Raw genomic sequence first — 56545 nt, 5'->3', positions numbered from 1 at the left:
CTTGCGTGTTATTGCCTGTTTGTGTAGAGTTGACGCTCTCATCGGGAGGACACATGCAGTTAGCGGAAGAGCGCCGCCAAGCCATCGTCGAAGCGGTGGAGCGCGAGGGCAGGGTGCTGGCGGTCGAACTGGCGCGCAGCCTCGACACCTCGGAAGACACGATCCGGCGCGACCTGCGCGACCTGGACGCCGCCGGCCTGCTGCGCCGCGTGCACGGCGGGGCGGTGCGCCTGCGCCGCGAAGCCAGCTTCAGCGAGCGGGCCGAGGCCGACATGGCGCGCAAGGGCCAGCTGGCGCAGGGCCTGCGCGAATGCATCCGCCCGGGCGACACGGTGCTCATCGACGCCGGCTCCACCCACCTGGCGCTGGCGCGCCAGCTCGAGGACGGCTGCGCCGCGGCCATCGTCACCAACAGCCCCCAGATCGCCATGGCGCTGGGCCACTTCCGCCGCACGCGCATCGTCCTGCTGGGCGGCACCTACCACCCGGACGCCGGCGCCACCGTCGGCGCCGCCACCCTGCTCGAGGTGCAGCGCCTGCGCGCCGACCTGGCCCTGGTGGGCGTGTGCGGACTCGATCCCGCGCGCGGCCTGGCGGCCGCCAACCCCGAGGAAGCGGCGCTCAAGGCCGCCATGCTGGCCGGCAGCGCGCGGCGCGTGGTGGCGGTGCTCAACGAACGGCTGGAAGACGGCGCAGCCTTCGTGTTCGGCGCGCTGGCCGACCTCGACCACCTCGTGCTCGAGGCGGATGCTTCACCGGAAGCCGTCCAGCGGCTGCGCAGCGCCAACCCGGCGCTCGACATCAAATTTTCAGGAAAGGCCAAGGCATGAACCCTATTTCGACCACCAGCGCGACCACCAGCGCGCGCAGCATCGAAGCGGGACGCTGGGCCATCTCCACCGTCTTCCTGCTGAACGGCGCCGGCATCGGCCTGTGGGCCGCCCACGTGCCGGTGGTGCAGGAGCGCATGGGCATCGACACCTCGACCCTGAGCATGGTGCTGCTGACCATCGCCGCCGGTGCGCTGATGGCCATGCCCCTGATGGGCGGGCTGACCTCGCGCTTCGGCACGCGCCGCATGACCCTGCTGTCCGGCTTCGCGTTCGCGCTCATGCTGGGGCTGATCATGAAGGTGGACGGGCTGGCGCCGCTGTTCGTCACCGCCTTCCTGTTCGGCATTTCCAACGGCGCGCTGGACGTGGCGATGAACGCCAACGCCAGCGAGGTCGAGACTGCGCGCGGGCTGCCGACCATGTCCTCCTTCCACGGTTTCTTCAGCCTGGGCGGCCTGTTCGGCGCCGCGCTGGGCGGTTTGATCATCGGCCAGGGCTGGGGCCATGGCCAGGGTGCGATGGCGATGGGCGTGCTCACGACGGCGGTGCTGGCCGTGGCCGCGCCGCGGGTGCTGGCCTTTGCGCCGACCCATGCGCACGGCAGCCATTTCAGCCTGCCGCGCGGCGCCGCGCTCGGCCTCGGGCTGCTGGCCCTGCTGTGCTTCGCGGTGGAGGGCGCGCTGGTGGACTGGAGCGGCCTGCTGATGCAGGAGCGCACCGGCGCCGCGCCGGCCACCGCGGCTCTCGGCTTCTCGGCCTTCTCGATCGCGATGGCGGCTTGCCGTTTCGCGGGCGACCGGATGATCGTGCGCTTCGGCGCCCTGCGGGTGATGGTGGTGGGCGGCATCGCGATGTTCGCGGGGCTGGCGACGGCGGTGCTGAGCACGCACTTCCTGCTGTCGGCCTGCGGCTTCGCGCTGATCGGCCTGGGCGCGGCGAACGTGGTGCCGCTGCTGTTCGGCGCGGCCTCGCGCATTCCGGGCATGAGCGCCGGGGCAGGTGTGGCGGCGGTGGCGACCCTGGGCTATGGCGGGCTGCTGCTGGCGCCGCCGGTGCTGGGGTGGATTGCCACGCAGTCGAGCATCATGATGGCGCTGGGTGTGCTATCGCTGTCGGGATTGGTGATCGCAATGAGCGCCGGGGTGGTGAAGCGCCACGGCTGAGCCTTTCCTTACACCCGGGCCGGGTCGGCAATCACTGCAACCCGATCGAGTTGCCGGGCCAGGGCAAGGACGGTGCACAAGCTGTCGCTCGACGTATCCCTGCCGGGCACCAGCTCCCACGGCGCGCTCTTGCCGGTGGAAACCGGGATCCTGATGCCAAGTACGTCACCCGTACGCCTGGTGCAGCGAGCAAGCCGGTCGACGCCGGCTTCCAGCCGAGTAGTCACGAGTATGGAACTTGGCTTTGCAACTTGGTCAAGCTGGCGGAACACTATCTCGGTGCTAGCCATGTCGCCTGCTCCCACGTCCACCATCAGGTCGCAGTCTTTCAAGTGATGGAAATTGGTCGTCGCCGCCATCAGGGCAAACCGGCGATCGGTCTGCGCCTGCACGAGTTCGCCCTTGTCGAGCGCGTCCCGGTACGCCAGGCGCGCCAGCGCCACGACCTCGTCGAGCGTTGCGCGCTCGGGATCGTACAGCGTCACCGGCACGTCGGCATCCAGCAATGCCATGGCGATGCCCATGCCCGCAGTCGTGGCGCCGATGATGCCCACCCGCCCGATCGGGCGTGAGCCGGCGCTTGCCAGCGCGGCGCGGCTTTCGTCGTTCATATTGCTCATCTGGTTTCTCCCATACCGTAAATGGATGAGTTCATCATAGGTCAAACCCATGCATGCACCTTTTATCCGGCAGGAAAGAGTAGACGATTATTTCGCCATGAAATTCAATGACTTAATGGCTTAATTCCGCATTGCGAAAAGATGTATTGTGCAGTGCAATATCCGAGCGGATTTTCGAAGGAGACTGCTTCACAATGTGAAACACGGTTTAACGCTGTGAAAGTGCTGGCCTCAGGCCGGGGGGCTGCCATAGTCGTGCAGGACGATATATCCGCCGCCATCGCCTGGCCGCGATTCCACCAGCGCATATCCTTGCGCTTCCCATGTGACGGCAGGACCGGCAGTGGGCGGGACGGCTCCGACGGCGCGCCTGGCCATGGTCACATGCGGCCGGTACTTGCGCGCTTCCGGCGCCAGGCCCAGCGTCACGAGCGCCTCGTTCAGCCGCGCGTGCAGCGCCAGCAGCTCCGGCGGCTCGCCATGCGGCTCCAGCACCGCCAGTCCGCGCGGCCACATGACGGCGCGTCCCAGCTCCAGCCGGAAGGGATCGAAGGGTACGCTAAAACCGTCGCGCAGCTCGGACAGGCGGCTGGAGGGGAGGTTGCCCAGGAAGTGCAGGGTCAGGTGCAGCTTGTCGGTATGCACCGGGGTAGCGCCGCGCGGCCAGCCCCAGGCGTCGCGCCATTCGCGCAGCTGGTGGCGAATGGCGGGGTCCGGCCAGAGGGCCAGGAACAGACGGGTCGTCTCTTGCTGGCCACTCATCGCCGTCTCCGTTAGAAGCAGTGCTCCGGACCGGGGAAGCTGCCGTCCTTCACGGCCGCCACGTAGGCGCCGACCGCCGCGTCGATGCTGGTCTGGCCTTCCATGAAGTTGCGCACGAAGCGCGCCTTGCGGCCCGGGAAGACGCCCAGCAGGTCGTGCATGACCAGCACCTGGCCCGAACAGTCGGGACCGGCGCCGATGCCGATGGTCGGGATGAACAGCAGGTCGGTGACTTCCTTGCCCAGTGCCGCCGGAATGGCTTCCAGCACCACCATCATGGCGCCCGCCGCCTGCAGCGCGAGCGCGTCGGCCTTCAGGCGCTCGGCCGCCTCGTCGGTCTTGCCTTGCACCTTGAAGCCGCCGAAGGCGTGCACGAACTGCGGGGTCAGGCCGATGTGAGCGCATACGGGAATGCCGCGCTCGACCAGGAAACGCACGGTGTCGGCCAGCCAGGCGCCGCCCTCGATCTTGACCATCTGGGCGCCGGCGCGCATCAGCTGCACGGCGCTGTCGTAGGCCTGCTGCGGATTGCCATAGGCGCCGAAGGGCATGTCGGCCAGCACCAGCGCGTTCTTGTTGCCGCGTGCGACCGAGGCGGTGTGGTAGGCCACATCGGCCACCGTCACCGGCAAGGTCGAGTCGTGGCCGGCGCAGACCATGCCCAGCGAATCGCCGATGAGCAGGACTTCGACGCCGCAGCGGTCCATCAGGGACGCGAAGCTGGAATCGTAGGCGGTCAGCATCGCGATCTTGTTGCCGGCCGCGCGCATGGCGAGCAGGGAGGGAACGGTCACGGCCTTGGCCACGGGCTTCGGCGCCTCGTTGCCGCCACCGCCGAGATAAGCGCTCATAGATATCCTTTTGAAAACGAAACTTCCAGAGCGCGTAGTGTAATGCGGCGGCCGCGATTGCGCAGGAAAGCTTCTAGAAAGGGGCTTCTAGGAACGGCATGGAGCTCCGGGGAGTTTTGCTAAGATGGGCAGGGTTTACATGGAGAACGCCGTTCTATCGACGCCCAATGGCCACGACTATCCTCATTATCTTTCTCATCGTTTATCTCGGCATGATCCTCGGGGGGCTGCCCTTCCTGCAGCTCGACCGGACCGGCGTGGCGCTGCTGGGGGCCATCGCGCTCATCGGCATCGACGCGCTGAGCCTGGAAGAGGCGGTGGCGGCGATCGACCTGCCGACAATGATCCTGCTGTTTTCCTTCATGGTGATATCGGCCCAGATGCGTCTTGGCGGATTTTATGACTGGGTCACCCACCGGCTGGCGGGCTTGCCCTTGCGTCCCGCGGGCCTGTTGGCTGTGCTGGTCATCATCACCGCCGCCCTGTCGGCCATCTTCAGCAACGACATCGTTTGCCTGGCGGTTGCACCGGTGCTGATCGAGGCCTGCAGGCGGCGCCAGCTCGCGCCGCTTCCTTTCCTCCTGGCGCTGGCTATTGCCGCCAATATCGGCTCGGCCGCGACACTGATCGGCAACCCGCAGAACATGCTGATCGGCCAAACGCTGCGTCTGCCTTTCGGCGCCTACTTCCTGAAAGCGCTCCTGCCCGTCGTGGTGGGACTCTTCATCAGCTGGGCGCTGATCGTCCGGCAGGCCGGCGGACGATGGAGGGAAACCGGCGCCAGTGCCGACGCGGCAGCCGCTCCCGGGCCGGGAACCGGGGAAGTCCCATTCGACGCGTGGCAAACGATCAAGGGACTTGTCATCGCCGGCGCGCTGTTGATGGCCTTCCTGGCGGCGCCCTGGCCGAGGGAACACATGGCGCTCATCGGCGCCGGCATCTTGTTGATGAGCCGCCGGCTGCATTCCCGCAAGATGCTGGGCCTGGTGGACTGGGAGCTGCTGGTCTTGTTCATGAGCCTTTTCGTGGTGAACCATGCCTTGCAGCACACAGGCATGCCCGCGGACGCCATGGCGTACCTCGCCACCGCCGGCGTCCGGCTGGATCAGCCGGGAGCCCTGTTTCTGGCCACCTTCCTGCTTTCCAACCTCGTCTCCAACGTACCAGCGGTGATGCTGCTCCTGCCTGCTGTCCAGCATGAAGTCGGCGGCGTGCTGCTTGCCCTGGTCAGCACGCTGGCAGGGAACCTCTTGATTGTAGGAAGTATCGCAAACATCATCGTGGTGGATGCCGCAGCCAGGTACGGTATCGCCATCGACTGGAGAAGCCATGCCCGCGTGGGTGTACCCGTCACGCTGGCGACCCTGGCTGTCTCGGGAATCTACCTGGCGCTGCTTTTCTGACCGCTGCAAAAAGGACATCATGGACAGGCTCGATGCGATGCGCGTGTTCTGCGCGGTGGTGGATGCGGGAGGATTCAGCAGGGCTGCGGAGCGGCTTGGCATGTCCACGTCCTCGGTAACCACCCATGTGGCCAGCCTCGAGTCGCATTTCCGCGTGAAGCTGCTGCACCGGACGACGCGCAGCATGTCCCTGACCGGCGAGGGCAGCCAGTGCTACCAGCATGCATTGCAATTGCTGGCAGACATGCAGGAACTGGAAGCGCGGCTCCATGATGCCGCCGACACGCCCAGCGGAACGTTACGGGTGGACATGCCGGGACTCGTCTCGCGACTGATCGTCTCTCCGGCGCTGCCGCGTTTCCTGGCGCAATACCCCGACATCACGGTCCGTGCGACCGTCAGCGACCGCTGGCTCGACATGGTCGAAGAAGGGGTGGACGTGATGATCCGCATCGGGCCTGTGGCGGACTCCGGTCTCGTCGCACGCCAGCTCATGCAGACGAGCTTCGTCTGTTGCGCCTCGCCGGACTTCGTACGCCAGCACGGCCAGCCCGCGTCGACCGAGGCATTGCGCGATTTTGCCTGCCTCGGTTTCACGCTGCCGAAAGCAAGGCGACTGCGACCGTGGGTGTTCAAGGACGCCGGCGAAGTCGTCCCCCATACGCGCGTCAGCTCCGACCATGCCGATTCCCTGCTCGAGCTGTGCAAGGCGGGCGCCGGCATTGGCCAGTTCCTGTCGCTTTCCGTTGCGGACGCCTTGCGCAGCGGCGAACTCCTGCCCTTGCTCGAGCCCTGGCAAGCCGATGGCCCGGTGGTGCACGCGCTGTTCCAGCAAAGACAGCAGCGCGCCGCGAAGGTGCGGGCCTTCGTCGACTTTGTGGCGGAATTGTTCGCTGCGCGGGCCGGCATCGGGGCACCGATTATCCCGGCTTCCTGAAAACTGCATCCGCTCTTGCTCCATTGAATCGCCCCGGCCGGCTCACTACACTGAATCATCCCTCACCCACCGGAGCACATCATGGAACAGACGATGAAAGCGGTTATCCTCAGCGCATTCGGCGCACCAATGACCGTGAACGAGCTGCGCCGTCCGCTTGCGGGCGCCGGCCAGGTCCTGGTACGCATCAAGGCCAGCGGCGTCAATCCCCTCGATCTCAAGATTGCCGCCGGCAAGGCGGATCATGCCAGGGTCAGCTTGCCTGCCATCCTCGGCATCGACATGGCCGGCGTGGTGGAAGCGGTTGGTGAAGGCGTGCAAGGCTTTGCACCGGGAGACGAAGTATGGGGCATGACCGGCGGCGTGGGCGGCGTGCAAGGGTCGCTCGCCGAATACGCCGCCGTGGACGCTCTGCTGCTTGCCCACAAGCCGGCCAGTATCGGGATGCGCGAAGCCGCGGCCCTGCCGCTGGTATTCATCACCGCATGGGAAGGGCTGGTGGACCGCGCCCGGATCGCGGCCGGCATGAAGGTGCTGGTGCATGGCGGCGCCGGCGGCGTCGGGCATGTCGCCGTGCAGATCGCCAAGGCGGCCGGCGCCGAGGTCTACGCAACCGGCAGCGCCGGGCAGCGTGACACCATCGAAGGCTTCGGCGCCGTGTTCATCGATTACCAGGCCAGCAGCGTCGAGGAATACGTCACGCAATACACGGACGGCGAAGGCTTCGATATCGTGTACGACACCGTGGGAGGCGCCACCCTCGATGCCTCTTTCGTGGCGGCGCGCCGCTACCACGGCCACGTCGTCAGCTGCCTGGGCTGGGGCACGCATGCGCTGGCGCCGCTATCCTTCCGCGCCGCCACCTACTCAGGCGTATTCACCCTCCTGCCCCTGTTGAGCGGCAAGGGCCGCGCCAACCATGGCCACATCATGACCAAGGCAGCCAGGCTGGTAGACGAAGGGAAGATCAAGGTCTTGCTGGACGGGCGGCATTTCGCGCTGTCCGAAGCCACCCAGGCACATGCGGCCATGCAGGACCGCAGCGCACGCGGCAAGATCGTGGTGGATGTCGCATGAACCGGATTGCCTGACCCGGTCAGGCAATCCGGGTGATGAACTGGTCGGCCACCTGCGGCACGAAGGCGCTGGCGGGGCCGAGGCCGGGAATCCGGGCGTCGGGCGCGATTTCCAGCAGCGGCGCCAGCACGAAGGCGCGCTCGTGCATGCGCGGGTGCGGGATGGTGAGCGTGTCGGTGGCGATGGTCTCGTCGCCGTAGAGCAGCAGGTCGACGTCGAGGGTGCGCGGGGCGTTGCGGTAGGGCCGCTCGCGGCCGTGCGCCAGTTCGATCTCCTGCAGCGCCTCCAGCAGGGCCTGCGGCCCCAGCGAGGTCTCGATGCGGGCCACGGCATTGACGTAGTCGTCGCCGCCCGAATCGATGGGCGCGGTGCGGTACAGGCTGGAGCTGCCGAGCAGGGTGGCGCCGGGCAGGGCGCCAAGGCGCGCGATCGCGTCCAGCACGTTGGCCTGGGCGTCGCCCAGGTTGGCGCCGATGCCGATGAAGGCGATCATTCCTCGCCGCCGCCCGCACCCTGGGTTGCCGGCGCGCCTTCGCCATTGCTCTTGCGCGGACCGCGGCGCGGACGGCGCTTCTTGGCCGGGCCACCGCCTTCGCGTTCGCGGGTGTTGGCCGCAGCCACCAGGCGTTCGCGCTCGCCGCCTTCGGCGTCGTAGAACTCGGTCCACCATTCGCCGATCTCGGCCGGCAGTTCACCCGAGGCGCAGCGCAGCAGCAGGAAGTCGTAGCCGGCGCGGAAGCGCGGGTGCTCCAGCAGCTTGTAGGGCGCGCGGCCGGTGCGGCGCTCGAAGCGCGGCTGCATGGCCCAGATGTCGCGCATGTCGGTAGCGATGCGGCGCTGCAGGGCCAGGTTGTCGGTTTGCGTTTCCAGCACGTCGTCGGCCGCCAGGTGCAGGGCCGGAATCGGCGATTCGCCGGCGGCGCGGTAGGCGTTCCACTTCTCCAGCACCTGGTGCCACAGCAGCGAGGCGAACAGGAAGCCCGGCGAGACGCCCTTGCCGGCCTTGACGCGGCCGTCGGTCGACTCCAGCGCCAGGGTCACGAACTTCATGCCGATCGGCTGCTCCAGCACCACGTCCAGCAGCGGCAGCAGGCCATGGTGCAGGCCGGCCGAGCGCAGCTCCTTGAGGCAGGCCAGCGCATGGCCCGACAGCAGCAGCTTGAGCATCTCGTCGAACACGCGCGCGGCGGGCACGTTGTCGATCAGGGGCGCCATGACCGGGATCGGGGCGCGCGTGGTCGGCTCGATGGTGAAGCCCAGCTTGGCCGCGAAGCGCACCACGCGCAGCATGCGCACCGGGTCCTCGCGGTAGCGCGCTTCCGGCATGCCGATGATGCGCAGGGTCTTGGCGCGGATGTCCTCGATGCCGCCGTGGTAGTCCAGCACGCTCTGGGTGGCCGGGTCGTAGTACATCGCGTTGATGGTGAAGTCGCGGCGCGCGGCGTCCTCGTGCTGCGGGCCGAAGCTGTTGTCGCGCAGGACGCGGCCATGCTCGTCCTTGGGCGCGTTGTCGCTGCCGTTGCCGCGGAAGGTGGTCACCTCGAGCAGGTCCTGGCCGAACATCACGTGCACGATCTGGAAGCGGCGGCCGATGATGAAGGCGCGCCGGAACAGGCGCTTGACCTGTTCGGGCGTGGCGTCGGTGGCGATGTCGAAGTCCTTGGGCTTCACGCCCAGCAGCAGGTCGCGCACCGCGCCGCCCACCACGAAGGCCTTGTAGCCGGCTTCCTGCAGGGTCTGGGTCACCCGGACCGCGTTCGCGGAGACGTTCTTCGGGTCGATCTTGTGCTCTTCCGGCCCCAGGATCACCGGTTCGGTCGGATCGCGATCGTTCTTGACGCCGAGGATTTTGCGGATGAATTTTTTAATCATTGAATAGACGGATGGTTGGCCAGCCCTGCGCCTGCGCATGGCTTGCGAGCGCGCTGCTCGGGTTGGTGGCGATCGGGTGGGACACGATCGACAGCAGCGGGATGTCGTTGTGCGAATCGCTGTAGAAATGGCTGCGCTCGAAGCTCTCGAACGGCCTCCCCATGCGCTCCAGCCAGGCGTGCATGTGATGGATCTTGCCGGGACCCGAGGTCGGGGTACCGGCCAGCCTGCCCGTCAGCCGGCCCTGGGCGTCGACTTCCGGCATGGCGGCGATATGGTGCTCGACGCCGAAGGCGCGCGCGATCGGGGCGGTGATGAAGTGGTTGGTGGCGGTGATGATCGCCACCAGGTCGCCTGCGTCCACGTGCTCGCGCACCAGCTTGACGGCCTGGGGCAGGATCGCAGGCTCGATCACTTCGCGCATGTACTGCGCGTGCAGGGCGTCGAGGCGCTCGCGCGGGAAGCGCGCCAGGGTGCCGAGGGCGAATTCCAGGTATTCGACCGGGTCGAGCACGCCGGCCTGGTACTGGGCGAAGAATTCGTCGTTGCGGCGGCGGAAGGCGGCTTCGTCGACCGCGCCGACGCGCACCAGGAACTCGCCCCATTCATAGTCCGAATCGATCGGCAGCAGCGTGTGGTCCAGATCGAAGATGGTAAGGTTTTTCATACTTTAGGTTCCGACTGCGTAGTGTCCGGTTGCTGGTTTTCCTGCAGCAACAAATCACGCAGCAGGGGCAGCGTGACCGGGCGCTGGGTCTCGAGCGAATACTGGTCGAGGGCGTCCAGCATGGTCGCCAGCGAGCGCATGTCGCGCTTGAAATGTGACAACAAATAGGGTAACACGCTGGCCGACAAGGTCAAACCGCGCGCTTCCGCGGCCTGGGTCAGGGCGGCGATCTTCTCGTCGTCGGACAGGCCGTGGATCTGGTAGACCAGGCCCCAGCCCATGCGCGTGCGCAGGTCCTCGCGCACCTGCAGCAGGGCCGGCGGCACCGGGCCGGTGCAGACCATGTAGGCACCATGCTCGCGGATCTGGTTGAACAGGGCGAAGGCGTCGATCTGGCGCTGCGGCGACAGGCGGTCGCAGTCGTCCAGCAGGTAGAGGCTGACCTCCGGCGTAAAGACGAACTGGTCTTCCGGCGCATCGGCCGGGATGTAGCGCGAGCCCGGGCTGGCCGCCAGGGCTTGCAGCAAATGGGTCTTGCCGGTGCCGGTGTCGGCCCACAGGTAGGCGAAATGCTCGCGCGATGCGCGCTGCGCGAACTGGTGCATCAGGTGCGCCATTTCCGCGTTTTCGCCCACCTGGAAGGTGTCCAGGCTCTGCGCCGGCTCGGCGCCCAGGTCAAGCACCAGCTGTTTCATGGTGTTGGTCGTTTGCAAACACAATCGAATGCGCAATCGTCTGCGCTGTAATAGTTGTCAGGCATTATAGAAGCTGCTGCGCAGGTAGTGGCTGCGCACGTGGCGGAAGCCCACCATCAGCACCGCCGAGGCCGGCAGCGCCAGCAGCACGCCGGCGAAGCCGAACAGCTCACCGAAGGCCATCAGGGCGAAGATCACGGCCAGCGGATGCAGGCCGATGCGCTCGCCCACCAGGCGCGGGGTCAGGATGAAGCTTTCCAGCAGCTGGCCGGCCGTATAGATGACGGCCACCCAGATCACGGCGCTCCAGCCGGCGAACTGCAGCAGGGCCGCCACCAGGGCCAGCAGCATCCCCAGGCCGAAGCCCAGGTAGGGAACGAAGCCCAGTACCCCGGTCAGCACGCCCACCGGCAGCGCCACGTCCAGCCCGATCAGGGCCAGCGCGGCCGAGTAGTACACGGCCAGCACGATCATCACCAGCAGCTGGCCGCGCAGGTACTGGGCCAGCAGCGCATCGGACTCGCGCGCCATGCCGGTGACCTTGGCCACGTAGCGGCGCGGGATGGCGCCCTCGATGCGGGCCAGCAGCGCGTGCCAGTCGAGCAGCAGGTAGAACAGCACCACCGGCACCAGGGTCAGGGTGGCAATCCAGCCCAGCAGGGCGCTGCCGCCCACGCGCACCTTGGCCAGCACCGTAGCCCAGACGTCGTCGCCGCTGGCCGCCACCTGGCGGGTCAGGAGCTCGCGCAGGCCCTCGCTGTCGAGTTTCACATGGACGCCGTACTGGGCCAGCCAAGGCGAGAACATGGTGTCGAGCTTGGTGAAGAAGGCGGGAATCTTGGCCTGCAACAGGGGAATCTCGGCGCGCAGCACCGGCACCACGATCAGCACCAGGGCCAGCACGGCCAGGATGAAGGCGGTCAGCACGATCGAGACCGCGACCACGCGCGGCATGCGGGATTTGCCGGTCCGGGCGCGGCTCAGGCGGTCGACGGCGCCGCCCAGCATGTAGGCCAGGATGGCGGACGCCAGGAAGGGCGAAAGGATCGGACCGAGGGTGTACAGCAACAGCGCCAATGCCAGCCAGAGCGCCAACCAGAATGTCGATTGCTTTTGCTCCGGGGTGAGGAAAAAGGGCATGCGATGTTGGTTTTATTGGGTAAACGGGTTGGAAGAGGGCCGTTTTGTTAAAATAGCGGATTGACCAGTTTTGGTCTGCCGCCTTCTATTTTACCGCCTCCGCTGCCAAATACCATGAGCCAACCATCTAATGTTTCTCTCTCCTACCGCGACGCGGGTGTCGACATCGACGCCGGCGACGCCCTGGTCGAAGCAATCAAGCCGTTCGCCAAGCGCACCATGCGCGAGGGTGTCCTGGGCGGGATCGGCGGCTTCGGCGCGCTGTTCGAGATCAGCAAGAAGTACAAGGAACCGGTCCTGGTGTCGGGCACCGACGGCGTCGGCACCAAGCTGAAGCTGGCCTTCGAGCTGAACCGCCACGACACGGTCGGCATCGACCTGGTCGCGATGAGCGTGAACGACATCCTGGTGCAGGGCGCCGAGCCGCTGTTCTTCCTCGACTACTTCGCCTGCGGCAAGCTGGACGTGCCGACCGCCACCGATGTGGTCAAGGGCATCGCCCAGGGCTGCGAGCAGGCCGGCTGCGCCCTGATCGGCGGCGAGACCGCCGAGATGCCGAGCATGTACCCGGACGGCGAATACGACCTGGCCGGCTTCGCCGTCGGCGCGGTCGAGAAGTCGCAGATCATCGACGGCACCAAGATCGCCCCGGGCGACGTGGTGCTGGGCCTGGCCTCGTCGGGCGCGCACTCGAACGGCTACTCGCTGGTGCGCAAGATCATCGAAGTCGCCAAGCCTGACCTGGAAGCCGACTTCCACGGCCGCAAGCTGGCCGACGTGCTGATGGCGCCGACCCGCATCTACGTCAAGCCGCTGCTGGCGCTGATGGCGGCGATGGAAGTGAAGGGCCTGGTGCACATCACCGGCGGCGGCCTGGTCGAGAACATCCCGCGCGTCCTGCAGGACAACCTGACCGCGGTCCTGGACGGCAAGTCGTGGACCATGCCGCCGCTGTTCCAGTGGCTGCAGCAGCATGGCGGCGTGGCCGACGCCGAGATGCACCGCGTGTTCAACTGCGGCATCGGCATGACCGTGATCGTGGCGAAAGAGAACGCGGATGCGGCGATGGCCCAGCTGCAGGCGGCGGGCGAGACCGTGTACCGTATCGGCGAGATCCGTGCGCGCGCGGAAGGGCAGGCGCAGACGGTTGTCGAATAAGCCGGTTTTTTTCGGCTGATGGAAAACGGGCGCCCTCGGGCGCCCGTTTTGTTTTGCTAGAGGCTACGCTGCGGAACTTAGGTTCCCGCCTTCGCGGGAATGACGTGCATGCGCTAGTGGCAAACTGTAAAACCGTCATTCCCGCGCAGGCGGGAACCCAAGTTTGCATGCAGCCGCCTGCTTAGCGCCCAGCCCCGTTCCCGATATGCTTATCGAGGAACTTCTCCACCCTTCCCCAGAAATCCACCTGGTTCTTCGGCAGCGACCACCCATGCCCCTCGTCCTGGTACTCAATCCACTCGACCTGCTTGTTGGCGGCCGACACCGCGTCGCGGAACTTGCTGCCGTGGTACATGGGCACGCGCTTGTCCACGCCGCCGTAGGCCAGGATCAGCGGCTGGGTGATGCGGGCCGCCTGCTCGATCGGGGAGGTGGCCTTGAGCTGGTCAGCGTCCCTGACCTGGTCGCCGACCAGCAGCGGCATGCCGTACTTCTTCCAGTCCGCTCCCAAGTCGGATTCGAAGCTCCAGTGGCCGTCGTACAGCAGGTTGATGTCGGTGACGCCCATCCAGTTGACGCCGCACTTGTACAGGTCCGGATCCCGGGCCAGGCCCATCAGAGTGGCGTAGCCGCCATAGCTGCCGCCGGCGATGCAGACGCGCTTGGGATCGGCATGGCCCTGGGCCACCGCCCAGCGTACCCCATCGGCGATATCGTCCTGCATCGCCAGTCCCCATTGGCGCCATCCAGCGCGGAAGTGGGCGGCGCCGAAGCCGGTGCTGCCGCGGAAGGCAGGTTCCAGCACAGCGTAGCCGCGCGACGCCAGGAACTGCGATTCCGGATCCCAGCCCCAGCTGCTGCCGCGCACGTAAGGGCCGCCGTGGACCAGCACCACCATCGGATGGTTCTTCCCCCCGCCCGGCGGCAGGGTCAGCAGGCCGGGAATCTCGCGGCCGTCGCGCGCCTTGTAGCGCACCGGCTGCTGGCGGCCCATGCGTTTCGGATCGATGCCCGGATAGGAGTCGCTCACCTTGCCCAGCTTGTTGGTCTGGCGGTTGTACATCATCCAGATTCCAGGCTGGCGGTCGGAATAGCTGCGCACCAGCACCCATGGCGACGCGCTGTCCGCCGCCACCGACAGCAAATTGACGGTGCCCGGGAGCGCCGCGTCGACCTTCTTCTGCAGCTCCTGCATGCCGGGGTCGAACCACACCTGGCCGCGGGCGTCGGTCAGCAGCGATACACCGAGCAGCTTGCCGCGGCGGCTGATCAGGCTGCCGTTGAAGTCATAGCCCTCGGTGACCACGACCGGCTCCGGACTGATCTTCCCGGTCGCGAAGTCGAAGGTGTGGAGGGCGGCCGTGTCCTTGCCGGCGCGCGCGGTCACGTACAGGGTGCCGTCGCCGGCGAAGCCTTCCGGCGCGAACACTCCAGGGCTCTCGTCGTAGGTCGGGAAGCTGGCAATGGTACGCCACTGTCCGCCGGCCGGATCGCGGTAATAGATCCTGCTCGTTCCTTCCTTCGCGCCCACCGCCAGGCGCGGTTCGCCGGCGTTGTCCAGCAGCCAGGCGTGGACCGGGCCTGGACGCTGCACGGTCTCGGCCTGACCGCTCACCGTATTCAGGCGCAGCAGGTCGAAGCCTTCCAGCAGGCGATTGTCGCCGAAGCGGCCGCTGAGCACGTAGGTCCAGTCGGAGTCCTGCGGGCCGCGCTGGTCCAGCATGTAGGTGTGCCAGGGCAGCAGGCGGCTCTTGATGCTGCTGCCGGTCGTGAGGGCGGTGCTTTCCCAGCGGCGAGCTGCGAGCTGGCGCAGGCTGGAGCCGTCCCGGTTCACCGCATACAGGCCGCTGGCCTCGAAGGTGCCGCCCTGGCTGGTCTGGTTGTCCCTGACATTGAACAGCAGGCGCTCGCCGTTGACCCACTGGAAAGCGAGCACGTCGACGTTCTTGTAGCCGGCCACCACCTTCATCTCGTTGGTCTGCAGGTCGACCACGACCAGGGCGTCGCGGCCGTCCGCCGTCGCGGACAGGGCGGCCAGGTGGCGCCCGCCAGGCGACAGGCTGGCGGCGCCGAGCTGCGGGTTGGCGAAAAACTTCTCGATCGGCGGCAGGGCCGGCGCCTGGGCGCTTGCGGCCGCGGGCAGCAGGACGCCGCAGCAGGCGAGAAGAAGGGCGGCGAGGCCGCGCGGGCGGACGACGTCCATGATGGTCTCCAGTTGGTTCGGCGGCCTGGCGCTTATTGCGGCGCCGCGCCCTTGCCGATGTGCTTGTCGAGGAATCGTTCGACGCGGGTCCAGAAATCGACCTGGTTCTCCGGCTTCGACCAGCCATGGCCTTCCTCGGGATACTCGATCCATTCCACTTGCTTGTTGGTGCGCATGACCGCGTCGCGGAACTGCGTACCGTGGTTGATCGGCACGCGGCGGTCGACACCGCCGTAGGCCAGCAGCAGCGGCTGGGCGATGCGCGCCGCCTGCTGGATCGGCGAGGTGGCCTTGAACTGGGCCGCGTCCTTGACCTGGTCGCCGATCATGACCGGCATGCCATAGACCTTCCATTCTTCCGGCAGGTCGGACTCGAAGCTCCAGCCGTTGTCGAACAGCAGGCCGATGTCGGTGACGCCGACGATGTCGATGCCGCACTTGTACAGGTCCGGATCGTTGACCAGTCCCATCAGGGTGGCATAGCCGCCGTAGCTGCCGCCGGCGATGCAGACCCGCTGGGGATCGACGATGCCCTTGCCCACCGCCCAGCGCACGCCGTCGGCGATATCGTCCTGCATCGCCAGGCCCCATTGCTTGAAGCCGGCCTTGAAGTGCTTGATGCCGAAACCGGTGCTGCCGCGGAATTCCGGCTCCAGCACGGCGTAGCCGCGCGAGGCCAGGAACTGCGAGGCCGGGTTCCATCCCCAGGAACTGCCGCGGACATAAGGGCCGCCATGCACCATCACCACCATCGGCAGCTTGCCGGCCTTGGCGCCGGCCGGCAGGGTCAGCAGGGCCGGGATCTCGAGGCCATCGCGCGCCTTGTAGCGCACGAATTGCTGGCCGCCCATCTGCGCCGGCTGGATCGCCGGGCGCGAGGTGCCGATCGGGTTCAGCATCCCTGTCGCCTTGTTGTACACGAAGTAGTTGGGGGGGACCTTGTCGGAATAGGCCTGCACCAATACCCAGGGTGCATCGGCCTGCGCCGGCGGGTCGATCACGTTGACGGTGGCCGGCAGCAGCTTGTCGACAGCGGCCTGGACCTGCTTCATCCCGGCGTCGAACCATTCGTTCGACACGGCGTCGGTCCGGAAGTACACGCCCAGGGTCCTGGCGCGGTCGACCACCAGGCCGCCGTCGAAGTCATAGCCCTTCGCCGACAGGACCGGTTCCGGGTTGATCTTGCCGGTGCCGAGGTTGAGGGTGTGCAGGGCGGTGGTGTCGCCGCCCGTGCGCGCCGCGACGAACAGGGTGCCGTCCGCGCCGAATCCGAGCGGAGTGAGGGCGTCGCGGCCATCGCCATAGGCCGGGTAGCTGGCCAGGGTTCGCCACTCCCCGCTTGCCGGTTCGCGGTAATGCAGGGTGATCGTGTCCTTTTCAAACGACGAGGCCACGCGCGGCTCGCCCTTGTGGTCGAGGATCCAGCCTCGCACGTTGGCCGGGCGCGGTACGGTCTGGGCAAATCCGGTGCGGGTGTTCAGGCGCAGCAGGTCGACGTGGCGCACCTTGTTGCTGGTGTCCAGCACGATACTGGTGACGTAGGCGTAGTCGGAGTCCTGCGCGCCGCGCTGGCCGAGCAGGAAGGTATGCCATGGTAGCAGCTTGCGGCCCTTGCCTTCGCCTTCGGTCCTGCCGCCCATCGAGCGCTCGGCCAGTTTCACCAGGTCGCTGCCGTCGCGGTCGACCGCATACAGGCCCGGCGCAAAGCGCATGTCGCCCGGCCCGACACCCTTCTCGCGGGTGTCGAAGATCAGGCGGTCGCTGCTGACCCATTCGAAGCCGCCGATGTCGCCGTCGCTGTAGGAGGCGACGATCTTGGCGCTATTGGTTTGCAGGTCGATGACGGCCAGGTAATCGCGCCGGCCGGGGGCGCTGGCGCGCACGGCCAGGTTGCGCGCATCCGGCGACAGCTTGACTTCGCCGAATGGCGAACTGGTGAAGAAACTGGAGACAGGCGGCGGAGCGGTCGGCGCCTGGGCGAGCGCAGCGGGAGTGCCGCACAGGACCAGCGCCGCCAGGGAAGCGGCGCGCAGGGCGCGGGTAAGGACAGGCATTGGATTTCCGTAAAAATGTTGTTGTTCTGCCGTTAAAGGGCTCGGCGAGAATAACATCTGCATGCCTGCACAAATCTCCTCAAATCTAACGGGTTGACCGCATTCGCCTCCTTATTCCGGCGTGCGGATGTAATCCACCATGCCGGCGCTGTTGCGGCTCGGCGGCGCCGTCGCCAGGCTGACCAGGACAATCGCCAGCAGCCCGGCCGGCACCCCGAACACCCCGGCCGCGGTCGGCATGATGCCGAGCCAGGCCCCGTCCACGCTGCCGCCCAGGGTCGGGCTGGCGCGGAACATGTAGTAGAGGCAGACCGCGAAGCCGGCCGCCATGCCGGCGATGGCGCCGCTGTGGTTGGCGCGCTTCCAGAACACGCCCAGCACCAGCACCGGGAACAGGGTCGAGCCGGCCAGCGAGAAGGCCGCGCCCACCAGCGACAGGATGTCGGCGGGTTTTTGCGAGGCCGCGTAGGCCGCGATGAAGGCCACCGCCAGCAGCAGCAGCTTGGAGATCGTCACCCGCTTCTGGGTCGAGGCGCCCGGGTCGACGATCTTGTAGTAGACGTCGTGCGACAGCGCGTTGGAGATCGCCAGCAGCAGGCCGTCCGCGGTCGACAGGGCCGCGGCCAGGCCGCCCGCCGCCACCAGGCCCGAGATCACGTAGGGCAGGCCGCCGATCTCCGGCGTGGCCAGCACCAGCACGTCGGCGTCGATCGCGATCTCGGCCAGCTGCACCACGCCGTCGCGGTTGATGTCGATCACGCTGATCAGGGGACTGGCCTTGTCCACGTTGGCCCAGTACGAGATCCAGGTGGGCAGCGAGGCGAAGTCGCTGCCCACCAGCGAGGTATAGATGTCGTACTTGGCCAGCACCGCCAGCGCGGGAATCGTCAGGTAGACCAGCAGGATGAAGAACAGGGTCCAGAACACGCCGTTGCGGGTGGCGCCCACCGAGGGCGTGGTGTAGGCGCGCATCAGGATGTGGGGCATGGCGGCGGTGCCGAACATCAGGCAGAACACCACCGCCAGGAAGTTGTTGCGCTGGCGGTCCGATTCCTCCCGGGTGGCGCCCGGGAAGGGCGTGGCATGCGGCACCGGCGGGCGGGCGCGCGCCAGGTTGGCGTCGCGCAGCTCGGTCCACACGGTGCGCGCCTCGTCCGGCGAACTCGGATAGGTGTTCAGCGCGCGCTCGGCTTCGCGCACCTCGTTCAGCGAGGCGTTGCGGGAGCGCGCTTCCACCAGCCGGCGCTGGGCCTCGATCTTGCCCGCTTCCCAGGACGCCGGCAGCGCCCCCAGGCGCGCGCCGTATTCCTCGGCGCGGCGGCGGAACTCGGCGCGCACCTGTTCCTCGCGCGGATCCTTTTCCAGTTCGTGCTCGCGCGCGGCCAGCTTGGGCAGCAGCTTGCCGTAGGCGAACTGCGGCACCGGATTGTCGGCATGCTTGGCCGACAGCCAGATGGTCGGGATCAGGAAGGCCACCAGCAGGATGATGTATTGCGCCACCTGGGTCCAGGTGATGGCGCGCATCCCGCCCAGGAAGGAGCACACCAGGATGCTGGCCAGGCCAAGGAAGATCCCGACCGAGAAGTCGACGCCGGTGAAGCGCGAGGCGATCAGGCCCACCGCGTAGATCTGCGCCACCACGTAGGTGAACGAGACGATGATGGTCGCGCCCACCGCCACGGCGCGCACCGCGGCGCCGCGTCCGTCCGCGCCGCCGCCGTAGCGCGCGGCCAGGAAGTCGGGGATGGTGTACTGGGCGAAGCGCCGCAGGTAGGGCGCGATCAGGAGCGCCACCAGGCAGTAGCCGCCGGTCCAGCCCATGATGTAGGCCAGGCCGTCGAAGCCCTGCAGGTACAGGCCGCCGGCCAGGCTGATGAAGCTGGCCGCCGAGATCCAGTCGGCGGCAGTCGCCATGCCGTTGAACATGGCCGGCACGCGCCGCCCCGCCACGTAGTACTCGGTGACGTTCGAGGTGCGGCAGATCACGCCGATGATGGCGTACAGCAGGATGGTGGCGAACATGAACAGGTGCCCGATCCACAGGCGCGGCATGCCTTCCTGTTCCAGCAGCGCCACCGCCACCAGGAACAGGCCGAAGCAGCCGGTGTACCACAGGTAGTAGCGGCTCAGCTTCCTGAAGTAGGACGGGGCCGCGCTCACACGCCCTCCAGTTCGGCGGCGTAGCGGCGCTCCAGGCGCCGCATGCGCCAGGCGTACACGCCGATGGTCGCCAGCGACAGCAGCGAAGCGCCTTGCGCGGCCATGTAGAAGGACAGGGGCCAGCCGAACAGGGACACCTCGGCCAGTTCGCGCGCGAAGAACACGGTGCCGAAGCCGGCCACTAGCCACAGGGCCAGCAGGATCGCCGTCAGGCGCCGCGTGCGGCGCCAGTGCGCGTCGCGCGCGTCCAGGATGCGGCGGCGCCTGGCCATGCCGGCGTCGTGGGTGGAATGCTGGTCAGGGGGCGTCGATGGCGTCATGGGCGGGAGGCGGGAAGGTCAGCCGGAACAGGCTGCCCGGGTATTTTTTGGATTGGCTGCGCGGATTGTTGAAGATGTCGATCTCGGCGCCGTGCTGCTGCGCGATCTCGCGCACGATGGCCAGTCCCAGGCCGCTGCCCTGGGTATTGCTGCCCAGGATGCGGTAGAAGCGCTCGAACACGCGCTCGCGCTCGGCCGGCGCGATGCCGGGGCCGGTGTCCTCGACCTCGAGCAGGGCGCGCTCGTGCTCGAGGCGCACGCGTACCGTGACGCTGCCGCCCGTGGGCGTGTAGCGCAGCGCGTTGTCGATCAGGTTCGACAGCAGCTCGCGCAGCATCATCGGGTTGCCGGCGATGTGGACGGCCTCCTCGGGCGGCTCGAAGCCGAGGTCGATCTGGTGCGCGAACGAGGCCTGCACCCAGTCCTGCACGGTCTCGCGCGCCACGCGCGGCAGGTCGACCTCGCCGAAGGCCAGGCCGGCCTGGGGCTGGTTCTCGGCGCGCGCCAGGGCCAGCAGCTGGTTGACCAGGCGGGTGGCCGATTCCGAGCTCTTGGCCACCTGTTCGAGCGAACGGCGGATCTCGTCCGGGTCGATCTGGCGCAGCGCCAGCTCGGACTGCATGCGCATGCCGGCCAGCGGCGTCTTCATCTGGTGCGCGGCGTCGGCGATGAAGCGCTTCTGCATCTCGATGGTCTGGGCCAGGCGCTCGAGCATATCGTTGAAGGAGCCGACCAGCGGCGAAATCTCTTCCGGCACCTGGCGCGGATCGATCGGCGACAGGTCGTCCTGGGGGCGGGCGCGGATGCGCTCCTGCAGGTCGGCCAGCGGGGTCAGGCCGCGCGACAGCGCGAACCACACCAGGGCCAGGATCACCGGCAGGATGATGAACTGGGGCAGGATCACGCCCTTGATGATCTCGTTGGCCAGGTGGGCGCGCTTGTCGAGCGTCTCGGCCACCTGCACCAGCGCCAGCTCGGGCGCGGCGGCATCGGAGCGCTCGCGCAGCGGATCGAGGTTGAGGTAGGAATAGGCCACCCGCACCGGGATGCCGTGGAAGCTGTCGTTGCGGAAGGCCACCGCGCCGCCGCGCGCCGCGTCGTCGGCGCTGCCGGGTTTGGGGCGCGGCAGGTCGCGGTCGCCGTCGAGGTGTTCGCCGGCCGGGCCGGTGATCAAAAAGTAGACGCTGTCGACGTCGTCGGCGCGCAGGATGTCGGCCGCGCGCGCCGGCAGCTGGGCCGTGACGCGCCCGTCCACGCTGCGCACCTGCTGGCTCAGCACCGTCACACGGTCTTCCAGCGCATCGTCGAAGGGCTGGTTGGCGATCGACTTGGCCACCAGGTAGGTGATCGCGATGCTCATCGGCCATAGCAGCAGCAGCGGGGCCAGCATCCAGTCGAGGATCTCGCCGAACAGCGAGTGGCGAATGTTCTCGTCCGGTTCGGGATTGGGCGGGACGTAGAGCGGCTCGGCCGGCTCGTCGTCGAGGCCGGGACCGGGCCCGGATGTGAGCTCGCGCTCGCGGTCGTTCACTTGTTCTCTGCGCTGGGCGGCGCCGTGCGCGGCGCCTCGCTGAATTTCTCGAGGCAGTAGCCGAGGCCGCGTACGGTGGCGATGCGCACGCCGCCGACCTCGATCTTCTTGCGCAGGCGGTGCACGTAGACCTCGATCGCGTTGTTCGAGACTTCCTCGCCCCACTCGCACAGGTGGTCGACCAGCTGCTCCTTCGACACCAGGCGGCCGGAGCGCGCCAGCAGTACTTCCAGCAGGCCCAGTTCGCGCGCCGACAGGTCGAGCATCTGGTCGTTGATATAGGCGCTGCGGCCGACCTGGTCGTAGACCAGCGGGCCATGGCGCACCACGGCCGGGCCGCCGCCGGCGCCGCGCCGGGTGAGGGCGCGCACCCGCGCTTCCAGCTCGGACAGGGCGAAGGGCTTGGCCATGTAGTCGTCGGCGCCCAGGTCCAGGCCCTCGACCCGCTGCTCGACCGAGTCGGCGGCGGTGAGGATCAGCACCGGCAGGTGCGAGGCGCGCGCGCGCAGGCGCCGCAGTACCTCGAGCCCCGACATCTTGGGCAGGCCCAGGTCGAGGATGAGCAGGTCGAACTCCTGCGTGGACAGTGCGGTGTCGGCATCCTGGCCGTTCTTGACGCAATCGATGGCATAGCCGGATTGGCGCAGGGAACGCGTCAGCCCATCGGCAAGTACGCTATCATCTTCGGCGAGCAAAATTCGCATGTGGCACCTCGGGAACCGTTAGACCTTCAACAAGACCGTATTGTGTTTGATTTGTCGCAACAATGCGAGTCTTGACCGCACAACAGCTACTCGTCATTTCACATTTTGTGCTTGCCAAAACCACTGGATTTTTATACAGTAGTGACTCTTGATTTGGGCACTTCAGCCCCTACCTTGCCTACTCCACGATTGAAAGTACACCATGGACGACAAAAAACTCGCAGTAAACGCCGCTGAAAAGGGCAAAGCGCTGGCAGCCGCCCTGGCGCAAATCGAAAAGCAGTTCGGCAAGGGCTCGGTCATGCGCATGGACACCAATGCGCCGGTCGAGGAAGTGCAGACTGTTTCCACCGGCTCGCTGGGCCTGGACATCGCGCTTGGCGTCGGTGGCCTGCCGCGCGGCCGTATCGTTGAAATCTACGGTCCGGAATCGTCGGGCAAGACGACCCTGACCCTGCAGACCATCGCCCAGATGCAAAAGCTGGGTGGCACCTGCGCCTTCATCGACGCCGAGCACGCGCTCGACGTGGGTTACGCACAAAAGCTGGGCATCAACCTGGGCGAGCTGCTGATCTCGCAGCCGGACACCGGCGAACAGGCCCTGGAAATCACCGACGCCCTGGTGCGTTCGGGTTCGGTCGACCTGGTGGTCATCGACTCGGTGGCGGCGCTGACCCCGCGCGCCGAGATCGAAGGCGACATGGGCGATTCGCTGCCGGGCCTGCAGGCACGACTGATGTCGCAGGCGCTGCGCAAGCTGACCGCCTCGATCAACCGCACCAACACCCTGGTCATCTTCATCAACCAGATCCGTATGAAGATCGGCGTGATGTTCGGCAGCCCGGAAACCACGACCGGCGGTAACGCGCTGAAGTTCTACGCCTCCGTGCGCATGGACATCCGCCGTACCGGTTCGATCAAGTCGGGCGACGAGGTGATCGGTAACGAAACCAAGGTCAAGGTCGTCAAGAACAAGATCGCTCCTCCGTTCAAGGAAGCCCACTTCGACATCCTGTACGGAGAAGGCACCTCGCGCGAAGGCGAAATCCTGGATCTGGGCGCCGACAACAAGATCGTCGAGAAATCGGGCTCCTGGTACAGCTACAACGGCGAGCGCATTGGTCAAGGCAAGGACAATGCCCGCCTGTTCCTGAAGGAGCGTCCGGCCCTGGCACGCGAGATCGAGAACAAGGTCCGCGCCGCCCTGGGTGTGCGCGAACTGCCGCCGGTCGCGAACGACGACGACAACCGTCCGAAGCTCCAGGCTGTTGGTGAGTAATCGATAGGCAGGACGGGCCGGCGGCATCATCGCCGGTCCGTCCTGCCGCTACGCCATGCCAGCACCCCAACTGAGCCTGAAGGGACGCGCGCTACGCTATCTGTCCCTGCGCGAACACAGCCGGCTTGAACTGGGACGCAAGCTGGCCCGCTATGCCGAGGAGGGCGACGACGTCGAAGCCCTTCTTGATTTCCTTGAAAAGAACAACTGGCTGTCGCAAGAGCGTTTCGCCGAATCCCTGATCAACAGGAAGGCGAGCCGCTTCGGCAACAGCCGCGTCATGGCCGAGCTGCAAAGCCATGGCGTCACCGGCGAAGCGCTGGCCGACATCAAGGCCGGGCTGTCCGAAAGCGAGACGGCGCGGGCCCGCGAGGTCTGGCAGCGCAAGTTCGGCCGGGTCGCCCAGGACGCGGCGGAGCGTGCCAAGCAGATGCGTTTCCTGCTGCAGCGCGGCTTCTCCCAGCGCGCGGCCCGCGCCGCCATGCAAGGCAGTCCGGACGAGGACGAGCTGTAGCAGCATCCAGACGCGAGCAGTCTCCGGACCAGAAGTCTCTCAACAAGAAGTCTCCAGGCGCCAGCGTGGAGCGTCATTCCCGATATGTTTCGGCATATTCCTCAACGGGCAATGGCGCTGCACGCTGGCGCTTTTTCATCGACTGATTTCCCCGCTAGGGTCTGTCTGACTGAACGCGGAGGCGACAAGATCATGATTGGCGCGATCGCTAGGGTGGACGGGATGATGCGGGCCAGTGGCCCGAATTACAAACGTCCACGCGGTGATAGGTAGAGGCTCCGCTCTCATGCAGGATGATCTCGATGCAAACTATCGCCGCGTGGACGGCAAAGCCGTCCACCCTACGAAAAACCAACTGCGGCGCAGACTCAGGCAGATGGGCCCTAGCCGTAAAACCGTCGCACCGGCGCAGGCCAGTGCCCAAGTTCCTGGCGCGCCCGAGACGCACGCAAGGCTACAGACGCAGGACAGCAGGCAGGCAAGCCTAGAAATACTTCGACAAATAAAACACTCCCGAGTCCGGGAAGATGGTCGCGACGCGCATCCCCTCCAGCCGTGGCAGCAGCCTGGCGATCCCCGCCGTGACGCTGCCGCTCGATCCCCCGGCCAGGATCCCTTCCTCCTGCGCAAGCCGGCGCACCCAGGCCAGTCCTTCCTCGTCGGCCACCTGGATCACCTCGTCCACCACGGTCGGATCGAAGCTGAGCGAGGGATGGCGCTTGCCGATTCCTTCGATGACGGATGCGAATTCCGACCCGGACTCCCTGTTCTCGAGCAAATCGCGGTAGGAGGAGTTCACAGGTTCGACCCCGATGACACGAATCGCCGGATTGCGTTCCTTCAGATAGCGGCCGACGCCGGAAATGGTGCCGCCCGAGCCGATCCCGCAGACGAACACGTCGATCTCACCGTCCAGCTGCTTCCATAGCTCCGGACCGGTATCCACGTAGTGCGCTTCCCTGTTGAGCTCGGAACAATACTGGTCGAGCAGGAAGGCGCCCTTGCGCGCGGCGATTTCCTTCGCCATCGACAGGTAGTCGGAGGGGGTGCCGCCCTCGCGGTCGTCGGCGCAGACATGCACTTTCGCGCCATAGGTGGCGATGCGCTTGATCTTCTCGCCGCTGGTGGTCGCCGGGACCGTGATCTCGCAGCCCAGCTGGCGCACCGCGCTGGCCATGGCCAGCGCCGCGCCCGTGTTGCCGGACGAGCTCTCGACGACGCACCTGGTTCCCGCGGGAAGGTGCTTGAGCATGTGGCGCACCATGCGGTCCTTGATGCTGCCGCCCGGGTTCATGTATTCCAGCTTGGCCACGACATTCGCCGCCGGGAAGAGCCGGCCGAGCTGGACCAAGGGAGTATTGCCTACCGCTTCCATTACCGACTGCCTTACTTCACGCGCCATGTTCGCCTTCCACGAATTTGCCCGCCGTCCAGTGTATCTTCATGATATGTCATTACGATAAATTCCTCGCAGGCCGCGTGTTCAGTATGCAACGGCTGCGCGCGGGTAACCAGGCTTCTCCATGGCGCGCATGGCGCGTACTGCCCTTCGGGGTGGCGTCCAGCCAGCACAAGCGCCGGGCCACGGCTCCACGGCCCTGCAAGGCCCTGGATACTCAAGAGCCATGCCGGACCGGCGCATCCAGCCGTGCCCTGAATCCGCTAAACGCGGCGGCGTTCAAGGGCGCCGAAATGAAAAATCCCTGGAGCTCGTCACAGGTTTGGGCAAGCAGGTAATCACGCTGGCGGACGGTCTCGACGCCTTCGGCCACGATGCGCAGGCCGAGCGAGTGGGCCAGGCCGATCATCGCGACCACGACCTTGGCCGAAATGGCGTCGTCCGGCAGGCCGACAACGAAGGTGCGGTCGAGCTTGAGTACATCGACCGGCAGCGATGTCAGATATTCCAGCGACGCGCAACCGGTGCCGAAGTCGTCCAGCGAGATCGAAATTCCCAGCGCGCGCAGGGCCATGATCACTTCGAGCCCGGTTCCCTTGCTATCCAGCACATCGTGCTCGGTCAATTCGACCGACAGGTACTTCGATGCAAGTTCGTACTCGCGCAGCGCCGTTTCGATCACAGCGACGATATCCATTGTCGACAGTTCGCGTGCGCACAGGTTGATCGCCACCTGTACCGCCGCATCTCCCTGCGCCAGCCACGCCTCGACATCACGGCATGCCTGCGCCACGATCCATCGGCTCATCTCGAACATCGAACCGCTGTTGCGCAACAGTTCCAGTACCTCCAGGATCGGCAGGTCTTTCAACAGGTCGTGGTCACAGCGCAGCAGGGCCTCGGCGCGTCCGATGCTGCTGTCGCGCGCCGACATGATCGGCTGGTACTCCAGGTGGAACTGCTCCAGGCGAACCGCTTCGCGCACCGCCGCGACATGCTCGCCATGGCGCTTGGCCTTTTCGTCGAGCGCTTCGGTGAAGTAGCGATAGTTGTCGCGGCCATCGCTCTTGACGCGATACAGCGCCAGGTCGGCCTTGCGCAGTAATTCGGCAGGAATCCTGCTGTCGTCCGGATAGGTGGCGATGCCGATACTGGCCGAAAGTTTCACTTCGTGATTGTGAAGGTAGACTGGCTGGCCGCACAGCGTCACAAGCTTCCGGGCGAGATAACCGCCTTCGAGCAGCGAGCTCGTACCTGTTTGCAGGACAGCGAACTCGTCGCCGCCGAGGCGGCCGACATAATCGGTCTCCCGGGTAACGCTTTTGAGCCGGAGGGCGATTTCACGCAACACCGCATCGCCGGACGCGTGGCCCAGCGTATCGTTCACCTCCTTGAACAGGTCAAGGTCGATCAAATGCAGGATCACGCACTTGGGAGCACGGGCATTGAGCGCCACGTACTGGTCGATCTTCTCGTAGAACGCGCGCCGGTTCAGCAAGCCCGTGAGCTGGTCGATGCCGGCATGACGGCGCATGGTTTCGTCGCTCAGGTAGCGCTCGTTGACATCCTGGGCAATGCGCAAGTATCCAATGTGCGCGCCGGCGGCATCGAAGAGCGGCGACAACTCGGCTTCGAACCAGCGCTCGATCCCGGACTCCGCGTGGCGGTAAAGCCGGGTTTCCACCGCGCCGCCATGGACCAGCGCGTCCTGCATCTCGCTATCCGACAGGCCAAGATGCCGTTGCCGGTCAGTGAACATGCAGGTCAATTCGGCGCCGACCAGGCCGGAATGCAAGCCGAACAGCGTCCGGGCCGCACTGTTGGCGCTCACCAGGCGTCCGCCAGGGTCTGTGATCACCAAGGCGAAACGCGTCTTTCCAGACAGCAGGGCACTGCACAACGCTTGGGTATCCATGTTTCCTGCCTGCGTAATGGAGGTCGTAAATACCACGACCATGGGGCAGTGTACTCCTCCTGTAAATACGTATCGTTTTCTCGCGAAAAGCAACATTGCTCCCTCGGCAATATGAGACCGCCGAGGGAGCCGCCCTCTTGCAAAAGCCTTCTGTTGCAGTGCAACGGCACGCATGCTGTGATAAACTTTTAGGGTTTAAGCAGCGCCGCATGAGCGGTTGTTGCCGTGGAAGCCGCGGCAACGTGCATGAAGCACACCGGCTGCACCACTAACCGCCGCTCTGACGGCATTGGTTTTTATGCCCCTGTCTCCTCCCGTATCGCGCTCGCTCCGGCATACGCGCGCCATCACAGTCGATGCCTATGCGCGCGACGATGGCTTGTGGGATCTCGACGCCACGATCAGCGACGTCAAAACGCGTGACATCGCGCTCGCCTCAGGCGACCGCCCGGGCGGCGTTCCGGTGCATGACCTGAAGCTGCGCGTGACCATAGACCGCGACCTGACCATCGTCGATGCCGAAGCCGCGTCCGATTCCGTCCCGTACCCCGGTTTCTGCGATACGATCGCTCCCGCCTACAAGAAGCTGATCGGCCTGTCGCTGATGAAACACTTCCGGCTGCACCTGAAAGACCGCCTCTCCGGCGTGCTCGGTTGCACCCATCTGACCGAATTGGCCCAGGTGCTGCCTACCGCGGCGCTGCAGGCCTATGCCGACGACGTCTTCGACGAGCGCGGCGGCGCCGACGCAAACCAGAAGGAACGCGCGGCCGAACGGCCCTTCGAGCTCGACCGTTGCCACGCCTTGCGCAGCGACGGCCCCGCCGTGGCCAAGTACTATCCGCGCTGGTCGATCAAAGCCGTGTCGGGCTAGCATACGTTGTCAAATTTGTAGTTCAACCGTATTTCTACACACATCAGTAATAGAGAAGAAGGGAAGCCAGCATGAAAATCCATGAGTATCAGGGCAAAGAAATCCTCCGAAAGTTCGGGGTGACGGTTCCGCGCGGCATTCCGTGCATGAACGTGGAAGAGGCCGTCAAGGCCGCTGAAGAGCTGGGCGGCCCGGTGTGGGTCGTCAAGGCCCAGATCCACGCTGGCGGCCGCGGCAAGGGCGGTGGCGTCAAGGTTGCCAAGTCGCTGGAACAGGTCAAGGAATACTCGGAACAGATCATGGGCATGCAGCTGGTCACCCACCAGACCAGCCCGGAAGGCCAGAAAGTGCGCCGCCTGCTGATCGAAGAAGGCGCGGACATCAAGAAGGAACTGTACGTCTCGCTGGTTACCGACCGCGTCACCCAGAAGGTCGTCCTGATGGCCTCGTCGGAAGGCGGCATGGACATCGAAGAAGTCGCGCACAGCAACCCGGAAAAAATCCACAACGTCGTGATCGAGCCGTCGATCGGCCTGACCGACGAGCAAGCTGACGACATCGCCCGCAAGATCGGCGTGCCGGAAGCGTCGGTCGTCGACGCGCGCACCAACCTGCAAGGCCTGTACAAGGCTTACTGGGAAACCGATGCCTCGCTGGCCGAAATCAACCCGCTGATCCTGACCGGCTCGGGCAAGGTCATCGCCTTGGACGCCAAGTTCAACTTCGACTCGAACGCCCTGTTCCGTCATCCGGAAATCGTCGCCTACCGCGACCTGGACGAAGAAGATCCGGCTGAAGTCGAAGCATCGAAGTTCGACCTGGCTTACATCTCGCTCGACGGCAACATCGGCTGCCTGGTGAACGGCGCCGGCCTGGCCATGGCCACCATGGACACCATCAAGCTGTTCGGCGGCGAGCCGGCCAACTTCCTGGACGTGGGCGGCGGTGCGACCGCAGAGAAGGTCACCGAAGCATTCAAGATCATGCTGAAGAACCCGGGCCTGAAGGCCATCCTGGTCAACATCTTCGGCGGCATCATGCGCTGCGACGTGATCGCCGAAGGCGTGATCACCGCATCGAAGGCCGTGTCGCTGCAAGTGCCGCTGGTCGTCCGCATGAAGGGCACCAACGAAGACCTGGGCAAGAAGATGCTGGCTGATTCGGGCCTGCCGATCATTTCCGCAGACACCATGGAAGATGCAGCGAAGCAGGTCGTTGCCGCTGCCGCCGGTCAAGCCTAATTCGCGAAGGAAAACAAAATGTCGATTCTGATTAACAAAGACACCAAAGTCATCACCCAAGGTATCACCGGCAAGACCGGCCAGTTCCACACCCGCATGTGCCGCGACTACGCGAACGGCCGTGAAGCCTTCGTGGCCGGCGTGAACCCGAAGAAAGCCGGCGAAGATTTCGAAGGCATTCCGATCTACGCATCGGTCAAGGAAGCCAAGTCGGAAACCGGCGCCAGCGTGTCGGTCATCTACGTTCCGCCGGCAGGCGCTGCCGCCGCGATCTGGGAAGCCGTCGAAGCCGAGCTGGACCTGGCAATCTGCATCACCGAAGGCATCCCTGTCCGTGACATGATGGAAGTCAAGGACCGCATGGCCAAGGCCGGTTCGAAGACCCTGCTGCTGGGCCCGAACTGCCCAGGCCTGATCACCCCGGACGAGATCAAGATCGGCATCATGCCGGGTCACATCCACAAGAAGGGCCGTATCGGCGTCGTGTCGCGTTCGGGCACCCTGACCTATGAAGCAGTCGGCCAGCTGACCGCCCTGGGCCTGGGCCAGTCGTCGGCAGTCGGTATCGGCGGCGACCCGATCAACGGTCTGAAGCACATCGACGTGATGCGCATGTTCAACGACGATCCTGACACCGACGCGGTGATCATGATCGGCGAAATCGGCGGTCCGGACGAGGCGAACGCTGCCCAGTGGATCAAGGACAACATGAAGAAGCCGGTCGTCGGCTTCATCGCTGGCGTCACCGCGCCTCCGGGCAAGCGCATGGGCCACGCCGGCGCGCTGATCTCGGGCGGCGCCGATACCGCGCAAGCCAAGCTGGAAATCATGGAAGCCTGCGGCATCAAGGTCACCAAGAACCCGTCGGAAATGGCGCGCCTGCTGAAGGCGATGCTGTAATCGTCGATTCTTAGTAATCGCCAATCAGAACGGGGAGCGCAAGCTCCCCGTTTTTTTTCGTCCATGGCCTAACGCTCGCCATATGTTCGCCTACGGTCGAAACGCTGACCGTAGGGTGGACGGGTTTCCCGTCCACGCGGTGATACATGGCAGCGAGATCATCCGGCACGATATCGAAGGGATAACGATCCCGCGTGGACGGGAGACCCGTCCACCCTACGTGATGGCCGCCCAGCACCAAAAACTGTCCACCTGACAAAAATTGCCGCAAAGAACTGACAATTTTTGTCACTCAACATGACAATTCTTGTTCTGGCACAGGGTTTTATTAACTCAGTGTTAATAAAATCGACTATTTCCAGCCTGGCATACCGATTGCATATAGATGAGTGCGGCAACAACGCAAGACAAGATTCCCCGACTACACACCCTGGAGAGATGAAAATGAACATCAAGCAAATGCAAACCAAAAAAGCTGAAGGCGGCTTCACCCTGATCGAACTGATGATCGTCGTCGCGATCATCGGCATCCTGGCTGCCGTGGCGATCCCGGCGTACAGCGACTACACCGCCAAGGCAAAAGCTGCTAACGCGCTGTCGGCTGCCGATCCGTTCAAGACCGCCGTGGCAATGTGCGCACAAGAGCAAGGCGCGACCACCGGCTGCAACAGCGACATGGACCCGAACCCGTTCCCTGAATTCACCGCCACCAAAGAAGTGAAGTCCATCACCGTTGGCGGCGACGGCGTCATCACCATGACCCTGGACAACATCGGCACCGATACCGCTGACGCGGAAGTGACCTTCACCCCGACCCTGACCGCCACCAACGTGACCTGGGTTGTCGCAGCTGACACCGACAACACCGCTGTCAAGCAAGCGCTCGAAAAGAACAACATGGCTGCTGCTGAGTAATAGCTGAGTCATCAGGTTCTGAGTAAAAAGCCCGCTCCTAGGAGCGGGCTTTTTATTTGTGCCTGTCCCGTCGATCAAGGCTTGAGATACTGGTCCAGCCACCCGATCACGGTATGGTGCCACTGCACCGAGTTCGCCGGCTTGAGCACCCAGTGGTTCTCGTCCGGGAACACCAGCAGCTTGCTCTCGATGCCCTTGCGCTGCAGCGCCGTGAAGGTGCCCAGCGCCTGCGCGGTGGGGATGCGGAAGTCCAGGTCGCCCTGGATCACCAGCATCGGCGTCTTCCACTTGTTCACGTGGTGCACCGGGTTGAAGCGCTCGTGGTTGTCCGGCACCTGGAAATAGGGGCCACCGCTTTCCCAGTCCGTGAACCATTGCTCCTCGGTCGAATAGGCCATGCCGCGGGTGTCGAACACGCCGTCGTGGTTGACGATGCAGCGGAAGCCGTCCGACCAGTTCCCCGCGATCCAGTTCATCATGTAGCCGCCGTAGGACGCGCCCAGCGCGCAGCTGCGCTCGCGGTCCAGCCAGGCGAACTTCTTCACCGCCGCGTCCAGGCCCTTCTGCAGGTCCTCGAGCGGCTTGCCGCCCCAGTCGTTGCTGATCGAATCCGTGAACTTCTGGCCGTAACCGGTCGAGCCGTGGAAGTCGATGAACACGGTCGCATAGCCGGCGCCCGCGTACACTTGCGGATTCCAGCGGTAGCTCCAGCCGTTGCCGAAGCTGCCCTGCGGGCCGCCGTGCACCAGGAAGGCGACCGGGTACTTCTTGCCCGGCTCCGCATTCCACGGCTTCATCACGTGGCCATAGACCGTGTCGCCGTTGGCGCCGGTGAACGAGAACTGCTCGTACTCGCCCCAGCGCACGTCTTTCAGGCGCTCGCTGTTCAGGTCGGTCAGCTGCTTCGCTTCCGCGCCAGGTTTCATCGTGTACAGCTGCGCGCCCGAGCCCAGGTTCGCCAGGGTGTAGGCCACGGTGTCGCCGCGCGCGTCAAACGCGCCGATCGCGCCCTTGCCGGTCAGCGCCGTCACCTTGCCGCTGGCGACGTCGATCGAGAACAGGCGGTGCTGGCCGACGTCTTCGGCGTCGACGATCAGCGCCTGGCCGTCGGCGCGCCACACCAGGTTGCCCGCCGAGCGGTCCCAGTCGGCCGCCAGCTTGCGCTTTTGGCCGCTGGCCACGTCCATCAGCATGATCTGGAAGCGGTCGGCCTCGAAGCCGGGACGCGCCATCGCCAGGTAGGCCAGGGTGCGGCCGTCCGGGGAGAACACGCCCTTGGTGTCCCAGGCTGGATTGTCCGCCGTCAGGTTCCGTGGCGCGGCGCCGCCCGCGGCAGGCACGGTGTACAGGTCGAAGTTGGTCGACCAGGCTTCGGTCTTGCCGGCAATGCGCACCGAGAACACCATCGTCTTGCCGTCCGGGCTGAAGCGGAATTCCTCGCGGTCGCCGAAAGGCTTGGACGGCACGTCGCCATCGAGCGAACCCGACAGGCTGACGGGCGCGCCGGCCAGCTTGCCGCTTTTATCCAGCGGCGCCGAGAACAGCACGGCGTTGCGGTGGTCCGACCAGGTATCCCAGTGGCGCACGAACAGGCGGTCGTAGACCTTGCCGGTGGCCTTGTCCTTTTCCTTCGCCTCCAGGCGCGCCTTGGTGCAGGCCAGGTCGGCGCAGTCGCGGAACACGGCCATGCTGAAGGCCAGGCGCTCGCCGGTTGGCGACACGCGGAAGCTGTCCACGTCCAGCGGCAGGTTCGTCACCTGGACCGGCTTGCCGCCGGCCACCGGCTGGCGCCACACCTGCGAGGAGCCCGAGCGGCTCGACAGGAAATACACGGCGTCGCCCGAGGCCGACCATTCCGGGTCGGTGCTGCTGGCGCTGTGGCTGGCCAGGCGCTTCGGCGCCGGCTTGGCGGCGCGCAGGTCGACCAGCCAGAGTTCGGTGTGGCCGCGGTTCTTCTTCATGTCCGTGCTGCGCACGGTGTACACGACGCGCGTGGCGTCCGGCGACACGGCCGGGCTGCCGACCCGCTCCATGTTCACCAGGTCCTCGACGGTAAAGCCGCGCGGCGCGGCCATTGCGGTGCCGGCGGCCAGGGTCGCGGCCGCCATCGTCAGCAAATGCAGTCTCATTCCATCCTCTTGATCATGTTCGTGCCCGGCAGGGCGCCGCGCACGCAGGCCAGCAATTTACCATGCGACATCAAACCGGCTCATCAAGCAGAATGTGGGGGCAAAAAAAACCGCCGCCACCGTGGGGCGCGGCGGGCGGCGGACGAGGAGAAACAGGGGAGGATGCTCAGGGCATGATGACCGCGTCGATCACATGGATCACGCCGTTGTCGGCCAGGATGTCGGTCTTGGTGACCTGGGCCTCGTCGACCATGACCTTGCCGTCGCGCGTGCTGACTTTGACGGTGCTGCCTTCGACGGTCTTGACCTCGCCCGGCTTGACGTCGGCCGCCTTCACCGATCCGGGCACCACGTGGTAGGTCAGCACCTTGGCCAGCGCCGCCTTGTCCTTCAGCAGGGCGTCGAGCTTGGCCTTCGGGATCTTGGCGAAGGCGGCGTCGGTGGGCGCGAACACGGTGAAGGGGCCCGGGCCTTTCAGCGTGTCGACCAGGCCGGCGGCCTTGACGGCGGTGACCAGGGTGTTGAACGAGCCGGCGGACGTCGCGGTATCGACGATGTCGGCGGCTTGTGCGGAAGCGAATGCGAAGACAAGGGGAAGGGCGGTCAGCGTGGTTTTCATTGCATGCTCCTGATGGGTAAGTAGGCATCCGAAATGGCTGCTTCGATGTCAATGTAGGACAAGTGAACCGGATTGTCTAAAGTTTGACGCTATAATTAGCGATAATGGCGGTTCAATCGAGGGGCATAACTATGGATTCGTTCATCAAGTCGGGACAAGAGAGGATCATGTACCGCACCGGCGCGGCGGCCCGCCTCGCCGGCCTGCCGGTCGAGACCCTGCGGGTGTGGGAGCGCCGCTACAGCCTGTCGGACGCCCAGCGCTCCGAGCGCGGGCAGCGCCTGTATTCCGCCGAACAGGTGGCGCGCCTGGGCCTGCTCAAGCAGCTGGTGGACCAGGGGCATTCGATCGGCGTGCTGGCCAGCCTGAGCCGCGAACAGCTGCAGTCCATGCTCGGCCTGAACCTGCCGGCGCAGGCATCGGCCGCGGCGCCGGTGCGCGTGCTCCTGGTCAGCAACATGCTGGCGCGCCGGCTGGCGGCCATGGGCCGCGACGCAGCCGGCCTCGACGTGCGCGGCCACTGCACGAGCCTCGACCGGCTGGACGAGCTGCCCACCGACGCCGACGCCGACGTGCTGGTCGTCGAAATGTCCGAACTGGACGACAGCGTGCTGCCGCTGGTGGCCGAAGCGCGCCAGCGTGCCGGCGCGGCGGCGACCGTGGTGTTGTACCGTTTTTGTCCCAGCGCCACCATCCGCGCCCTGCGCGCCCAGGGCTGCCTGGTGGCGCGCGTGCCGGCCGACCTGAGCGAGCTGTCCCTGCTGTGCCGCTCCGCGCTGACCGGCCAGCGCCTGCCGCTGGCCGAGGCGGAACCGGCGATCACGCCGCGCCGCTTCGACGAGGACGCGCTGGTCACGCTCACCGCCGCCAGCGACCGCCTGAGCTGCGAATGTCCGCGCCACCTGTCAGATCTGCTGATGATGATCGGCAGCTTCGAGCGCTACAGCGTCCAGTGCGCCTCGCGCAATCCGGAGGATGCCGACCTGCATGCGCTGCTGGCCAGGGCGTCGGGGCAGGCGCGCGTTATCCTGGAAGACGCGATGGAGCGCCTGGCGATCGCGGAAGGCTTGCCGCTGCCGGGACGCCTGTCCTAGCCGGGACGCAAGGACGATCCGCCGCGGCGCCGGCTAGACCAGGAGGGCATCCTGGACGCATGCGTGCCTGAGCTCCGTCAGTCCCTCGATCGCCCGTGCGCCTTCCTCCTTCGTGACACGCCCGCAGGCGTCGATCACCAGATGCTCCAGCTTGGGAAATTTTTCCTTGAAGGCGCCAAGGCTGTGGAGCTTCCTGCAGCGGTGGATTTCCAGGCGGCGCAGCTCCGGCAAGGAGGGGAGATCCGCCAGGCTTTCGGTGCTGGCCCAGTGCAGCTGCAGTTCGGTGAGGGACGGTGCAAGCGGGAGCGAGGCGCATTCCTTTCCCTTGTAGCGCCAGAGCGACAGGAAATTCAGGGAAGCAAGGCGATCCAGTCCACTGTCCTGGGGACGCAGCTCGACGACCGCGCTCTCCAGGGCGGGAAAGCGGTCGAACTGGATCGGCGGCCGTTTCGGGTGCATGCCAAAGCGGCGCAACTTCGTCAACGCGTACAGGCCGTCGATATTGTCCAGCGCCACGTTCCAGAACCAGACGCCCTCCAGCGTGGGAAGCTGGGCCAGGAAGTCGAGATGCGTTTCCGTGAAACCGTGCTCGGGCGCGCCGAACACCTGCTTGACGCCGCTCCGCTGTACTTCGACGCTGCATTCCGCCAGCCTGGCGGATTCGATGCCCATGGCCGGGAAGCCGGGCGCATCCGGCCAGCGCAGGAAATCCTTGTCGCGTGTGATCGGCAAGCTGCTTTCCTTATACCTGGGCGGTCCAGTCGCCGCTCTTGCCGCCGTGCTTCTCCAGCACGCGGATATTCGTCATGACCATGCCGCGGTCGACCGCCTTGCACATGTCGTAGATGGTCAGCAGGCCGACCTGCACCGCGGTGAGGGCTTCCATCTCCACCCCGGTCTTGCCGATGGTCTCGACCTGCGCGCGGCAATGCACGCTGCTGGCCGCCTCGTCGATCTCGAAGTCCACCGCCACCTTGGTGATCGGCAGCGGATGGCACAGCGGCACCAGGTCGCTGGTGCGCTTCGAGGCCATGATGGCGGCGATGCGGGCGATGCCGATCACGTCGCCCTTCTTGGCCGTGCCCGAGGTCACCAGCGCCAGGGTCTCCGGCTTCATGCGGATGGTGCCGGCCGCCACCGCGATGCGGTGGGTGTCCTGCTTGGCGCCGACGTCGACCATGTGGGCCTGGCCGGTGGCGTCGAAGTGGGTCAGATGGTCTGCGGTCGGGGTCTGGGTGCTCATTGCAAAGTCGATAATCTGGGGTAACAAAGTGTATCGCAGGGCAGCAAGCTGCGCGCGGATAGGGTTATCATAGCATCGTGAAACTACGCTCCCGACCAGCCAAAGCGCGCCGCTGGCGCCCCGCATTGACTGTCCTGGCCATCTGCACGTCGGCCGCGTTCGCCATTGCGGCGCCGGCCGAACCGCTCCAGAAATCCGACAGCACCCGCCTGCCCACGCTCGGCGACACCGCGCGCGGCGACCTCTCGCCCGTGGTCGAGCGCAAGCTGGGCGAGGAAATCATGCGCGACATCCGGCGCGACCGCGATTACCTCGACGACGAAGTCATCTCCGAATACCTGAACAACTTCGGCAACGCCCTCGTCACCGTCGTGCCCGGCGCGCGCGGCGAGACGAATGCCGACTTCCAGTTCTTCGCCGTGCGCGACGCCGCCCTCAACGCCTTCGCGCTGCCCGGCGGCTTCATCGGCGCCCACTCGGGCCTGATCATCGCGGCCCAGACCGAATCCGAACTGGCCGGGGTGATGTCGCACGAGATCGGCCACGTGTCGCAGCGCCACATCGCGCGCATGCTGGGCCAGCAGAAGCAGGACGTGCTGCTGCCGCTGGCGGCGATGATCCTGGCGGCGCTGGCCGCCAAGGCCAGTTCCGACGCGGCCATGGGCGTGCTGATGGGCGGCCAGGGCCTGGCCATCCAGCGCCAGCTGAACTTCAGCCGCGACGCCGAGCGCGAGGCCGATCGCGTCGGTTTCCAGATCATGGAGAAGGGCGGCTACGACACCACCGGCATCGTGGCCTTCTTCCGCCGCCTGCAAAGCGCCAGCAAGCTGTATGGCGAACTGCCGGCGGGCTTGAGCAACCTGAGCAGCCACCCGCTTACCCAGGAGCGCATCACCGACATGCAGGCGCGCATCCGCGAGATGCCCAAGAAACAGCGCGTCGACAGCCTCGACTTCCACCTGGTGCGGGCCCGCACCCGGGTGCTGCAGGACCCGAGCGAACAGGGACGACGCGAAGCGAAAACGGCCTTCGAAACCCAGCTCAAGGAACCGCACCGCCAGCAGCAGGCCGGCGCCCAGTACGGCCTGGCCTATCTGGCGCTGCGCCAGGGCGACCTAGCCGGCGCGCAGGGCTGGCTCGACAAGGCGCGCGCCACCATGAAACCGCGCGAAGGCGTGTTCAGCACCGCCTCGAACGTGGGCGACGGGGCCAGCATCTTCGCCGGGCTGTCGCTCGAAATCAAGATGGCCCAGGGCCAGCCGCCCGAGGTGCTGCAGCAGGCGGTGCACGAAGCGGAGCAGGCGCGCCAGCGCTTCCCGCTTTCGCGCGCCATCGCCCACCAGTACGCCGAGGTCCTGGTCGCCGCCGGCAAGCTCGACGAAGCCGCGCGCTTCCTGCGCGACCAGGCGCAGCAGTACCGCGAAGAGCCGAAGCTGCACGATCTGCTGGCCAAGACCTATGCGAAGCAGGGCCGGATCGCGCTGCAGCACATGGCGCTGGCCGAATCCTATGTGCTGGCCGGGGCGCTGCCGGCCGCCGTCGACCAGCTGAACCTGGCGCGCAAGGCGGGCGACGTGTCCTTCTACGACCAGGCCGTGATCGATGCGCGCGAGCGTGAATTGCAGGCGCGGCAGAAGGCGGAAAAGGAAGAAGAGAAGGAGCGGTGAGCCGGGGCCGCGTCGTATCGTAGGGTCGGCAAGTTTCTTGCCGACGCGTTCAAGCGGCGGATGATTTCACGCTTCAGTGGCTGTTCGCGGGCTGGTTGAACGCGTCGGCGGCGTAGCCGCCAACCCTACGCGATCGGCGTCTTGTTGTAAGCGAAGCGCTGCGGCGCTTCCTCCGCCCCAAGCCTCTCGATGACAACGCGCCGGCCATTCCACGGCAGCACCAGCTCACCCGCGCCATGTTCCAGCCACGCCATCACCGCCTCATCCGAGGCCGGCTTGCCATCCAGCTCCAGCAGCGCCAGCACCTGCGCCACGTCGCGGTCGTCCAGCTGCGCCACCACCTCGCCGCCCTGGAAAACCAGCGCGCCCGAATCCAGCAGGAACACCTTGTCCACCGTAGCGAGCGCTTGCCCAGTCTGCAACATCAAGCCCTGCTGCGGATCGGTGCGCGCAATGAAGGGCGTCGCTTCGAGATTGATGTAGACGCGCTGCGGCCCGTTCTGGAAATACCAGTTGCCGCGCTCGTCGCGCAGGTAGTTCCGGTTGATGAAGCCCACGAGGGCCGGATTGGTCAGCCGGTCGCCCGGCGCGTGGGCGTGCTGGGCCGCCTCGTCGCGCATGCGCCAGCCGCCGCGCGCATCCAGCGCCAGCCAGCCGTAGCAGTGCGGCACGTTCGGCCACTTGGCCATTGCCTGTTTAACGATATCGTCCATGGGTCGTGTCCAATGAGTCAGCCAGCATCGCACAGTTGCACCGCGTCCGGCGCGCGGCTTGCGGCCAGCCCGTCGAAGAAGTGCAGGATCTTTTGCGGCAGCCAGTCGATCCGTCCCGGGAAGGGACCGGCGGCGAAGCCGACGTGGCCGCCGTGCTCCGGATACTCCAGGGTCACGGCCTTCGATGCGCTGCGCGGCAGGTGCGCGCCCGGCAGGAAGGGGTCGTTGCGGGCGTTCAGCACCAGGGTCGGCACCGTGATCGCGTCCAGCACGTGGCGGGCGCTGGCGCGGTGCCAGTAGTCGTCGGTGTCGCGGTAGCCGTGCAGCGGCGCCGTCACCACGTTATCGAAGGCATATAAATCGCGCGCCCGCAGCAGGGCCTCGCGGTCGAACAGGCCGGGGAACTGCTCCAGCTTGGCCAGGCACTTGGGCTTGAGCGTCTGCAGGAACATGCGGGTGTAGACCATGTTGAAGCCCGAGGACAGCGCTTCGCCGCCGCGCGCCAGGTCGAGCGGGGCGGAGACGGCGCAGGCGCCGTCGACGATCTCGGCGCCGTGGCCGGATTCGCCCAGCCAGCGCAGCAAGGCGTTGCCGCCCAGCGAGACGCCGGCCGCGTACAGGATGCCTTGATGGCGCGCGCGCAGCTTGCGCACGATCCAGTCGACTTCGTGGGCGTCGCCCGAGTGGTAGAAGCGGGGCGCCAGGTTCGGCTCGCCCGAGCAGCCGCGGAAATGCGGCACCGCGCCCGACCAGCCGCGCGCCCGCAGCGCGGCCATCAGGCTGCGCGCGTAGTGACTGTGCGAGGAGCCTTCCAGGCCGTGGAACAGTACGACCAGCGGTTGACCCGGCTGGCCGTCCACGAAATCGACGTCGATGAAGTCGCCGTCATGGCTGTGCCAGCGCTCGCGCCGGTAGGGAACCTCCGGCTTGGCGAGGCAGGTGGCCGGGTAGATGGTCTGCAGGTGGCCGCCCGGGAGCCACGACGGGGCACGGTAATCCATGGGAAAGCGGCGCAAGGCGCCGCAGGTGGGATTAGTGGTGCTTCAGCACGGTGCCCGGAGCCAGGCGGTACTGGGTGCCGCAATACGGGCACTTGGCTTCGCCATGGTGGTCGAAGTCGAGGAAGACGCGCGGGTGCGAGGACCACAGCGGCATTGCCGGATTCGGGCAGTATGCCGGCAGGTCTTTGGCCTCGAGTTCCACCACGGGCATCGTCTTTTGGTTCATCTGTTTCTCTCCGGTCGGAAAATTTGGCAAAAACACGATTCTAACGGATTGCCCCCATTGCCGAAATGGTCGCTAAAATAACGAACCCCTTAACAAACTGATCAAATCGAGCTGGGCGCGCTGCGCCATGCCCCCGTGCCACTCTCCAGATGCGTTTCATGCCCGATCGTTTCAAGCCTGCCGCCGCGTTCGTCCTGCCGGGACGTTGCAGGATTACCACATGAATGCGGGCGACCCATCGGGCCCGGCCATCGCCTCCTATGACGCCCCCGACCGCGACGCCTGGCGCGAAGGCGTCAAGGCCGGGATGCCGACCCTGTTCGGCATCGGCGCCTGGGGCATCGTGGTCGGCATCGCGATGGTCAAGAGCGGGCTGAGCGTCTGGCAGGCCAGCGGCATGACCCTACTGGTGTTCGCCGGCTCCGCCCAGCTGGCCTCGCTTCCCCTGATTGCCGCCCAGGCCCCGATCTGGGTCATCTTCGCCACCGCCCTGGTGGTCAACCTGCGCTTCGTGATTTTCTCGGCCCTGCTGGGCCCGCATTTTGCCCATCTGCCCTGGAAACAGCGCTTTTGCCTGGGCTATATCTCAGGTGACTTGACGGTGGCGATGTTCCTGCAGCGCTACCCGACCGCCGAGCCGGCGCCCGGCAAGCTGTCCTATCTGAAGGGATTGATGTATCCGAACTGGTTCGCCTGGCAGATCGGTTCGCTGGCCGGCATCTTCCTGGGCAGCGCGGTTCCGACCGAGTGGGGGCTGGGTTTCGCCGGCACCCTGGCCATCCTGTGCATCATGGTGCCGCTGATTATCAATCACGCCGCGCTGTGCGGCGTCGTCGTGGCCGGGGTGGTATCGGTGCTGGCCTACGGGCTGCCCTACAAGCTGGGCCTGCTGCTGGCGGTGGTGGTGGGCATGGTGACCGCCATGTTTATCGAGGAAAGCTTCACCAAGCGGAAGGTACGCCATGAGTGACTGGGAAATGTGGGCCGTCATCGGCGTGCTGTGCGTGGCCACCGCCGCCACCCGCAGTTCGTTCTGGATGATCGGGCACCGCGTCAGCATCCCGCCGCGGGTGCAGGAAATGCTGCGCTATGCGCCGGCCTGCGCGCTGGTGGCGATCGTGGCGCCGGACATCCTGGTCGATGGCCAGGGAGAGGTCCAGCTGGCGCTGGCCAACCCGAAGCTGCTGGCCGGGGCGGCGGCGCTCGGTTTTTATCTCTGGCGCCGCAGCATGCTCCTGACGATTGTTTTCGGGATGGCCGTCTTTACGTTGTTACGCGTCCTGCACGTTTTTGGCCCCGCTGCCTAATGTACAATGTCGTTTTTTCCACTATCTCACTGCTGACCAATGGACGCCGTTCTCCGCTTCACCCGTCTGCAAGACCTGATCGACCGCGATGCGCTGCAAAACAAGCGCGTTTTCATCCGTGCTGACCTGAACGTGCCGCAGGACGATGCCGGGAAGATCACCGAAGATACGCGCATCCGCGCTTCGGTGCCGGCGATCCAGGCCGCGCTGAAGGCCGGCGCGGCGGTGATGGTGACCTCGCACCTGGGCCGTCCGCTTGAGGGCGAGTTCAAGCCGGAAGACAGCCTGGCGCCGGTCGCCGCGCGCCTGTCCGAGCTGCTGGGCCAGCCGGTCGAACTGAAGCAGGACTGGGTCGACGGCGTGGACGTCGCGCCGGGCCAGGTGGTGCTGCTGGAAAACTGCCGCGTCAACAAGGGCGAAAAGAAGAACAGCGACGAACTGGCCCAGAAGATGGCCAAGCTGTGCGACGTCTACGTGAACGACGCCTTCGGCACCGCGCACCGCGCGGAAGCCACCACCCACGGCATCGCCAAGTTCGCGCCCGTGGTCGCCGCCGGCCCGCTGCTGGCGGCCGAGCTGGATGCGCTGGGCAAGGCCCTGGGCCAGCCGAAGCGTCCGCTGCTGGCCATCGTGGCCGGTTCCAAGGTCTCGACCAAGCTGTCGATCCTGCAGAGCCTGGCGGGCAAGGTGGACAACCTGATCGTCGGCGGCGGCATCGCCAACACCTTCATGAAGGCCGTCGGCCTGAACATCGGCAAGTCGCTGCACGAAGCCGACCTGCTGGGCGAAGCCAAGTCCATCATCGACATGATGGCCGCGCGCGGCGCGCAAGTGCCGATTCCGGTGGACGTGGTGTGCGCCAAGGAATTCAGCCCGAACGCCGCCGCCACCGTCAAGAATGTGGCGGATGTGGCGGACGACGACATGATCCTGGACATCGGCCCGAAGACCGCCGCCACCCTGGCGCAGCAAGTGGCCCAGGCCGGCACCATCGTCTGGAACGGCCCGGTGGGCGTGTTCGAGTTCGACCAGTTCGCCGAAGGCACCAAGACCCTGGCCATGGCCATCGCCAAGTCGGAAGGCTTCTCGATCGCCGGCGGCGGCGACACCCTGGCCGCGATCGCCAAGTACGGCATCGGCGACCAGATCGGCTACATCTCCACCGGCGGCGGCGCCTTCCTCGAGTTCCTCGAAGGTAAGACCCTGCCGGCAGTCGAGATCCTGCTCCAGCGTAACGCCCAGTGATATCCAGCGCAGCCCCGGGGCTGCGCTTCTCTTTTCAGAATCAAGGATTCCAACACATGCAACCCGTGCGCCCCCTGTACAACGCCACCAAGATCGTTGCCACCATCGGCCCTGCATCGACCGACTTCGACATTCTCGTGAAAATGATCCGGGCCGGCGTCGACGTCGTGCGCCTGAACTTCTCGCACGGTAAGGCCCAGGACCACATCGACCGCGCCGCGCTGGTGCGCCGCGCCGCCGCCGAATGCGGCACCGAAGTGGCGATCATGGCCGACATGCAGGGTCCGAAGATCCGCGTCGGCAAGTTTGAAGAAGGCAAGATCTTCCTGAACAATGGCGACAAGTTCATCCTGGACGCGCGCTGGGGCGAGAACGGCGAGCTGGGCAACCAGGACCGCGTGGGCCTCGACTACAAGGCGCTGCCGCGCGACGTCAAGCCGGGCGACAAGCTGCTGCTCAACGACGGTCTGATCGTGCTGGTCGTCGACAAGGTCGTGGGCCACGAGATCTGCACCACGGTCAAGGTCGGCGGCGAACTGTCGAACAACAAGGGCATCAACCGCCAGGGCGGCGGCCTGACCGCGCCGGCCCTGACCGCCAAGGACATGGAAGACATCAAGACCGCGATGAGCTTCCAGGCCGACTACCTGGCCATTTCCTTCCCGAAGAACGCCACCGACATGGAAATGGCGCGCCAGCTGGCCAACATCGCCGGCGAACCCTACGGCCACAAGCCGATGATGATCGCGAAGATCGAGCGCGCCGAAGCCATCCCGGTATTGCAGGAAATCCTCGACGCCTCCGACGGCATCATGGTCGCCCGCGGCGACCTGGCCGTCGAAGTCGGCAACGCCGCCGTGCCGGCGCTGCAGAAGCGCATGATCCAGATGGCGCGCGCCTCGAACAAGCTGGCCATCACCGCGACCCAGATGATGGAGTCGATGATCGTCAACGCCGTGCCGACCCGCGCCGAAGTCTCGGACGTGGCCAACGCCGTGCTGGACGGCACCGACGCCGTCATGACCTCGGCCGAAACCGCATCGGGCAAGTACCCGGTCGAGACGGTCGAGATGATGGCCGCCATCTGCCTCGAGGCCGAGCAGTCCGAGTACAACAAGCGCGACGCCGATTTCCTCAACGTCCAATTCACCCGCATCGACCAGTCGATCGCCTACGGCACCCTGTTCACCGCGCACCACCTGCGCGTGAAAGCCATCGTGGCCCTCACCGAATCGGGCTCGACCGCCCTGTGGATGAGCCGTCACTCGATCGACACCCCGATCTTCGCCCTGACCCCGCTGCAGGCGACGCAGCGCAAGGCGTCCCTGTACCGCAACGTGCGAGCATTCCACCTGCTGCAGGAAGGCGGCAGCCACGCCGTGCTGCGCCGCGCCGAGGAAGTCCTGATCCGCGAAGGCATGGTCCGCAAGGGCGACCTGATCGTGGTCACCTGGGGCTCGCCGATGGGGCAGGCCGGCGGCACCAACGCGCTCAAGATCGTGCGCGTCGGCGAGCTGGACGAACTAGTTTCTTAATTGTTTGGGAGTAAACCCATGGCACTCGTATCAATGCGTCAACTGCTGGACCACGCCGCCGAACACGGTTATGGCCTGCCGGCATTCAACGTCAACAACCTGGAACAGGTGCAGGCCATCATGGCCGCCGCCGACGCGGTCAACGCGCCGGTGATCATGCAGGCCTCGGCCGGCGCCCGCAAGTACGCAGGCGAAGCCTTCCTGCGCCACCTGATCGACGCCGCCGTCGAAGCCTACCCGCACATCCCGGTCGTCATGCACCAGGACCACGGCCAGTCGCCGGCGGTCTGCATGGCCGCGATCCGTTCGGGCTTCACCTCGGTGATGATGGACGGTTCGCTCGAAGCCGACGGCAAGTCGGTCGCTTCGTACGAATACAACGTCGAAGTCTCGAAGGAAGTCGTCAAGTTCGCGCACTCGATCGGCGTGACCGTCGAAGCCGAGCTGGGCGTGCTGGGCTCGCTGGAAACCATGAAAGGCGACAAGGAAGACGGCCACGGCGCGGACGGCACCATGACCCGCGAACAGCTGCTGACCGACGTGGCCCAGGCCGCCGACTTCGTCGCGAAAACCCAGTGCGACGCGCTGGCGATTGCGATCGGCACCTCGCACGGCGCCTATAAGTTCACCCGCAAGCCGACCGGCGACATCCTGGCGATCGACCGCATCAAGGAAATCCACGCCCGCATCCCGAACACCCACCTGGTGATGCACGGCTCGTCGTCCGTGCCGCAGGAACTGCTGGCCATCATCCGCGAATTCGGCGGCGACATGAAGGAAACCTATGGCGTCCCGGTCGAAGAGATCCAGGAAGGCATCAAGCACGGCGTGCGCAAGATCAACATCGACACCGACATCCGCCTGGCGATGACGGCCGCGATCCGCAAGTACATGTTCCAGAACCCGTCGAAGTTCGACCCGCGCGACTACCTGAAGCCGGCGCGCGAAGCGGCAATGGAAGTGTGCAAGGCCCGCTACCTGTCCTTCGGCTGCGAAGGCCAGGCGGGCAAGATCAAGCCGATCCCGCTGGACAAGATGGCCGAGCGCTACAAGGCGGGCGAGCTGGCGCAGATCGTTCAGTAAGGCTGTCCACGCGTGCCTGCTTTGCTTGCAGACACGTGCAGCGAGATACGTCCCGCGCCCCCGGATCCGTCATTCCCGCGCAGGCGGGAACCCAAGTTCGCACCGCAGCAGCAAGCGCTCATCGCATCGCAACGCAGGCAAACTTGGGCCCCCGCCTTCGCGGGGGTGACGGTGGTAGGGGGCATGCCCTGGCCTTCGGTCGGCGGCAGCGGGATGCGAATTGACGTAAAATTACGCATTGAGCAGGCTCCCCAGGCCTGAACACCCCCAATCCGGCGCCCCATTCGCCGGCACTGTTTCCCTGATATCCCTTCTATGAACAGCCTCTACGAATCCACTATCCAGTCCCTGCCACTGCTCGGCCGCGGCAAAGTGCGCGACAACTACGCCGTCGGCGACGACAAGATCCTGATCGTCACCACCGACCGCCTGTCGGCCTTCGACGTGGTCATGAACGAGCCGATCCCGGGCAAGGGCATGGTGCTGAACCAGATGAGCGACTTCTGGTTCGAGAAGCTCGGCCACATCGTGCCGAACCACCTGACCGGCGTGGCGCCGGAATCCGTCGTGGCGCCGAACGAAGTGGAGCAGGTGCGCGGCCGCGCCGTCGTGGCCAAGCGCCTCAAGCCGATCCTGGTCGAAGCCGTCGTGCGCGGCTACATCATCGGCTCGGGCTGGAAGGACTATCAGGCAAACGGCGCCATCTGCGGTATCCAGCTGCCCGCCGGCCTGCGCCAGGCCGACAAGCTGCCGCAGCCGCTGTTCACCCCGGCCGCCAAGGCCGACATCGGCGAACACGACGAGAACATCTCCTTCGAAGAGATGGAAAACCGCATCGGCAAGGAACTCGCCGCCAAGATGCGCGACGTCAGCATCCAGCTGTACACCGCCGCCGCCGAATACGCCGCCACCCGCGGCATTATCATCGCCGACACCAAGTTCGAGTTCGGCCTGGACGACAACGGCGTGCTGCACCTGATGGACGAAGTGCTGACCGCCGACTCCTCGCGCTTCTGGCCGGCCGACTCCTATGCGCCGGACATGTCGCCGCCTTCCTTCGACAAGCAGTTCGTGCGCGACTACCTGGAAACCCTGACCGGCTGGGGCAAGACCGCCCCGGCCCCGGCGCTGCCGCAGGACGTGATCGAGAAAACCCAGGCCAAGTACTTCGAAGCCATCGAACGCCTCACCGGCGAGAAGCTGAAGGCCTGAGCGATGACGGAACAAGCCAAGCCGCTGGTCGGCGTGATCATGGGTTCCTCGTCGGACTGGGACGTGATGAAGAACGCCGTCGATGTCCTCAAGCAGTTCGGCGTGCCCTTCGAGGCGCAGGTGATCTCGGCGCACCGCATGCCGGACGAGATGTTCACCTATGCCGAGACCGCGCGCGAGCGCGGCCTGCGCGCCATCATCGCCGGGGCAGGGGGCGCCGCCCACCTGCCGGGCATGGTGGCCGCCAAGACCATCGTGCCGGTGCTCGGCGTGCCGGTGCCGTCGAAGTACCTGCGCGGCGAGGATTCGCTGCTGTCGATCGTGCAGATGCCGAAAGGCGTGCCGGTGTCGACCTTCGCCATCGGCGAAGCCGGCGCCGCCAACGCGGCCCTGACCGCCGTGGCGATCCTGGCCGCGACCGACGATGCGCTGGCCCAGCGCCTGCTGGCCTTCCGCGCCGAGCAGACCGCGGCGGCCCAGGCCATGACTCTTCCCGTGTTGACGCATGAGTGATCCGCTTCTCCCATCCGCCAATCCGCCGGCCTGGCTCGGCGTGATGGGCGGCGGCCAGCTTGGCCGCATGTTCGCCCACGCCGCCCAGACGATGGGCTACAAGGTCGCCGTGCTCGAGCCGGCCCAGGATTGCCCGGCCGGACAGGTCGCCGAACGCCTGATCACCGCAGGCTACAGCGACGCCGCAGGTTTGGCCGAACTGGCGGGGCAATGCCGCGCCGTCACCACCGAATTCGAGAACGTGCCGGCCGACAGCATGGCCTGGCTGGGCGAGCGCAGCTTCGTCGCGCCAAGCGCCTCCTGCGTGTCGATCGCCCAGGACCGCATCGCGGAAAAACGCTTCTTCGTCGAGTGCGCGCCGAGCTCCGGCGTGATGCCGGCCCCGCACAAGACCATCGCCTCGCACGCCGACATCGACGCCATCGGCGACGAGCTGCTGCCGGGTATCCTCAAGACCGTGCGCATGGGCTACGACGGCAAGGGCCAGGTCCGCGTGCGTTCGCGCGAGGACGTGCGCGCGGCTTTCGACCAGATGGGCGGTGTTACCTGCCTGCTGGAGAAGATGCTGCCGCTGGCCTATGAGGTGTCGGTCCTGACCGCGCGCGGCGCGGACGGCGCTTCGGTGGTCTACCCGATCGCCGAGAACGTGCACCGCGAGGGCATCCTGTTCACCACCACCGTGCCGGGACCGAACGTGTCCGCCGCCTGCGCGCAGCAGGCCCAGGATGCGGCGCGCGCCATCGTGGCCGAACTGGGTTATGTGGGCGTGCTGTGCATCGAGTTCTTCGTGCTGCAGGACGGCAGCCTGGTGGTCAACGAGATGGCCCCGCGTCCGCACAACAGCGGCCACTACACCATCGACGCCTGCGTCACCAGCCAGTTCGCGCAGCAGGTGCGGGCGATGGCGCGCCTGCCGCTGGGCGACGTGCGCCAGCATTCGCCCGCCGTGATGCTCAACATCCTGGGCGACGTCTGGTTCGACGGCGACAGCGACAGCGTGCGCGAACCGGCCTGGGACCAGGTGCTGGCGCTGCCCGGCGCCAACCTGCACCTGTACGGCAAGGACGACCCGCGCCGCGGCCGCAAGATGGGCCACGTCACCTTCGTGGCGCCGGCCCTGGCGCAGGCGCAGGACAGCCTGCGCCAGGCTTGCCTCATCCTGGGTATTCCGGAGTGACGATGGACCAGCAGCCCGATCAAAGCGCGATCGATGCGGCCGCGCGCGCCCTCGAGCAGGGCGCGCTGGTCGCCTTCCCGACCGAAACCGTGTACGGCCTCGGCGCGGATGCCGAGAACCCGGCCGCGGTGGCCGCCATCTACGCCGCCAAGGGCCGTCCCCAGGATCACCCGGTGATCGTGCACCTGGCGCCCGGCGCGCCACTCGACTACTGGGCTACCGACATTCCGCAGGAAGCCCAGGCGCTGGCCGATGCCTTCTGGCCCGGCCCGCTGACCATGATCCTGAAGCGCGCCGCCAACATTCCGGACGCCGTCAGCGGCGGCCAGGACACGGTAGGCCTGCGCTGCCCCTCGCACCCGGTGGCGATCGCGCTGCTGCGCGCCTTCAAGGGCGGCCGCGGCGGCGTGGCGGCGCCCTCGGCCAACAAGTTCGGCCACGTCAGCCCGACCCTGGCCCAGCACGTGCGCGACGAATTCGGCGCCGACGGCGGGGTAGCCCTGGTGCTGGACGGCGGCGCCTCGGAGGTGGGCATCGAATCGACCATCGTCGACCTGTCGCGCCTGGCCACGCACGGCCCGGTGCTGCTGCGTCCCGGCCATATCAGTGCGGAAGCGATAGCCGCCGTGATCGACCGCATGCCGGCCGCGCCCGACGCCGCCGCGCCGCGCGCCTCGGGCACGCTCGAATCGCATTACGCACCGCACACGCCGGTGGCGATGCAGGACAGCGCGGTGCTGCGCGCCACCCTGGCCGAGCTGGACCAGGTAGGCCGCAAGGTGGCCCTGATCCACTACACCGACATGCCGCAGACCCATGCGGCGCTGCGCCTGCCGGCCACGCCGGACGGCTTCGCCCACGCGCTGTATGCGGCGCTGCGCGCCATGGACGGGCAGCGCGCCGACCTGATCCTGGTCGAGGCTCCGCCCAGGGACGGCCCCTGGCTGGGCGTCAACGACCGGCTGCGCCGCGCGGCCCACGGTTCGACCGGCATCGTGCACGGTTTGCTCAACCGCCAGCCCGCAGTTTGAGCTAGATCAAACATCCTCATGACACGGCGCAAAGCGCCTGTCATGACGGCACACGCGTGCGAAATAGTGCTTCTTTCACTACGCGTGAGAACGCTATAATCGCCTCCCTTTTTCACGCTCGCGCCCTTGTTGCACAGAGGTGTAAAAAGTTACGAAATTGCAAGGATTCGCTATACAAGCGAACTGAACACTGGCATATTAGTTGTGATACGAATAGCACGGGCGTTCGTTTCATAATAACCATCGTTAGGAGACACAATGCGTCAAACCAAACTCGCGCTTGCCCTGTTGACGGCAGCGTTGCTGACGGCGTGCGGCGGCAGCAGCCCAGCCGGCGGCGACCAAACGCAAAAGACCACCTTCAGCCAGCAAGTGTCCTTCGGCGACAGCCTGTCGGACGTCGGCACCTACTCGGTGGGCGCGGTCAAGGCGGCAGGCGGCGGCAAGTTCACCATCAACGGCGACAGCACCGCCAAGCACCCCGACCTGACCGGCAAGATCTGGCTCGATTTCATGGCCGCCCAGCTCGGCCTGCCGGCGCCCTGCGCCGCCCAGACCGGCCTGGAAGGCGACGCGAGCCTGGGTCTCAACGTACCGATCACCAACCACGCGAACTGCTTCAACTACGCCCAGGGCGGCTCGCGCGTGACCAACCCGGTCGGCCCGGGCAACAAGGCCACCGGCTCGCCGATCGGCGAGATGACCCTGCCGCTGACCGGCCAGATCGCCAACCACCTGGCCAAGACCGGCGGCAAGTTCAGCGGCACCGAACTGGTGACCATCCTGTCCGGCGGTAACGACGTGCTGATGCAGATGGCCGCGATCCAGACCGCCGGCACCACCGCGGGCGCACAAGCCTTCGCCACCTCGTTGACCATGCAGCTGGCAGCCGGCGCGACCAACCCGCAGACCGCAGCCCAGGCCATCGGCCTGGCGATCGCCACCGAGAACGCACGCCCGGGCAAGACCGACGCCAGCGTTGTGCAGGCCGCCGTCACGGCCGCCGCTACCCAGCCGGGCAACCAGGCTGTCGCTTCGCCGGCTGTGTACGGCCCGATGGTCGCCAAGGCCCAGGCCGACGGCACCACCGCCGGCACCAAGGCGGCCGGCGAATACGCCACCGCCAACGCCGCCCGCATGGTCACCGAACTCGGCACCGCCGGCGCCCAGATGGCGGCGATGGTGCGCAACGAGCTGGTCGGCAAGGGCGCCAAGTTCGTGGTCGTGGCCAACCTGCCTGACGTCGCCAGCACCCCGGCCGCCAAGTCGCGTCCGGCCGAGATCCAGCAACTGGTGACCGCGATGATCAACGCCTTCAACACCCAGCTGAAGAATGGCCTGGGCGCCGACGATCCGCGCATCCTGTACGTCGACCTGTACTGGGTCTCGAACGACCAGGTGAAGAACCCGGCCCCGTACGGCCTGACCAACACCAGCGCGCCGGCTTGCGGCACGAATCCGCTGGGCGGGACCTCGCTGGTCTGCACCGCCAACAACACGGTTGCAGGTGATGTGAGCCACTACATGTTCGCCGACACGGTCCACCCGACCCCGTTCGAGAACAACCTGATCGCGCGCTACGTCCTGAAGGACATGGCAGTGAAGGGCTGGCTGTAAGGCTGCGGCAGGCCCGCTCCACGCATCGATGCGGGCGGGCCATCACACAAGAAACCAGGAGAAAAAATGAAAGTACGTTTCAAGAGCGTCGTGACGATGCTGGGTGTGGCTGCAGCGCTGGCATGCGCCTCGACCGCGTCGGCCCAGTCGAAGGGCCAGCTGACCGCCAAGTTCGGCATCAACCAGCTGACCCCGAAGGTGGAGAGCGGTGACATCAGCGCGCCGGCCCTGCCGGGCACCAAGGCCGACGTCGGCCGCGACACCCAGCCGGTGCTGATCTTCGCCTACGGCCTGACCGACAACATCTCGACCGAGCTGGCGCTGGGCACCCCCTACAAGCACCGCATCTACGGCGCGGGCGCGATCGCCGGCACCGGCGAGCTGGGCACGGTCCAGGCGCTGCCGCCGACCCTGTTCCTGCAGTACCGCTTCTTCCAGCCGAGCGCGCCGTTCCGTCCCTTCGTGGGCGTGGGTGCGACCTATGCCTACTTCATGAAGGAGCGCGGCTCGTTCAAGATGACCGCGGTGACCAACCCGGGCAGCAACGTGCCGACGACCTTCAGCATCGACAACAAGTTCACCTACACGCTGCAGGCCGGCGTGGCGATGAACTTCAACGAGCGCTGGTTCGGCGACGTCACGGTCAACAAGGCGCGCCTGCGCACCAATGTCAGCTTCTCGACGGGCCAGACCCAGGCCATGAAGCTGGATCCGGTGTCGGTGGTGCTGGCGGTGGGGTACAAGTTCTGATTGCTGTTTTCCGCATGTGAGAAAGCCCGCTTTGGCGGGCTTTTTTATTGTTGCGGCTGCTCTGCGGACTTGGATTCCCGCCTGCGCAGGAATGACGGTTTTTGGGGCACGTAAATAAGCACGTCATTCCCGCGAAGGCGGGAACCCAAGTTTGCGAGCGCACCGCTCAATCCAAACTCAGTGCAAACTCCTCGCATACTGCGTAAAGCTCTCCGCACTCATCGCCCGCTGGTACAGGAAGCCCTGGTAGATGTAGCAGCCCGCATCCGACAGGAACTGCCGCTGCCCCGGCGTCTCCACCCCTTCGGCGATCACCTGCAGCCCCAGGCTGTCGCCCAGCGCGATGATCGAGCGCACGATCGAGGCGTCGTTCTGGTCGGTCAGCACGTCGCGCATGAAGCTGTGGTCGATCTTGAGCTGGTCCAGCGGCAGCTTGCGCAGGTAGGCCAGCGACGAGTAGCCCGTGCCGAAATCGTCCAGCGAGAACGACAGCCCGCGCCGCTTGAGCGTGGCCATGGTGTGCGCGGTCTGGGTGAAGTCGCTCACCACCAGGCTTTCGGTCAGCTCGAGCTTGAGGCCCGACGGCTGCACCCCCGTATGCTCGAAGATGCGCTGCAGCATGGGCACGAAATCGGGCTCGGTGAACTGGCGCGCGCTGACGTTGACCGACATCGTCAGGCCCGCCGTTTCCGGCGAACTCTGCCAGCGCGCCAGTTCGGCACAGGCGGTGCGCAGGGTCCAGCGGCCGATGTCGACGATCAGGCCGCTTTCCTCGGCGGCCCGGATGAACTCGGCTGGATACAGGATCTTGCCGTTCGGCTGGCGCCAGCGCAGCAGGGCCTCGGCGCCGATCACGTGGCCGGCGCGGTCCAGCTGGGGCTGGTAGTGCAGCAGGAATTCGTTGTTGCGCAGCGCCCGCCGCAAGCCGTTCTCGAGCTGGGCCCGGGCCGACCAGGCCGCCTGCACGGCGGGGTCGTGGAAGCGGAAGGTGTTGCGCCCCGAAGCCTTGGCCTGGTACATCGCGGCGTCGGCCTGGCGCAGGGTCGATTCCACCGTGTCGCTGGTGCCGCACAAGGTCGCCACGCCGACGCTGACGGATAAGGTGTAGTTCAGCTCGCCCAGCTGGAAGGGCGCGGCCATGGCCGCCACCACCTTCGCGGCCACGGTCTCGGCCTGGGCCGCCGCGCCTTCGCGCGTGTCCTCCAGCGGCTGGATCAGGATCACGAATTCGTCGCCGCCCAGGCGCGCCACCATGTCGGCCTCACGCACGCAGTGCTCCAGGCGCCGCGCCACCGCCTGCAGCAACATGTCGCCGGCCGCATGGCCCTGGGTGTCGTTGAGGAACTTGAAGTTGTCGAGGTCGCAGAACATCAGCGCCCCGCACTTGCGTGTGCGCGCGCTGCCGAGCAGGGCGCGGCGCAGGTGGTCGAGCAGGTTGGCGCGGTTGGGCAGGTCGGTCAGCGGGTCGAAGAAGGCAAGCCGGAAGATCTTGGCTTCGTTGTGCTTGCGTTCGCTGATGTCGGCGCCGATCACCAGGATCTTCTGGCCGGCCCCAAGCGCGTCGTCCGGCGCCAGCAGGGTCCAGCGGGCATCGATATCGACTGCCGAGCCGTCGCTGCGCACGTGGGTCAGCTCGCCAGACCATTCGCCGTCGGCCAGGGTGCATTCGTAGGCGCCCTGGTAGGCGGCCAGGTCGTCGCACAGCAGCTCGCAGAACTTCTTGCCGCGCGCATCCTGGGCGCTCCAGCCGTACAGGCGCTCGGCGCCGTGGTTCCAGTAGGTGATGCGCGAATGCATGTCCATGGCAATGATGGCGTCGCGCGCCCGCTGCAGGAAGGACGCCTGTTCCATCACCATCATGTCGGCCTGCTTGATGCGCGTGAAGTCGGACATGAAGCCTTCCAGGATGCCGTCGCCGTGGGGGCTGAGCGCGCCCTGTTCGCATATCCATTTCTCGGTGCCGCAGGCGCAGCGAATCCGGTAGGTGAGCTGGAAATGGCGGTCGTTCGCGAGCGCGGCGGCGATGGTGCGCTGCACGCCGGCGCGGTCGTCCGGATGGATGATGCTGGCGAAGGACAGGCCCGGGCGCGAGGTGAAGGCGGCGGCCGAATAGCCGGTGAGCTTCTCGACCCCGTCGCTGACGAACTCCATGGTCCAATCGCCATCGTTGCGGCAACGGTAGGCCGCGCCGGGCAAATTGCTCAACAGCATTTCAAGTGATAGTGAGTGCACACTATCTGAGGCGGTCTGATCCAAGGCTGGTGGTGCGTTCATCGAGTCTCGCGGACAATGAAAAATTGAAACAGCCGGGTGATGGAGCACGAATACCGATGGTAGCTCAAAAGACAGCCTGCGCAACCACGCCCGATTGAAATTTGTAAAGAATGTCGGGTGGCTGCAGCGTCTCAAGAGGTGTTTGCGTCTTACAAATCTCCGGTTAGCAATGCTCAGTTAGCGATTCGAGAAATGTTTCATTTACTACAACACCCGTGTTACACTTGCCGCCCTGTTGGCTGTTGGCAAGCTTCTCTCTTTGTCCTGATGCGATCCGCCCAGAGCATGCGCGTACTTCGATCCGCTTTCGTCCTTTTGTTGTGCCTGTGGCTGCCGGCAGCCGCAAGCGACCACGGCCTGCGCGCCCTGCGCATCGCCCAGGCCGATACGCCGCGCATTGACGGGACGCTGGACGATCCGGCCTGGCAAGGCGCGCCCGTCTACGACAACTTCCACAAGCACCAGCCGCGTGACGGGAATCCGCCGGCTTCCACCCTGCGCACCACGGTCCAGCTGTTGATCGACGAGCATGCCCTGGTGTTCGCCATCCGCGCCTGGGACACGGCGCCGGCCGCCTTGCGCGGCTCGCTGGCGCGGCGCGACAAGGTCGGCCTGGAACAGGACTTCATCGGTGTGTGGATCGACCCGGTCGGCCATGGCCGCGCCGCCCAGTTCGTCCGCATCAACACGGCGGGCGTGGTGAGCGACGGCGTATACCGCGCCGACGACGACGAATCCGACCTCGGGCCCGATTTTCCGATCGAAACCGCCGTCAAGCCGCTGCCCGACGGCTACAGCATGGAAGTGCGCTGGCCATTGTCGAGCCTGCGTTTTCCGTATGCCGGTGGGCGCGCCTGGCAGCTGCTGGTGGAGCGCAGCGTACCGCATGCCGGCGGCACCTTGCTGCTGACGGCCCCCTTGAAGACCGACGCCCTGAACCAGCTGGCCTTCCTGCGCGAGATCGAGGGCATGGGCGCCACCGTCGAGACCGTACGCGACCGCCGCTTCGTCGAGCTGCGCCCGGAGCTGACCCTGCGCGCCGCGCGCGACGGCGTGGACGGGCGGCGCGAACGCGGCCTGCGCCTGGAAGCCGGGCTGGAAGTCAACCTGCGCCCGCGCGCCGACTGGGTGTTCAACGGCATCCTCAATCCCGACTATTCGCAGATCGAAGTCGACCAGCCGGTCTCCGCCGGCGCCAGCAATATCGCCCTCAGCCTGCCGGAAAAGCGCGGCTTTTTCCTCGAGAGTTCCGACGTGCTGGGACTGCCGCTGCCGGCCTTCTATTCGCGCACCGTGTTCGATCCGCAGTGGGGCGCGCGCGCCACCTGGCGCGCGTCCCACCTGGACGCCACCGCGATGAGCCTGCGCGACGAGCCCGGCGGACTGGTGCTGCGCGGCCGTCCCTACGCAACCCTGGAATACGTGCAGCCGCGCCGCTCGACCGCCAGCCTGTGGCGCACGCGCTGGCACGGCGACGGGCTGCTGCTGGGCGCCTTCGTGTCGCAACGCGACTACCATGCCTTCGGCAGGAACGACGTGCTCGGCCTCGACGGCCAATGGCGCGGCGAGGATGCCGAAGGCGCGCAGCGCCAGGCCGCCTTCGTCGCCATGCATTCGCGCACGACCGCCGGCTTCGACGCATCGGAGGCGCTGGCGCGCACGCCGCGCCGCGAGGGCGGCTACCTGTGGACCAAGTTCGTGCACAGCTCCAGCGACTGGTGGAACGAGGCCGTGGTCGAGGCGATCGGCCCCGGTTTCGTCAACGACAACGGCTTCCTGCCTCAGGCCGGCATCGCCAGGCTGCAGCTTGATCTCAACCGCATCCTGGGGCGCCAGGAGGCGCTGGGGCTGCATGAATTCGAGGCCCATCTCGGCCTGCACGAGATCCGCACCCTGGGCGACCGCAGCGGCGGGCAGCCCGGCAATGAAGTGGTGACGCGCGAGATCCGCCCGGGGTTCTGGCTGGCGGCGCCGGGCCAGACGCGCTTCTGGACCCAGCTCGGCTTCGACCGCCAGCGCGCACGGCAGGGCGGACGCCTGCACCGCACGCCGGCCCTGCATGCCGGCGTCGAGACGGTGCCGCTGCCCTGGGTGTCGAAGATCGCCGCCGAAGTCGCGCTGGGACGCCAGCTCGACGCGGACGCCGACCGGGTCGGCCCCGGCGGCAACGTCATCCTCGACGTGGGCCTGCGCTTTCCCTTGCCCAGGGGCTGGGCGCTGGAACTCGACCACCACGTGAACCGCGCCTGGGTGCGCGGCACGCTGGGGCAGGATGCGTTTTCCGACACGGCCTGGCGCTGGCTGGCGATGCTTCACTTCAGCCCGCGCGACTCGCTGCGCGTGCTGGCCCAGAATACCTGGGCGGCGCGGCGCGATGACGGCATTACGCAACTGGAGGCCTGGAGTGACAGGCAGATTCACCGGTCGGTGCTGTACCGTTACCGCTGGCGGCACGGGAGAACGGTGTCGGCCGGCTATGTCGACGACCGCATGCCACTTGCGCGCAGCAGTACTCGGGCGCTGACGGTGCAGTGGCAGTGGGAGATTTAATGCGCCTTGCCAACTCTCTGGATTCGCTCCGGTAGATGAGACGAGAGGTGATCGAAAAAGGCTTGTTGCATCACTGCTCGCGGCTTGTCGCGATGCTTAGCCTGCAAGATCATGGAGTCCGTTTGCGACCCGAAGCGGACGTTACTCGTTGACCAGAATGAGTTCAGGCACAAGCGAACCAAGGTAGGCTGCCTCATCATTTGTTAGTGCGGCATTGCTCAACACCAAAGAACCCAAGTTAGGGATCTGCGCCAATTTGGTGACCGTGTCGAAGCCCAAGCGCGACGAGTTGATTGCGATTTGTTGGACTCCGACTAGAGCACATAAGGACTTCGCGAATCCATCATCTGGCACTACATCCATTAAAGTGAT

51 protein-coding genes are annotated in these 56545 nt (G+C 66.2%); 26 read left to right on the top strand and 25 right to left on the bottom strand.

Annotated features, from left to right (window positions below; genetic code table 11):
• Positions 1 to 53 precede the first annotated feature (53 nt).
• A complete protein-coding gene (locus tag KBW98_RS10280; protein ID WP_211520034.1) occupies positions 54 to 830 on the top strand; it encodes a DeoR/GlpR family DNA-binding transcription regulator in 777 nt (258 codons plus the stop codon).
• Complete coding sequence (locus tag KBW98_RS10275) at positions 827 to 1996, top strand: MFS transporter (RefSeq protein ID WP_211520033.1); 1170 nt, start codon at positions 827 to 829, stop codon at positions 1994 to 1996. The genes KBW98_RS10280 and KBW98_RS10275 overlap by 4 nt, the downstream gene beginning before the upstream one ends.
• Before the next feature lie 8 nt (positions 1997 to 2004).
• Here KBW98_RS10275 and KBW98_RS10270 read toward each other — a convergent pair whose 3' ends face one another.
• From KBW98_RS10270 to panB, 3 genes are all read right to left on the bottom strand, one after another.
• A complete protein-coding gene (locus KBW98_RS10270) occupies positions 2005 to 2616 on the bottom strand; it encodes a 3-hydroxyacyl-CoA dehydrogenase NAD-binding domain-containing protein (RefSeq protein ID WP_211520032.1) in 612 nt (203 codons plus the stop codon).
• Positions 2617 to 2847: 231 nt separating this feature from the next.
• The gene (gene thpR / locus KBW98_RS10265; RefSeq protein WP_211520031.1) at positions 2848 to 3378 is read right to left on the bottom strand and encodes an RNA 2',3'-cyclic phosphodiesterase; all 531 of its coding nucleotides are present in this window, start codon (positions 3376 to 3378) and stop codon (positions 2848 to 2850) included.
• Positions 3379 to 3389: 11 nt separating this feature from the next.
• Positions 3390 to 4229: a 3-methyl-2-oxobutanoate hydroxymethyltransferase gene (gene panB, locus KBW98_RS10260; protein WP_211520030.1), complete on the bottom strand. Its 840-nt coding sequence runs from the start codon at positions 4227 to 4229 to the stop codon at positions 3390 to 3392.
• Positions 4230 to 4396: 167 nt separating this feature from the next.
• Between panB and KBW98_RS10255 the strand changes: the two genes are divergently transcribed.
• The 3 genes from KBW98_RS10255 to KBW98_RS10245 all read left to right on the top strand — a co-directional run bounded on the left by KBW98_RS10255 (position 4397) and on the right by KBW98_RS10245 (position 7646).
• Positions 4397 to 5632 (top strand): anion transporter, encoded by a 1236-nt coding sequence (locus KBW98_RS10255; protein WP_211520029.1) that lies wholly within the window; start codon positions 4397 to 4399, stop codon positions 5630 to 5632.
• Positions 5633 to 5651: 19 nt separating this feature from the next.
• On the top strand, positions 5652 to 6569 hold the full coding sequence (locus KBW98_RS10250) for a LysR family transcriptional regulator (RefSeq protein WP_211520028.1): 918 nt from the start codon (positions 5652 to 5654) through the stop codon (positions 6567 to 6569).
• A gap of 81 nt (positions 6570 to 6650) precedes the next feature.
• Complete coding sequence (locus KBW98_RS10245) at positions 6651 to 7646, top strand: zinc-dependent alcohol dehydrogenase family protein (RefSeq protein WP_211520027.1); 996 nt, start codon at positions 6651 to 6653, stop codon at positions 7644 to 7646.
• Between the two features lie 19 nt (positions 7647 to 7665).
• On the opposite strand, the gene folK is transcribed toward KBW98_RS10245, so the two are convergent.
• From folK to KBW98_RS10220, 5 genes are read right to left on the bottom strand one after another with little or no spacing between them, the layout of a single operon-like run.
• A complete protein-coding gene (gene folK / locus KBW98_RS10240) occupies positions 7666 to 8139 on the bottom strand; it encodes a 2-amino-4-hydroxy-6-hydroxymethyldihydropteridine diphosphokinase (protein ID WP_211520026.1) in 474 nt (157 codons plus the stop codon).
• Positions 8136 to 9518: a polynucleotide adenylyltransferase PcnB gene (pcnB, locus tag KBW98_RS10235; RefSeq protein WP_211520025.1), complete on the bottom strand. Its 1383-nt coding sequence runs from the start codon at positions 9516 to 9518 to the stop codon at positions 8136 to 8138. Before pcnB ends, folK begins: the two co-directional genes overlap by 4 nt.
• Complete coding sequence (locus tag KBW98_RS10230) at positions 9511 to 10185, bottom strand: HAD family phosphatase (RefSeq protein ID WP_211520024.1); 675 nt, start codon at positions 10183 to 10185, stop codon at positions 9511 to 9513. The genes pcnB and KBW98_RS10230 overlap by 8 nt, the downstream gene beginning before the upstream one ends.
• Positions 10182 to 10880 carry a DnaA regulatory inactivator Hda gene (gene hda, locus KBW98_RS10225; RefSeq protein WP_211520023.1) on the bottom strand — a complete coding sequence of 233 codons (699 nt, stop codon included), beginning with the start codon at positions 10878 to 10880 and terminating at the stop codon, positions 10182 to 10184. The genes KBW98_RS10230 and hda overlap by 4 nt, the downstream gene beginning before the upstream one ends.
• A 57-nt stretch (positions 10881 to 10937) precedes the next feature.
• Positions 10938 to 12020: an AI-2E family transporter gene (locus KBW98_RS10220; RefSeq protein ID WP_211520022.1), complete on the bottom strand. Its 1083-nt coding sequence runs from the start codon at positions 12018 to 12020 to the stop codon at positions 10938 to 10940.
• 114 nt (positions 12021 to 12134) lie between these two features.
• Between KBW98_RS10220 and purM the strand changes: the two genes are divergently transcribed.
• Positions 12135 to 13178 carry a phosphoribosylformylglycinamidine cyclo-ligase gene (gene purM, locus KBW98_RS10215; RefSeq protein ID WP_211520021.1) on the top strand — a complete coding sequence of 348 codons (1044 nt, stop codon included), beginning with the start codon at positions 12135 to 12137 and terminating at the stop codon, positions 13176 to 13178.
• 181 nt (positions 13179 to 13359) lie between these two features.
• On the opposite strand, the gene KBW98_RS10210 is transcribed toward purM, so the two are convergent.
• The 6 genes from KBW98_RS10210 to KBW98_RS10185 form a co-directional block, all read right to left on the bottom strand.
• Positions 13360 to 15381, bottom strand: a complete 2022-nt coding sequence (locus KBW98_RS10210) for a prolyl oligopeptidase family serine peptidase (protein ID WP_211520020.1) — start codon at positions 15379 to 15381, stop codon at positions 13360 to 13362.
• A gap of 32 nt (positions 15382 to 15413) precedes the next feature.
• Positions 15414 to 17435, bottom strand: coding sequence for a S9 family peptidase (locus KBW98_RS10205; RefSeq protein WP_211520019.1), 2022 nt, complete (start codon positions 17433 to 17435; stop codon positions 15414 to 15416).
• A gap of 111 nt (positions 17436 to 17546) precedes the next feature.
• On the bottom strand, positions 17547 to 19595 hold the full coding sequence (locus tag KBW98_RS10200; RefSeq protein WP_211520018.1) for a sodium:solute symporter family protein: 2049 nt from the start codon (positions 19593 to 19595) through the stop codon (positions 17547 to 17549).
• Positions 19592 to 19915, bottom strand: coding sequence for a DUF4212 domain-containing protein (locus tag KBW98_RS10195; RefSeq protein WP_211520017.1), 324 nt, complete (start codon positions 19913 to 19915; stop codon positions 19592 to 19594). Before KBW98_RS10195 ends, KBW98_RS10200 begins: the two co-directional genes overlap by 4 nt.
• Positions 19893 to 21446 carry a sensor histidine kinase gene (locus tag KBW98_RS10190; RefSeq protein WP_373888924.1) on the bottom strand — a complete coding sequence of 518 codons (1554 nt, stop codon included), beginning with the start codon at positions 21444 to 21446 and terminating at the stop codon, positions 19893 to 19895. The genes KBW98_RS10195 and KBW98_RS10190 overlap by 23 nt, the downstream gene beginning before the upstream one ends.
• The gene (locus KBW98_RS10185; protein ID WP_211520016.1) at positions 21443 to 22150 is read right to left on the bottom strand and encodes a response regulator transcription factor; all 708 of its coding nucleotides are present in this window, start codon (positions 22148 to 22150) and stop codon (positions 21443 to 21445) included. Before KBW98_RS10185 ends, KBW98_RS10190 begins: the two co-directional genes overlap by 4 nt.
• Positions 22151 to 22352: 202 nt before the next feature.
• On the opposite strand from KBW98_RS10185, the gene recA reads away from it, so the two are divergent.
• Entirely contained in the window at positions 22353 to 23429 is a 1077-nt protein-coding gene (recA, locus tag KBW98_RS10180) for a recombinase RecA (protein WP_211520015.1), read from the top strand.
• A gap of 55 nt (positions 23430 to 23484) precedes the next feature.
• Positions 23485 to 23943, top strand: coding sequence for a recombination regulator RecX (gene recX, locus KBW98_RS10175; RefSeq protein ID WP_211520014.1), 459 nt, complete (start codon positions 23485 to 23487; stop codon positions 23941 to 23943).
• A gap of 484 nt (positions 23944 to 24427) precedes the next feature.
• On the opposite strand, the gene KBW98_RS10170 is transcribed toward recX, so the two are convergent.
• Positions 24428 to 25345, bottom strand: a complete 918-nt coding sequence (locus KBW98_RS10170) for a PLP-dependent cysteine synthase family protein (RefSeq protein WP_229429101.1) — start codon at positions 25343 to 25345, stop codon at positions 24428 to 24430.
• 214 nt (positions 25346 to 25559) lie between these two features.
• The gene (locus tag KBW98_RS10165; protein WP_211520013.1) at positions 25560 to 27257 is read right to left on the bottom strand and encodes a bifunctional diguanylate cyclase/phosphodiesterase; all 1698 of its coding nucleotides are present in this window, start codon (positions 27255 to 27257) and stop codon (positions 25560 to 25562) included.
• 298 nt (positions 27258 to 27555) lie between these two features.
• On the opposite strand from KBW98_RS10165, the gene KBW98_RS10160 reads away from it, so the two are divergent.
• The 4 genes from KBW98_RS10160 to KBW98_RS24075 all read left to right on the top strand — a co-directional run bounded on the left by KBW98_RS10160 (position 27556) and on the right by KBW98_RS24075 (position 31187).
• On the top strand, positions 27556 to 28131 hold the full coding sequence (locus KBW98_RS10160) for a DUF2889 domain-containing protein (protein ID WP_211520012.1): 576 nt from the start codon (positions 27556 to 27558) through the stop codon (positions 28129 to 28131).
• Between the two features lie 71 nt (positions 28132 to 28202).
• Positions 28203 to 29372: an ADP-forming succinate--CoA ligase subunit beta gene (sucC, locus tag KBW98_RS10155; protein WP_211520011.1), complete on the top strand. Its 1170-nt coding sequence runs from the start codon at positions 28203 to 28205 to the stop codon at positions 29370 to 29372.
• A gap of 18 nt (positions 29373 to 29390) precedes the next feature.
• Positions 29391 to 30272 (top strand): succinate--CoA ligase subunit alpha, encoded by an 882-nt coding sequence (gene sucD, locus KBW98_RS10150; protein ID WP_211520010.1) that lies wholly within the window; start codon positions 29391 to 29393, stop codon positions 30270 to 30272.
• A 444-nt stretch (positions 30273 to 30716) separates the two neighbouring features.
• Positions 30717 to 31187, top strand: a complete 471-nt coding sequence (locus KBW98_RS24075) for a pilin (RefSeq protein WP_211520009.1) — start codon at positions 30717 to 30719, stop codon at positions 31185 to 31187.
• 74 nt (positions 31188 to 31261) lie between these two features.
• Here KBW98_RS24075 and KBW98_RS10140 read toward each other — a convergent pair whose 3' ends face one another.
• Positions 31262 to 33316: a S9 family peptidase gene (locus KBW98_RS10140; RefSeq protein ID WP_211520008.1), complete on the bottom strand. Its 2055-nt coding sequence runs from the start codon at positions 33314 to 33316 to the stop codon at positions 31262 to 31264.
• A 166-nt stretch (positions 33317 to 33482) separates the two neighbouring features.
• Positions 33483 to 33935, bottom strand: coding sequence for a fasciclin domain-containing protein (locus KBW98_RS10135; RefSeq protein ID WP_211520007.1), 453 nt, complete (start codon positions 33933 to 33935; stop codon positions 33483 to 33485).
• A gap of 167 nt (positions 33936 to 34102) precedes the next feature.
• Between KBW98_RS10135 and KBW98_RS10130 the strand changes: the two genes are divergently transcribed.
• Positions 34103 to 35029, top strand: a complete 927-nt coding sequence (locus KBW98_RS10130) for a MerR family transcriptional regulator (protein WP_211520006.1) — start codon at positions 34103 to 34105, stop codon at positions 35027 to 35029.
• A gap of 33 nt (positions 35030 to 35062) precedes the next feature.
• Here the strand turns inward: KBW98_RS10130 and KBW98_RS10125 are convergent, their stop codons facing one another.
• Both KBW98_RS10125 and moaC read right to left on the bottom strand, forming a co-directional pair.
• Complete coding sequence (locus KBW98_RS10125; protein ID WP_211520005.1) at positions 35063 to 35761, bottom strand: hypothetical protein; 699 nt, start codon at positions 35759 to 35761, stop codon at positions 35063 to 35065.
• A 10-nt stretch (positions 35762 to 35771) separates the two neighbouring features.
• The gene (gene moaC / locus KBW98_RS10120; RefSeq protein WP_211520004.1) at positions 35772 to 36272 is read right to left on the bottom strand and encodes a cyclic pyranopterin monophosphate synthase MoaC; all 501 of its coding nucleotides are present in this window, start codon (positions 36270 to 36272) and stop codon (positions 35772 to 35774) included.
• A gap of 125 nt (positions 36273 to 36397) precedes the next feature.
• On the opposite strand from moaC, the gene KBW98_RS10115 reads away from it, so the two are divergent.
• Positions 36398 to 37939, top strand: a complete 1542-nt coding sequence (locus tag KBW98_RS10115; protein WP_211520003.1) for a M48 family metalloprotease — start codon at positions 36398 to 36400, stop codon at positions 37937 to 37939.
• A gap of 125 nt (positions 37940 to 38064) precedes the next feature.
• Here KBW98_RS10115 and KBW98_RS10110 read toward each other — a convergent pair whose 3' ends face one another.
• From KBW98_RS10110 to KBW98_RS10100, 3 genes are read right to left on the bottom strand one after another with little or no spacing between them, the layout of a single operon-like run.
• On the bottom strand, positions 38065 to 38652 hold the full coding sequence (locus KBW98_RS10110; protein ID WP_211520002.1) for a DUF2946 family protein: 588 nt from the start codon (positions 38650 to 38652) through the stop codon (positions 38065 to 38067).
• A gap of 17 nt (positions 38653 to 38669) precedes the next feature.
• Positions 38670 to 39653: a YheT family hydrolase gene (locus KBW98_RS10105; protein ID WP_211520001.1), complete on the bottom strand. Its 984-nt coding sequence runs from the start codon at positions 39651 to 39653 to the stop codon at positions 38670 to 38672.
• A 31-nt stretch (positions 39654 to 39684) separates the two neighbouring features.
• Positions 39685 to 39879: a zinc-finger domain-containing protein gene (locus tag KBW98_RS10100; RefSeq protein ID WP_020651840.1), complete on the bottom strand. Its 195-nt coding sequence runs from the start codon at positions 39877 to 39879 to the stop codon at positions 39685 to 39687.
• A 220-nt stretch (positions 39880 to 40099) separates the two neighbouring features.
• On the opposite strand from KBW98_RS10100, the gene KBW98_RS10095 reads away from it, so the two are divergent.
• The 11 genes from KBW98_RS10095 (at position 40100) to KBW98_RS10045 (ending at position 51349) form a co-directional block, all read left to right on the top strand.
• Positions 40100 to 40849 (top strand): AzlC family ABC transporter permease, encoded by a 750-nt coding sequence (locus tag KBW98_RS10095; RefSeq protein ID WP_211520000.1) that lies wholly within the window; start codon positions 40100 to 40102, stop codon positions 40847 to 40849.
• A complete protein-coding gene (locus tag KBW98_RS10090) occupies positions 40842 to 41186 on the top strand; it encodes an AzlD domain-containing protein (protein WP_211519999.1) in 345 nt (114 codons plus the stop codon). Before KBW98_RS10095 ends, KBW98_RS10090 begins: the two co-directional genes overlap by 8 nt.
• Positions 41187 to 41225: 39 nt before the next feature.
• Complete coding sequence (locus KBW98_RS10085; protein WP_229429100.1) at positions 41226 to 42431, top strand: phosphoglycerate kinase; 1206 nt, start codon at positions 41226 to 41228, stop codon at positions 42429 to 42431.
• 74 nt (positions 42432 to 42505) lie between these two features.
• Positions 42506 to 43966: a pyruvate kinase gene (gene pyk / locus KBW98_RS10080; RefSeq protein ID WP_211520047.1), complete on the top strand. Its 1461-nt coding sequence runs from the start codon at positions 42506 to 42508 to the stop codon at positions 43964 to 43966.
• Between the two features lie 18 nt (positions 43967 to 43984).
• A complete protein-coding gene (gene fba / locus KBW98_RS10075; RefSeq protein ID WP_211519998.1) occupies positions 43985 to 45049 on the top strand; it encodes a class II fructose-bisphosphate aldolase in 1065 nt (354 codons plus the stop codon).
• Between the two features lie 315 nt (positions 45050 to 45364).
• Complete coding sequence (locus KBW98_RS10070) at positions 45365 to 46261, top strand: phosphoribosylaminoimidazolesuccinocarboxamide synthase (RefSeq protein ID WP_211519997.1); 897 nt, start codon at positions 45365 to 45367, stop codon at positions 46259 to 46261.
• A gap of 3 nt (positions 46262 to 46264) precedes the next feature.
• Positions 46265 to 46774, top strand: a complete 510-nt coding sequence (purE, locus tag KBW98_RS10065) for a 5-(carboxyamino)imidazole ribonucleotide mutase (protein WP_211519996.1) — start codon at positions 46265 to 46267, stop codon at positions 46772 to 46774.
• Positions 46767 to 47951: a 5-(carboxyamino)imidazole ribonucleotide synthase gene (locus tag KBW98_RS10060; protein WP_211519995.1), complete on the top strand. Its 1185-nt coding sequence runs from the start codon at positions 46767 to 46769 to the stop codon at positions 47949 to 47951. Before purE ends, KBW98_RS10060 begins: the two co-directional genes overlap by 8 nt.
• Positions 47952 to 47953: 2 nt before the next feature.
• Positions 47954 to 48982 (top strand): L-threonylcarbamoyladenylate synthase, encoded by a 1029-nt coding sequence (locus tag KBW98_RS10055; RefSeq protein ID WP_211519994.1) that lies wholly within the window; start codon positions 47954 to 47956, stop codon positions 48980 to 48982.
• A 258-nt stretch (positions 48983 to 49240) separates the two neighbouring features.
• Positions 49241 to 50599, top strand: coding sequence for an SGNH/GDSL hydrolase family protein (locus KBW98_RS10050; RefSeq protein ID WP_211519993.1), 1359 nt, complete (start codon positions 49241 to 49243; stop codon positions 50597 to 50599).
• 66 nt (positions 50600 to 50665) lie between these two features.
• Positions 50666 to 51349: an OmpW family protein gene (locus tag KBW98_RS10045; RefSeq protein ID WP_211519992.1), complete on the top strand. Its 684-nt coding sequence runs from the start codon at positions 50666 to 50668 to the stop codon at positions 51347 to 51349.
• Positions 51350 to 51526: 177 nt separating this feature from the next.
• Here the strand turns inward: KBW98_RS10045 and KBW98_RS10040 are convergent, their stop codons facing one another.
• Positions 51527 to 53554, bottom strand: a complete 2028-nt coding sequence (locus KBW98_RS10040; RefSeq protein ID WP_229429099.1) for a bifunctional diguanylate cyclase/phosphodiesterase — start codon at positions 53552 to 53554, stop codon at positions 51527 to 51529.
• 354 nt (positions 53555 to 53908) lie between these two features.
• On the opposite strand from KBW98_RS10040, the gene KBW98_RS10035 reads away from it, so the two are divergent.
• On the top strand, positions 53909 to 56173 hold the full coding sequence (locus KBW98_RS10035; RefSeq protein WP_211519991.1) for a hypothetical protein: 2265 nt from the start codon (positions 53909 to 53911) through the stop codon (positions 56171 to 56173).
• Positions 56174 to 56314: 141 nt separating this feature from the next.
• Here KBW98_RS10035 and KBW98_RS10030 read toward each other — a convergent pair.
• A partial coding sequence (locus KBW98_RS10030) for a hypothetical protein (RefSeq protein ID WP_211519990.1) occupies positions 56315 to 56545 on the bottom strand: 231 nt, incomplete at its 5' end.

The organism is Massilia sp. ST3 (genome assembly GCF_018119405.1).
GTDB lineage: Bacteria > Pseudomonadota > Gammaproteobacteria > Burkholderiales > Burkholderiaceae_D > Telluria.
This window is presented reverse-complemented; position numbering and strand designations above follow the sequence as displayed.

Excerpts from the sequence above, each read along its gene's own strand:
- KBW98_RS10280 (WP_211520034.1), top strand. The coding sequence starts at position 54 with ATGCAGTTAGCGGAAGAGCGCCGCCAAGCCATCGTCGAAGCGGTGGAG.
- KBW98_RS10275 (WP_211520033.1), top strand. The coding sequence starts at position 827 with ATGAACCCTATTTCGACCACCAGCGCGACCACCAGCGCGCGCAGCATC.
- KBW98_RS10270 (WP_211520032.1), bottom strand. The coding sequence starts at position 2,616 with ATGAGCAATATGAACGACGAAAGCCGCGCCGCGCTGGCAAGCGCCGGC.
- thpR (WP_211520031.1), bottom strand. The coding sequence starts at position 3,378 with ATGAGTGGCCAGCAAGAGACGACCCGTCTGTTCCTGGCCCTCTGGCCG.
- panB (WP_211520030.1), bottom strand. The coding sequence starts at position 4,229 with ATGAGCGCTTATCTCGGCGGTGGCGGCAACGAGGCGCCGAAGCCCGTG.
- KBW98_RS10255 (WP_211520029.1), top strand. The coding sequence starts at position 4,397 with ATGGCCACGACTATCCTCATTATCTTTCTCATCGTTTATCTCGGCATG.
- KBW98_RS10250 (WP_211520028.1), top strand. The coding sequence starts at position 5,652 with ATGGACAGGCTCGATGCGATGCGCGTGTTCTGCGCGGTGGTGGATGCG.
- KBW98_RS10245 (WP_211520027.1), top strand. The coding sequence starts at position 6,651 with ATGGAACAGACGATGAAAGCGGTTATCCTCAGCGCATTCGGCGCACCA.
- folK (WP_211520026.1), bottom strand. The coding sequence starts at position 8,139 with ATGATCGCCTTCATCGGCATCGGCGCCAACCTGGGCGACGCCCAGGCC.
- pcnB (WP_211520025.1), bottom strand. The coding sequence starts at position 9,518 with ATGATTAAAAAATTCATCCGCAAAATCCTCGGCGTCAAGAACGATCGC.
- KBW98_RS10230 (WP_211520024.1), bottom strand. The coding sequence starts at position 10,185 with ATGAAAAACCTTACCATCTTCGATCTGGACCACACGCTGCTGCCGATC.
- hda (WP_211520023.1), bottom strand. The coding sequence starts at position 10,880 with ATGAAACAGCTGGTGCTTGACCTGGGCGCCGAGCCGGCGCAGAGCCTG.
- KBW98_RS10220 (WP_211520022.1), bottom strand. The coding sequence starts at position 12,020 with ATGCCCTTTTTCCTCACCCCGGAGCAAAAGCAATCGACATTCTGGTTG.
- purM (WP_211520021.1), top strand. The coding sequence starts at position 12,135 with ATGAGCCAACCATCTAATGTTTCTCTCTCCTACCGCGACGCGGGTGTC.
- KBW98_RS10210 (WP_211520020.1), bottom strand. The coding sequence starts at position 15,381 with ATGGACGTCGTCCGCCCGCGCGGCCTCGCCGCCCTTCTTCTCGCCTGC.
- KBW98_RS10205 (WP_211520019.1), bottom strand. The coding sequence starts at position 17,435 with ATGCCTGTCCTTACCCGCGCCCTGCGCGCCGCTTCCCTGGCGGCGCTG.
- KBW98_RS10195 (WP_211520017.1), bottom strand. The coding sequence starts at position 19,915 with ATGACGCCATCGACGCCCCCTGACCAGCATTCCACCCACGACGCCGGC.
- KBW98_RS10185 (WP_211520016.1), bottom strand. The coding sequence starts at position 22,150 with ATGCGAATTTTGCTCGCCGAAGATGATAGCGTACTTGCCGATGGGCTG.
- recA (WP_211520015.1), top strand. The coding sequence starts at position 22,353 with ATGGACGACAAAAAACTCGCAGTAAACGCCGCTGAAAAGGGCAAAGCG.
- recX (WP_211520014.1), top strand. The coding sequence starts at position 23,485 with ATGCCAGCACCCCAACTGAGCCTGAAGGGACGCGCGCTACGCTATCTG.
- KBW98_RS10170 (WP_229429101.1), bottom strand. The coding sequence starts at position 25,345 with ATGGCGCGTGAAGTAAGGCAGTCGGTAATGGAAGCGGTAGGCAATACT.
- KBW98_RS10165 (WP_211520013.1), bottom strand. The coding sequence starts at position 27,257 with ATGGATACCCAAGCGTTGTGCAGTGCCCTGCTGTCTGGAAAGACGCGT.
- KBW98_RS10160 (WP_211520012.1), top strand. The coding sequence starts at position 27,556 with ATGCCCCTGTCTCCTCCCGTATCGCGCTCGCTCCGGCATACGCGCGCC.
- sucC (WP_211520011.1), top strand. The coding sequence starts at position 28,203 with ATGAAAATCCATGAGTATCAGGGCAAAGAAATCCTCCGAAAGTTCGGG.
- sucD (WP_211520010.1), top strand. The coding sequence starts at position 29,391 with ATGTCGATTCTGATTAACAAAGACACCAAAGTCATCACCCAAGGTATC.
- KBW98_RS24075 (WP_211520009.1), top strand. The coding sequence starts at position 30,717 with ATGAACATCAAGCAAATGCAAACCAAAAAAGCTGAAGGCGGCTTCACC.
- KBW98_RS10140 (WP_211520008.1), bottom strand. The coding sequence starts at position 33,316 with ATGAGACTGCATTTGCTGACGATGGCGGCCGCGACCCTGGCCGCCGGC.
- KBW98_RS10135 (WP_211520007.1), bottom strand. The coding sequence starts at position 33,935 with ATGAAAACCACGCTGACCGCCCTTCCCCTTGTCTTCGCATTCGCTTCC.
- KBW98_RS10130 (WP_211520006.1), top strand. The coding sequence starts at position 34,103 with ATGTACCGCACCGGCGCGGCGGCCCGCCTCGCCGGCCTGCCGGTCGAG.
- moaC (WP_211520004.1), bottom strand. The coding sequence starts at position 36,272 with ATGAGCACCCAGACCCCGACCGCAGACCATCTGACCCACTTCGACGCC.
- KBW98_RS10110 (WP_211520002.1), bottom strand. The coding sequence starts at position 38,652 with ATGGACGATATCGTTAAACAGGCAATGGCCAAGTGGCCGAACGTGCCG.
- KBW98_RS10105 (WP_211520001.1), bottom strand. The coding sequence starts at position 39,653 with ATGGATTACCGTGCCCCGTCGTGGCTCCCGGGCGGCCACCTGCAGACC.
- KBW98_RS10100 (WP_020651840.1), bottom strand. The coding sequence starts at position 39,879 with ATGAACCAAAAGACGATGCCCGTGGTGGAACTCGAGGCCAAAGACCTG.
- KBW98_RS10095 (WP_211520000.1), top strand. The coding sequence starts at position 40,100 with ATGAATGCGGGCGACCCATCGGGCCCGGCCATCGCCTCCTATGACGCC.
- KBW98_RS10090 (WP_211519999.1), top strand. The coding sequence starts at position 40,842 with ATGAGTGACTGGGAAATGTGGGCCGTCATCGGCGTGCTGTGCGTGGCC.
- KBW98_RS10085 (WP_229429100.1), top strand. The coding sequence starts at position 41,226 with ATGGACGCCGTTCTCCGCTTCACCCGTCTGCAAGACCTGATCGACCGC.
- fba (WP_211519998.1), top strand. The coding sequence starts at position 43,985 with ATGGCACTCGTATCAATGCGTCAACTGCTGGACCACGCCGCCGAACAC.
- KBW98_RS10070 (WP_211519997.1), top strand. The coding sequence starts at position 45,365 with ATGAACAGCCTCTACGAATCCACTATCCAGTCCCTGCCACTGCTCGGC.
- purE (WP_211519996.1), top strand. The coding sequence starts at position 46,265 with ATGACGGAACAAGCCAAGCCGCTGGTCGGCGTGATCATGGGTTCCTCG.
- KBW98_RS10060 (WP_211519995.1), top strand. The coding sequence starts at position 46,767 with ATGAGTGATCCGCTTCTCCCATCCGCCAATCCGCCGGCCTGGCTCGGC.
- KBW98_RS10055 (WP_211519994.1), top strand. The coding sequence starts at position 47,954 with ATGGACCAGCAGCCCGATCAAAGCGCGATCGATGCGGCCGCGCGCGCC.
- KBW98_RS10050 (WP_211519993.1), top strand. The coding sequence starts at position 49,241 with ATGCGTCAAACCAAACTCGCGCTTGCCCTGTTGACGGCAGCGTTGCTG.
- KBW98_RS10045 (WP_211519992.1), top strand. The coding sequence starts at position 50,666 with ATGAAAGTACGTTTCAAGAGCGTCGTGACGATGCTGGGTGTGGCTGCA.
- KBW98_RS10035 (WP_211519991.1), top strand. The coding sequence starts at position 53,909 with ATGCGCGTACTTCGATCCGCTTTCGTCCTTTTGTTGTGCCTGTGGCTG.